The organism is Rhizobium sp. BK379 (assembly GCF_014193955.1).
In the GTDB taxonomy this organism is placed as follows: domain Bacteria; phylum Pseudomonadota; class Alphaproteobacteria; order Rhizobiales; family Rhizobiaceae; genus Rhizobium.
The window spans coordinates 55066-111931 of record NZ_JACIAD010000011.1; the positions used below are offsets into that span (position 1 = coordinate 55066).

General features: G+C 59.4%; 52 protein-coding genes and 3 pseudogenes. 38 read left to right on the forward strand and 17 right to left on the reverse strand.

Features of this window, described 5'->3' with window-relative positions; genetic code table 11:
• Positions 1-109 precede the first annotated feature (109 nt).
• Positions 110-1753, forward strand: coding sequence for a Na/Pi cotransporter family protein (locus tag FHT93_RS33760; RefSeq protein WP_183851305.1), 1644 nt, complete (start codon positions 110-112; stop codon positions 1751-1753).
• Here FHT93_RS33760 and FHT93_RS33765 read toward each other — a convergent pair.
• Positions 1750-2733, reverse strand: a complete 984-nt coding sequence (locus FHT93_RS33765; RefSeq protein ID WP_183851306.1) for a LacI family DNA-binding transcriptional regulator — start codon at positions 2731-2733, stop codon at positions 1750-1752. The genes FHT93_RS33760 and FHT93_RS33765 overlap by 4 nt on opposite strands.
• Before the next feature lie 523 nt (positions 2734-3256).
• Here FHT93_RS33765 and FHT93_RS33770 point away from each other — a divergent pair.
• The 8 genes from FHT93_RS33770 to FHT93_RS33805 all read left to right on the forward strand — a co-directional run bounded on the left by FHT93_RS33770 (position 3257) and on the right by FHT93_RS33805 (position 11718).
• Positions 3257-5110 carry an iron ABC transporter permease gene (locus tag FHT93_RS33770; protein WP_183851307.1) on the forward strand — a complete coding sequence of 618 codons (1854 nt, stop codon included), beginning with the start codon at positions 3257-3259 and terminating at the stop codon, positions 5108-5110.
• Positions 5110-6243: an ABC transporter ATP-binding protein gene (locus tag FHT93_RS33775; RefSeq protein ID WP_183851308.1), complete on the forward strand. Its 1134-nt coding sequence runs from the start codon at positions 5110-5112 to the stop codon at positions 6241-6243. The genes FHT93_RS33770 and FHT93_RS33775 overlap by 1 nt, the downstream gene beginning before the upstream one ends.
• A 41-nt stretch (positions 6244-6284) precedes the next feature.
• Entirely contained in the window at positions 6285-7412 is a 1128-nt protein-coding gene (locus FHT93_RS33780; RefSeq protein WP_183851309.1) for an ABC transporter substrate-binding protein, read from the forward strand.
• A gap of 22 nt (positions 7413-7434) precedes the next feature.
• Positions 7435-8574 carry an ABC transporter substrate-binding protein gene (locus FHT93_RS33785; protein WP_183851310.1) on the forward strand — a complete coding sequence of 380 codons (1140 nt, stop codon included), beginning with the start codon at positions 7435-7437 and terminating at the stop codon, positions 8572-8574.
• A gap of 42 nt (positions 8575-8616) precedes the next feature.
• Positions 8617-9741 (forward strand): ABC transporter substrate-binding protein, encoded by a 1125-nt coding sequence (locus FHT93_RS33790; RefSeq protein ID WP_183851311.1) that lies wholly within the window; start codon positions 8617-8619, stop codon positions 9739-9741.
• Between the two features lie 59 nt (positions 9742-9800).
• Positions 9801-10685 (forward strand): inositol monophosphatase, encoded by an 885-nt coding sequence (locus FHT93_RS33795; RefSeq protein ID WP_183851312.1) that lies wholly within the window; start codon positions 9801-9803, stop codon positions 10683-10685.
• 91 nt (positions 10686-10776) lie between these two features.
• Positions 10777-11397, forward strand: coding sequence for a dual specificity protein phosphatase (locus FHT93_RS33800; RefSeq protein WP_183851313.1), 621 nt, complete (start codon positions 10777-10779; stop codon positions 11395-11397).
• 87 nt (positions 11398-11484) lie between these two features.
• Positions 11485-11718: a MurR/RpiR family transcriptional regulator gene (locus FHT93_RS33805; protein ID WP_246781787.1), complete on the forward strand. Its 234-nt coding sequence runs from the start codon at positions 11485-11487 to the stop codon at positions 11716-11718.
• A 321-nt stretch (positions 11719-12039) separates the two neighbouring features.
• Here FHT93_RS33805 and sigJ read toward each other — a convergent pair whose 3' ends face one another.
• Positions 12040-12900 (reverse strand): RNA polymerase sigma factor SigJ, encoded by an 861-nt coding sequence (sigJ, locus tag FHT93_RS33810; protein WP_183851344.1) that lies wholly within the window; start codon positions 12898-12900, stop codon positions 12040-12042.
• 249 nt (positions 12901-13149) lie between these two features.
• Between sigJ and FHT93_RS33815 the strand changes: the two genes are divergently transcribed.
• Positions 13150-13605 carry a carboxymuconolactone decarboxylase family protein gene (locus FHT93_RS33815; RefSeq protein WP_183851315.1) on the forward strand — a complete coding sequence of 152 codons (456 nt, stop codon included), beginning with the start codon at positions 13150-13152 and terminating at the stop codon, positions 13603-13605.
• A 774-nt stretch (positions 13606-14379) separates the two neighbouring features.
• On the opposite strand, the gene FHT93_RS33820 is transcribed toward FHT93_RS33815, so the two are convergent.
• Positions 14380-15393: a LacI family DNA-binding transcriptional regulator gene (locus FHT93_RS33820; RefSeq protein ID WP_183851316.1), complete on the reverse strand. Its 1014-nt coding sequence runs from the start codon at positions 15391-15393 to the stop codon at positions 14380-14382.
• A 172-nt stretch (positions 15394-15565) separates the two neighbouring features.
• On the opposite strand from FHT93_RS33820, the gene FHT93_RS33825 reads away from it, so the two are divergent.
• The 8 genes from FHT93_RS33825 to FHT93_RS33860 all read left to right on the forward strand — a co-directional run bounded on the left by FHT93_RS33825 (position 15566) and on the right by FHT93_RS33860 (position 21630).
• Entirely contained in the window at positions 15566-16507 is a 942-nt protein-coding gene (locus FHT93_RS33825; protein ID WP_183851317.1) for a sugar ABC transporter substrate-binding protein, read from the forward strand.
• 31 nt (positions 16508-16538) lie between these two features.
• Positions 16539-18086, forward strand: coding sequence for a sugar ABC transporter ATP-binding protein (locus tag FHT93_RS33830; protein WP_183851318.1), 1548 nt, complete (start codon positions 16539-16541; stop codon positions 18084-18086).
• 1 nt (position 18087) lies between these two features.
• On the forward strand, positions 18088-19083 hold the full coding sequence (locus tag FHT93_RS33835; RefSeq protein WP_018115299.1) for an ABC transporter permease: 996 nt from the start codon (positions 18088-18090) through the stop codon (positions 19081-19083).
• A 9-nt stretch (positions 19084-19092) separates the two neighbouring features.
• Positions 19093-19923 carry an N-acyl homoserine lactonase family protein gene (locus FHT93_RS33840; protein WP_018115298.1) on the forward strand — a complete coding sequence of 277 codons (831 nt, stop codon included), beginning with the start codon at positions 19093-19095 and terminating at the stop codon, positions 19921-19923.
• Positions 19924-20022: 99 nt separating this feature from the next.
• Positions 20023-20229: a hypothetical protein gene (locus FHT93_RS33845; protein WP_183851319.1), complete on the forward strand. Its 207-nt coding sequence runs from the start codon at positions 20023-20025 to the stop codon at positions 20227-20229.
• A gap of 85 nt (positions 20230-20314) precedes the next feature.
• A complete protein-coding gene (locus FHT93_RS33850) occupies positions 20315-20806 on the forward strand; it encodes an MgtC/SapB family protein (protein ID WP_018115296.1) in 492 nt (163 codons plus the stop codon).
• A gap of 258 nt (positions 20807-21064) precedes the next feature.
• Positions 21065-21304, forward strand: a complete 240-nt coding sequence (locus FHT93_RS33855; protein WP_162710221.1) for a type II toxin-antitoxin system ParD family antitoxin — start codon at positions 21065-21067, stop codon at positions 21302-21304.
• Positions 21301-21630 (forward strand): type II toxin-antitoxin system RelE/ParE family toxin, encoded by a 330-nt coding sequence (locus FHT93_RS33860; protein WP_049811432.1) that lies wholly within the window; start codon positions 21301-21303, stop codon positions 21628-21630. Before FHT93_RS33855 ends, FHT93_RS33860 begins: the two co-directional genes overlap by 4 nt.
• A gap of 680 nt (positions 21631-22310) precedes the next feature.
• Here FHT93_RS33860 and FHT93_RS33865 read toward each other — a convergent pair.
• The 3 genes from FHT93_RS33865 to FHT93_RS33875 are packed head-to-tail and all read right to left on the reverse strand — an operon-like array spanning position 22311 to position 25502.
• Positions 22311-23126 (reverse strand): TIGR01459 family HAD-type hydrolase, encoded by an 816-nt coding sequence (locus tag FHT93_RS33865; protein WP_246715767.1) that lies wholly within the window; start codon positions 23124-23126, stop codon positions 22311-22313.
• 16 nt (positions 23127-23142) lie between these two features.
• On the reverse strand, positions 23143-24423 hold the full coding sequence (locus FHT93_RS33870) for an FGGY-family carbohydrate kinase (RefSeq protein WP_018115292.1): 1281 nt from the start codon (positions 24421-24423) through the stop codon (positions 23143-23145).
• On the reverse strand, positions 24420-25502 hold the full coding sequence (locus tag FHT93_RS33875; protein ID WP_018115291.1) for a class II aldolase/adducin family protein: 1083 nt from the start codon (positions 25500-25502) through the stop codon (positions 24420-24422). The genes FHT93_RS33870 and FHT93_RS33875 overlap by 4 nt, the downstream gene beginning before the upstream one ends.
• Before the next feature lie 195 nt (positions 25503-25697).
• Here FHT93_RS33875 and FHT93_RS33880 point away from each other — a divergent pair, with 195 nt between their 5' ends.
• From FHT93_RS33880 to FHT93_RS33905, 6 genes are all read left to right on the forward strand, one after another.
• Complete coding sequence (locus tag FHT93_RS33880; RefSeq protein WP_018115290.1) at positions 25698-26474, forward strand: DeoR/GlpR family DNA-binding transcription regulator; 777 nt, start codon at positions 25698-25700, stop codon at positions 26472-26474.
• 128 nt (positions 26475-26602) lie between these two features.
• Positions 26603-27880, forward strand: a complete 1278-nt coding sequence (locus FHT93_RS33885; protein ID WP_348649816.1) for a carbohydrate kinase — start codon at positions 26603-26605, stop codon at positions 27878-27880.
• Positions 27877-29418, forward strand: a complete 1542-nt coding sequence (locus FHT93_RS33890) for a sugar ABC transporter ATP-binding protein (RefSeq protein ID WP_018115288.1) — start codon at positions 27877-27879, stop codon at positions 29416-29418. The genes FHT93_RS33885 and FHT93_RS33890 overlap by 4 nt, the downstream gene beginning before the upstream one ends.
• Before the next feature lie 31 nt (positions 29419-29449).
• Positions 29450-30433, forward strand: coding sequence for a ribose ABC transporter permease (locus FHT93_RS33895; RefSeq protein ID WP_018115287.1), 984 nt, complete (start codon positions 29450-29452; stop codon positions 30431-30433).
• Positions 30434-30499: 66 nt separating this feature from the next.
• On the forward strand, positions 30500-31438 hold the full coding sequence (locus FHT93_RS33900) for an ABC transporter substrate-binding protein (RefSeq protein WP_018115286.1): 939 nt from the start codon (positions 30500-30502) through the stop codon (positions 31436-31438).
• 75 nt (positions 31439-31513) lie between these two features.
• Positions 31514-32416 (forward strand): sugar phosphate isomerase/epimerase family protein, encoded by a 903-nt coding sequence (locus FHT93_RS33905; RefSeq protein ID WP_183851320.1) that lies wholly within the window; start codon positions 31514-31516, stop codon positions 32414-32416.
• Positions 32417-33004: 588 nt separating this feature from the next.
• On the opposite strand, the gene FHT93_RS33910 is transcribed toward FHT93_RS33905, so the two are convergent.
• Positions 33005-33334 (reverse strand): hypothetical protein, encoded by a 330-nt coding sequence (locus FHT93_RS33910; protein WP_018115283.1) that lies wholly within the window; start codon positions 33332-33334, stop codon positions 33005-33007.
• The gene (locus tag FHT93_RS33915) at positions 33331-33864 is read right to left on the reverse strand and encodes a GXWXG domain-containing protein (RefSeq protein WP_018115282.1); all 534 of its coding nucleotides are present in this window, start codon (positions 33862-33864) and stop codon (positions 33331-33333) included. The genes FHT93_RS33910 and FHT93_RS33915 overlap by 4 nt, the downstream gene beginning before the upstream one ends.
• Positions 33865-34104: 240 nt before the next feature.
• Here FHT93_RS33915 and FHT93_RS33920 point away from each other — a divergent pair, with 240 nt between their 5' ends.
• The 10 genes and pseudogenes from FHT93_RS33920 (at position 34105) to ligD (ending at position 45945) form a co-directional block, all read left to right on the forward strand.
• Positions 34105-34716, forward strand: coding sequence for a pyridoxamine 5'-phosphate oxidase family protein (locus FHT93_RS33920; RefSeq protein ID WP_018115281.1), 612 nt, complete (start codon positions 34105-34107; stop codon positions 34714-34716).
• Between the two features lie 454 nt (positions 34717-35170).
• Entirely contained in the window at positions 35171-35428 is a 258-nt protein-coding gene (locus FHT93_RS33925) for a GlsB/YeaQ/YmgE family stress response membrane protein (protein WP_029616490.1), read from the forward strand.
• Between the two features lie 367 nt (positions 35429-35795).
• The gene (locus FHT93_RS33930) at positions 35796-36197 is read left to right on the forward strand and encodes a GFA family protein (RefSeq protein WP_112547273.1); all 402 of its coding nucleotides are present in this window, start codon (positions 35796-35798) and stop codon (positions 36195-36197) included.
• Positions 36198-36975: 778 nt separating this feature from the next.
• A complete protein-coding gene (locus FHT93_RS33935; protein ID WP_183851321.1) occupies positions 36976-37869 on the forward strand; it encodes a hypothetical protein in 894 nt (297 codons plus the stop codon).
• A 606-nt stretch (positions 37870-38475) separates the two neighbouring features.
• On the forward strand, positions 38476-40647 hold the full coding sequence (locus FHT93_RS33940) for a ParB/RepB/Spo0J family partition protein (RefSeq protein WP_183851322.1): 2172 nt from the start codon (positions 38476-38478) through the stop codon (positions 40645-40647).
• 126 nt (positions 40648-40773) lie between these two features.
• Complete coding sequence (locus FHT93_RS33945) at positions 40774-41991, forward strand: hypothetical protein (protein WP_018115276.1); 1218 nt, start codon at positions 40774-40776, stop codon at positions 41989-41991.
• A pseudogene (locus FHT93_RS33950) lies at positions 41988-43023 on the forward strand (toprim domain-containing protein). Before FHT93_RS33945 ends, FHT93_RS33950 begins: the two are co-directional and overlap by 4 nt.
• Positions 43024-43338: 315 nt before the next feature.
• A pseudogene (locus FHT93_RS33955) lies at positions 43339-44279 on the forward strand (DUF2493 domain-containing protein).
• 183 nt (positions 44280-44462) lie between these two features.
• Positions 44463-44765 (forward strand): DUF982 domain-containing protein, encoded by a 303-nt coding sequence (locus tag FHT93_RS33960; protein WP_018115273.1) that lies wholly within the window; start codon positions 44463-44465, stop codon positions 44763-44765.
• A 136-nt stretch (positions 44766-44901) separates the two neighbouring features.
• Positions 44902-45945: a non-homologous end-joining DNA ligase gene (ligD, locus tag FHT93_RS33965; RefSeq protein WP_183851323.1), complete on the forward strand. Its 1044-nt coding sequence runs from the start codon at positions 44902-44904 to the stop codon at positions 45943-45945.
• Here the strand turns inward: ligD and FHT93_RS33970 are convergent.
• Both FHT93_RS33970 and FHT93_RS33975 read right to left on the reverse strand, forming a co-directional pair.
• On the reverse strand, positions 45927-46169 hold the full coding sequence (locus tag FHT93_RS33970) for a hypothetical protein (protein WP_018115271.1): 243 nt from the start codon (positions 46167-46169) through the stop codon (positions 45927-45929). The two genes, ligD and FHT93_RS33970, sit on opposite strands and share 19 nt — an antisense overlap.
• Before the next feature lie 91 nt (positions 46170-46260).
• The gene (locus FHT93_RS33975; RefSeq protein WP_112547277.1) at positions 46261-46461 is read right to left on the reverse strand and encodes a hypothetical protein; all 201 of its coding nucleotides are present in this window, start codon (positions 46459-46461) and stop codon (positions 46261-46263) included.
• 86 nt (positions 46462-46547) lie between these two features.
• On the opposite strand from FHT93_RS33975, the gene FHT93_RS33980 reads away from it, so the two are divergent.
• The gene (locus tag FHT93_RS33980) at positions 46548-46877 is read left to right on the forward strand and encodes a hypothetical protein (protein WP_018115269.1); all 330 of its coding nucleotides are present in this window, start codon (positions 46548-46550) and stop codon (positions 46875-46877) included.
• Between the two features lie 459 nt (positions 46878-47336).
• Here the strand turns inward: FHT93_RS33980 and FHT93_RS33985 are convergent, their stop codons facing one another.
• The 3 genes from FHT93_RS33985 to FHT93_RS33995 all read right to left on the reverse strand — a co-directional run bounded on the left by FHT93_RS33985 (position 47337) and on the right by FHT93_RS33995 (position 49694).
• Positions 47337-47585 carry a WGR domain-containing protein gene (locus FHT93_RS33985; protein WP_018115268.1) on the reverse strand — a complete coding sequence of 83 codons (249 nt, stop codon included), beginning with the start codon at positions 47583-47585 and terminating at the stop codon, positions 47337-47339.
• Positions 47586-47676: 91 nt separating this feature from the next.
• Positions 47677-49362, reverse strand: a complete 1686-nt coding sequence (locus FHT93_RS33990) for a type IV secretory system conjugative DNA transfer family protein (protein WP_112547301.1) — start codon at positions 49360-49362, stop codon at positions 47677-47679.
• Positions 49362-49694: a mobilization protein gene (locus tag FHT93_RS33995; protein ID WP_112547278.1), complete on the reverse strand. Its 333-nt coding sequence runs from the start codon at positions 49692-49694 to the stop codon at positions 49362-49364. The genes FHT93_RS33990 and FHT93_RS33995 overlap by 1 nt, the downstream gene beginning before the upstream one ends.
• A 282-nt stretch (positions 49695-49976) precedes the next feature.
• Between FHT93_RS33995 and traA the strand changes: the two genes are divergently transcribed.
• Positions 49977-53252: a Ti-type conjugative transfer relaxase TraA gene (gene traA / locus FHT93_RS34000; protein ID WP_183851324.1), complete on the forward strand. Its 3276-nt coding sequence runs from the start codon at positions 49977-49979 to the stop codon at positions 53250-53252.
• 6 nt (positions 53253-53258) lie between these two features.
• On the opposite strand, the pseudogene FHT93_RS34005 reads toward traA, so the two are convergent.
• The 4 genes and pseudogenes from FHT93_RS34005 to FHT93_RS34020 all read right to left on the reverse strand — a co-directional run bounded on the left by FHT93_RS34005 (position 53259) and on the right by FHT93_RS34020 (position 55579).
• Positions 53259-53494, reverse strand: a pseudogene (locus FHT93_RS34005) (BrnA antitoxin family protein).
• 79 nt (positions 53495-53573) lie between these two features.
• Positions 53574-53834, reverse strand: coding sequence for a hypothetical protein (locus FHT93_RS34010; RefSeq protein ID WP_018115264.1), 261 nt, complete (start codon positions 53832-53834; stop codon positions 53574-53576).
• 4 nt (positions 53835-53838) lie between these two features.
• Positions 53839-54651, reverse strand: coding sequence for a Ku protein (locus FHT93_RS34015; protein ID WP_018115263.1), 813 nt, complete (start codon positions 54649-54651; stop codon positions 53839-53841).
• Between the two features lie 10 nt (positions 54652-54661).
• The gene (locus FHT93_RS34020; RefSeq protein ID WP_018115262.1) at positions 54662-55579 is read right to left on the reverse strand and encodes a Ku protein; all 918 of its coding nucleotides are present in this window, start codon (positions 55577-55579) and stop codon (positions 54662-54664) included.
• A 506-nt stretch (positions 55580-56085) separates the two neighbouring features.
• Between FHT93_RS34020 and FHT93_RS34025 the strand changes: the two genes are divergently transcribed.
• Positions 56086-56268, forward strand: coding sequence for a DUF3606 domain-containing protein (locus FHT93_RS34025; protein ID WP_018115260.1), 183 nt, complete (start codon positions 56086-56088; stop codon positions 56266-56268).
• Positions 56269-56400: 132 nt separating this feature from the next.
• Positions 56401-56637, forward strand: a complete 237-nt coding sequence (locus FHT93_RS34030; protein WP_113207518.1) for a hypothetical protein — start codon at positions 56401-56403, stop codon at positions 56635-56637.
• Positions 56638-56866: the final 229 nt, after the last annotated feature.

Here is a 56866-nt window from a genome sequence, read left to right on the forward strand (position 1 = left end):
CGGCGAGATCGAATGGAAATGGCGTTGCATCGGCTGGACAGCGGTCTGACGGCGAAACATTACGACAAGTGCCGGGTGCCCGTCGGGTCAATAGGCAGCAGGTGATGGCATGGAATCGACTATCGTCAGCATCAATCTTTTCGGCGCAGTTGCTCTGCTTCTCTTCGGTCTCGCCCAGGTCAAGGATGGAATGACGCGCGCCTTCGGCACGAAACTCCGTGCGGGGCTGGCGAGAAGTACCAGAAGCGGTGCCCGATCGATCTGTGCGGGCTTTGTTGCCACCATTGCTTTGCAAAGTTCTACGGCAACGGCCTTGATGGTCGCCTCCTTCGTCGAACGAGACATGATCGTGGCGGCCATGGCGCAGATCGTGCTTCTCGGAGCAAATGTCGGGACGGCTGCGACCGCGTGGATTGTCGCTCTTGGCCTTGGCTGGCTTTCGCCGCTGCTCATCCTCGTCGGGACGGTCCTGCTGCGCGGGAAGTCCACTGCGCGCCAGGGCGCGGGCACCGCTCTTGTCGGCGTCGGCTTGATGCTCTTGTCGCTGCATCTGCTTTCGGGAGCGACCGATCCCATCCGTCAATCGCCGGCCCTCGCCCTCTTCATCGCCATGCTTGGAAATGCATGGCCAGTAGCGTTGATCTTTTCGGCTTTCCTGGCAATCCTGGCATCGTCGAGCCTCGCGGTCGTCGTTCTCATCCTATCGCTTTCCGCTGGCGGCGGCATCGACACAGGGCTCGTGATCGTGCTCGTCCTTGGTGCCAATCTAGGAGGAGCGGTCCCCCCCGTGCTTGCCACCCTTCGTGCGCCGACGAGCGCCCGCAGGGTGACGCTCGGGAACCTGATCGTGCGTGGAATCGGTGTGTGCATCGCTCTTCCGCTTGCAGGCTATGGCGCAGACCTCCTGGAATTGTCGCCGCTGCCGCATCAGAATTTCGCCGTCGATGCCCATCTCGTCTTTAATCTCATCGTCGCTCTTGTCGCCTGGCCACTGTCGCCCTTTGTTCTGTCGCTGATGTCTCGCCTCCTGCCGGAGACCAAGCAGGATCCTGAGGAGAACAGCTACCTGGACAGCAATGATCTCACTCGTCCGCTCTCTGCTCTTGCAGGCGCAAGCCGCGAGGTCATGGTCGTCGGCGATCTGGTCGAACGCATGCTGTCGCAGGCGACCGAGGCGATGACTCGTAACGATTCTTCGGCTCTTGCCGGTATTGCAATGCTGGAAGGCCGGGTTGATCGAATTCAACACGCGATCAAGGTCTATATTTCCAAGCTTGGTCATGACGGATTGAGCGCAGAAGAGCATCGCCGCTCGATGGACATCGTCGAATATGCCATCAATCTGGAGCATATTGGTGACATTATCGAAAAAGGCATCCTCCCGGAAATCGCCAAAAAGATCGATCGAAGCCTGCAATTCTCGCGCGACGGGCAGGAGGAAATCGCCGGCCTATTTAACGTGACGCTGGAGAGTATCCGTATGGCACAAACCGTCTTTGCGACACAAAACGCGATGCTGGCGCGCCGCCTGGTGGAGATCAAGGAGGATGTGCGCCGGCTCGAGAAGCAGTCAGCTGAACGGCACCTGCAGCGCCTGCGCGAAGAGCGGCCTGAAAGCATTCAGACCAGCTCGCTGCATCTCGATATTCTGCGCGACCTGAAACGGATTCATGCCCATATCGCAGCCGTCGCCCATCCAATCCTCGACCAAAGCGGTCTTCTGATCGAAAGCCGGATCCGCCAGGCGAACTAGCGCACCGTCGTCCTCTCCACCATGGCAACCGACACGACCCGGAGCCTCGTCTCGGTCTCGTCGCTTTCGAGCGCCGTCAGCACTTTTTCGGTCAGATCCTCGAGCGGCTGGGCGACCGTGGTCAACTGGTAGCTCTTCCAGCCCGCCTGCGGAATGTCGTCGAAACCGACGATCGACAGATCCTCAGGCACGCGACGGCCCATTTCCAGGCGGGCTGCGTCCAGGAAGCCAAGCGCCATGAGGTCGGTGACACAGAACGCGCCATCGATTGTCCTGTCCGAAAGCAATTCGCAGGCGGCTCTGTAACCGCTGTCGTAGGCCGTCGGACCGCCGGACCAGGGAACGACTTCCACACCCTCGATCCCCATGCGCTGGCAGAAGGCATTCGACCGGCGAACCTGTGACGGAGTCTGGCTGCTGCTTGAAACGACGGCGACCTTTTTGCAACCGGCTTTGACCAGCCGCATGGCGGCAAGCTCTGCTCCGTGGGAATCGTCGCTCAGCACCATGCTGGTATCGGTTCTGTCGATGCGCTGGTTGATCAAAATGAGACGCACGCCATTGGCAATGCACTCGTCGATGATCGATGTGGGCGGCTCGCCAGACAGCACGATGATAGCCTGCGCTCGAAACTCGAAGAGAAGCTCGATGAGCGGCGCAATGTCCTTGCGCGCGTCGGCCGCGTTGAGCAGCAGGCACTGCAGGCCCTTTCGCAACAGGCCGATACTCAAGAGATCAAGCTGCCTGGAGATGAATGGTGAACTCAGATTGGCGCCCACCACGCCGATAAGGTTGGAACGATCGCTCATCAATCCCTGCGCCAGACGGTTGACGCGATAGCCAAGTTCGCCAGCCGCTTTCAGCACTTTGCGGCGCACCGATTTCGATACGCTGCCGCCGTTGAACGTGCGCGATACCGCAGAGCGCGATACGCCTGCGCGTTTCGCGACTTCCTCTGCCGTCACAAATGTCTGTGCCATCAATCGTTCCCACCTAAACCAGAGCGCATATCACAGGACATAAAGCGCAGGTTTTTCCAACCGAAAAATTCCGCGCGTCGGCCAAGCAGGCGTGGTTGGCGATGTCGATCGTTAATAAGGACGCAAGGAAAATGGCAGCGATTTGCACTCTTGGCGAACGTGGATGCAAACCTGTTCGAAAAATCCAACTAAATGGCAGAAAATAGTTAGTAAAAACAGATAGATATGACATTGATCGCGCGTGCATTTTCTCGTTGACAAAGTCATCAATTAGATGAATCATGTGTTCCAGAATAGAGGGCAAATGGAATGCTTATTCCATTGCCCTGGCCAATGGGTGAACGCCGGGAGGAGCCGCGCGTTTGCCAGGACGGCGGGCTGCAGAGGCCTGTCGGTGGAGGACTAATTTTCTTTCTCGCGCTCGATGCGCCAGGGCCGCCTTCTTGGTGGATGCTCTGCTGTGTCTGCCTTTGCCTGAGTCAGGCAAGTCAAGCGCGGAAATGAAGCTCGATTGGGAGGTATGATGGCTCTTTTAAGCGATACTCTAAAAGCGCAAGCGCCTGGAAACAGGGTTGCCGCAAAGCCATCCGGGTGGCAGGCATGGCGCTATCGGATCAAGGTCGCGTTGCGCGAGCCAACGACACTGATAGGTGTCGTGACGGCGCTGCTCTTTACCTATCTGATTGTCGTTCCGATCATTTCGATCATATTCGACGCCGTTCGCGTTCAATTTGGCCACGAGCGACGGCTCGGCAAGGAGGTGGGGGATTTCACCTTCTACTATCTCGATCGGACATTCTTCTCGCCGGTGGCGACCGATCTCTTCTGGCATCCGCTTCTTAATACGCTAACTGTTGCATTTGGCGCCATCGCCCTTTCCTTGGCGATCGGCACGATCCTGGCTTGGTTGATCAGCCGTACCGACATGTTCGGGCGCCGATGGTTTGCGACGGCCCTGATCGTCCCTTACATGCTGCCGGCCTGGACTTTCGCGCTTGCCTGGACGACCCTCTTCAAGAACCGCACGATCGGTGGACAGCCGGGTTGGTTCGAGGCGATGGGCATGACGCCGCCCGACTGGGTCGCTTACGGCCGGTTTCCGATTACGATCATCCTTGCCTTGCACTATACGCCGTTCGTGATTCTGTTGTTCGGGTCGGCTTTGCGCCGCTTCGATTCGCAGTTGGAGGATTCTGCCCGTATCCTTGGCGCCCGGCGCCACCAGGTTGCCCTACAGGTGATCCTGCCCTTGATGCGGCCTGCACTCCTGTCGTCGATGGTGCTCATATTCGCAAAGTGCCTTGGCGAGTTCGGCGTTCCCTATGTCCTCGGCCTGCCTGTGAAGTTCGAAGTGCTCTCGACGTCGCTGTTTCGCAGCATCGCGTCACGCCAGACAGGTGTCGCAGGCGTCGTTGCGGCCTCGATCATGGTGATCGGCATCATCACCTTGATGATCGATGCACGACTGGTACGCGAAGCACGTCGTTTCGTCACCATTGGTTCGAAGGGCTCGATGAACCGTCAGAGCCGCCTGGGCAACATGCGCCTTCCGGCCACAGGCTTTGCGGCAGCAATCTTCCTGCTTAGTGTCGGCTTGCCTTTGCTGACGCTCGCCCTGTCGACCGTCATGAAAATTCCTGCCCAGTTCACGCTCGACAACTTCACGCTCGACTATTGGATCGGCACCAATCTCGATACGGTGGCGCTACAAACAGGCATTCTCCTTAGCCCGGATCTTTGGGCGGCGGCCGGCAATACATTGATGATCGTCGGTCTTGCATCTTTGACCTCGGGTATTCTCGGTCTCTTCGTCGGCTACGTCGTCATTCGCACACCGGTGCGCGTCCTGTCAGTCTATCTCCGCCAGGTGACGTTTCTTCCCTATCTCGTGCCAGGCATTGCATTCGCGGCCGCCTATCTCTCCCTGTTTGCAGTTCCGCGCGGTCCGATGCCGGCGCTCTATGGCACCGTAACCATCCTCGTGCTCGCCCTCATCGCTGACCAGATGCCCTACGCCTCCCGCGCCGGGATTTCAGCGATGACGCAGCTCGGCAAGGATCCAGAGGAGGCAGCGCAGATTGCCGGGGCAGGGTGGTTGCGGCGCATGATCTCGATCGTGATCCCCATCCAGAAAGGCTCTCTGGTGACCGGCGTGCTTCTACCCTTCATTTCCGGGATCAAGGGCCTCAGCCTGTTCGTAATCCTCGCCGTCCCGAGCACTGACGTCTTGACCACCTATTCCCTGCGGCTGGTCGATTATCACTATACCCAAGCGGCCAATGCCGTCGTCCTGATCATAGCCGGCATTGCTTATTTCGGCACGCTGACGGCCCAGAAACTGACCCGCACAAATCTTGCAGAAGGACTTGGAAGCTGATGCCTACGATCAACCTGCGCGGTGCGCAAAAAAACTACGGCGTGAATTCGGCAAATGCGGTCTCCGACCTCGATCTGGAAATTCGCGACGGTGAATTCATGTGCCTTCTCGGCCCCTCGGGCTGCGGCAAGACGACGACGTTGAGGATGATCGCGGGGCTGGAAAACCTGTCCGGAGGTGAAATTCGCGTTGGAGACAGGCTGATCGATTCCGTTGCCGAAGGCGTTTTTGTTCCACCCGAAAAACGCGAGATGGGTCTCGTCTTCCAAAGCTACGCCCTCTGGCCGCATCTGACGATCGAGCGCAACACCGATTTCGGCCTGCGGCTGCGCAAACTGCCGAAAGCCGAGCGTGAAGAACGCGTCGAGCGCGTGATGCAGGCGCTCGATATTGCCAAATACCGCGATCGCTACCCCTCACAGCTTTCCGGCGGCCAGCAGCAGCGTGTGGCACTGGCGCGCATGCTCGCCGTCAATCCGGGCGTCCTTCTCCTCGATGAGCCCTTGTCCAATCTGGATGCTCGGCTTCGGCTCGAGATGCGCGCTGAACTCAAGCGGCTGCACAAGGAATTCAAGACGACCATCGTTTTCGTGACCCATGACCAGTGGGAGGCAATGACGCTGGCGACCACGATCGCGGTCATGAACGAAGGCACGCTGCAGCAGATGGGCACGCCCAACGATATCTATGATCGTCCGGCCAATCGCTTCGTTGCGGAATTCGTCGGCAGTCCGCCGATCAATATCCTGACCTTTGGACGGCCGGGTATCAGCGATATCGCCGACAAGGCCGAAGGCTATTTCTCGTCGCGCTATCCGGCTCTTTCCCGCATCGGCTCTATCGGCATCCGGCCGGAGGCGATGGGCTATGTCCTGAAGATGGAAGACGTACCGCAAGGTGATTTTTTCGGTGAGATGACTGTTACCGGCGTCCTGCCGACCGGCGGCAGCTGGATCCTCGAATTGCGCAGCGAAAACCACACGCTGTTTTTGACGACCCATGCTCTACCGCGTCTCGATGGGGGCGAACGCGTGTTTTTCCATGCGCCACCCGAAGCATTGCATGTCTTCGACGGGCATGGAGAGCGAATATCGGAGGCCGATACGCTGTTGAAGGTGAGCGCCTTCAATTGAAGGCCCGCTGCAAAGGATACGCTTGCTGAAGGAGGAACAGTATGAAGCGGACTATGATCGGCGGCATGAGCCGCGTGTTATGCGCGAGCGCGCTCGCGGCCACATTGGCAAGTGCGGCAAGGGCTGACGAGCCCTTCGACCTCGACGGCTTAATTGCCGCCGCAAAGAAGGAAAAGCCGATCACGGTGTATGACAGCACCGGCAAGATCGTGGAAATGGCCAAGAATTTCGCCAGGAAGTATGATCTTTCCGCCGAGGGTTCGAAGGTCAAGGCGTCGGCTCAGCTCGAAATGATCATTCGCGAGGCGCGCGCCAACAATATCCAGGGCGACGTTTCGATCGTCAGTGATGCGCCTGCCGCTGTGGCCCAGCTCATCCCGCAGGGTTTTGCCGAAAGCTGGCTTCCGCCGGATCTCGCCAGCAAGATACCGGCCGAGTATCAGGATCCCCTGACGGTCGTCACGAGCGCCAACGTCTGGGCCTACAACACCCAGATTTTCGACAAATGCCCCGTCACCAATATCTGGGAACTGACCGAGCCGAAGTGGAAAGGCAAAGTCGCGATGCAGGATCCGCTCGGAAAAGCGTCCTATGTTGATTGGTTCAATCAGATGGCAAAGCATGGCGACGACAAGGTCGCCCAAGCCTACAGGGAGCAATACGGCAAGGATCTGAAAACTGGAGCGGAAAGCGCGACTGCTGCGTGGGTCAAAGCGCTCGCGGCCAACGCCCCGCTCTTGACCGATGCAGATGCGGCCGCTGCAGATGCGGTTGGCGCCCCCGGTCAATCCGAGCCCTTCATGGGCCTCATAAGCTCGGCCAAGTTCCGCGATAATGCCGATCAGGGAATGAAGCTCGGTCTCTGCAAGGACTTGAAGCCCTGGGTTGGATGGCTCTACCCCGGCGTTGGCCTCATTACGAAGGGTACCGATAGCCCGAACGCGGCCAAGCTCTTCATCCACTACATCATGACCGAAGAGGGCATCGCCCCCCAAGCGATCGACGGCAAAATGTCGACGAACAAGGACGTCGGCCTTCCGGCAGACGAGCCATCCGGCATTGGCAAAGTTCTCGACCAGCTTCTGCCCTACGCGATGACGACCAGTCTTGATGACTGGGATGCCCGTGAAACGTGGCAGGACTTTTGGCGGGTCAACTACCAGAAATAATCGAAGGCGCGGGGAGGGAGACATGACCTATTCGAATGAAGCCAGAAGGGCGAAAAGAGGGGTGATTGCCAGCATTGCTGCCCTCATCTGTGCGTCGGCACTCTGCAATGGGGCCCATGCCGAGGAGGTGTTCGATCTGAACGGACTGATTGAGGCTGCAAAAAAGGAACCGCCGATTACGGTTTATGCCGTCACCGGCAAAATCGTTGATACGGCGCAGGCCTTCACGAAGAAATATGGCGTGCAGGCCAGCGGTAAGAAGGTCAACGAGGCCACACAGATCGAATTGATGATCCGCGAGCATCAGGCAGGCAACGTTGTCGGCGACGTCAGCGTCGCAACTGATGTCGCCGCCGCAATGGGCCAACTCCTGCCGGAAGGGATCGTGAAAAGCTGGGCGCCACCGGACCTGCAGAAGGATATCCCGGACGCGCTGCGCGATCCCCTGGTGATCGCCTCCGATGCCCATGTCTGGACCTACAATACCGAGAAATACGACAAATGCCCGATAAACAATATCTGGCAGCTGACCGAACCGCAGTGGAAGGGCAAGCTCGCCATGCTCGACCTCTTCGATAAGCCCTTCTATGCCGACTGGTTCAACCAGATCGAGATGCACCACGATGCTGATGTGGCAAAGGCCTATGAGGCGCTTTATGGCAAGACGCTCGATACCACCAAAGAAAGCGCTACTGCCGCCTGGGTCAAGGCATTTGCCCAGAACGGGCCGTTGCTCTCGGACTCGACGACCGTCGCTGATGCAGCCGGGGCGCCCGGCCAGGCAGACCCATTCTTCGTGATCACGTCGACGGCAAAGTACCGGGACAATCAGGCAAAGGGCCTGAAGCTTGGCCTCTGCTCTGGCGTTCAGCCTTTCTCCGGCTTCCTCTATCCGGGTTTTGGTCTGATTGCGGCACAGACAAAGAGCCCGAATGCGGCAAAACTTTTCGTACGCTACCTGATGACGGAAGAGGGAATAGCACCTCAGACGGCAGATGGGAAAATCTCCGGCAATTCAACGCTCCAGTTGCCCGCAGACGAACCGTCTGGTGTCGCCAGCCACATCAAGGAGCTTATGGCATTCGATGCGTCCACTGCCGCGGTCGATCTCGACAAGCGTGAGAGCTGGCAGGATTTCTGGCGGATGAACTACAAGAAATAAGCGTCGAAATCCGCTCTTTCATCTTCTTCCTGGGAGGGAAACATGAACAGAAATGCGATGTCTTTTGTGGCCTGGGCGACCGTCGTCGCTGGATCCGTGATCGTTGTTGCTCCGGCTGTAGCTGGTGACGCCGCCGTTATCGATGCGCTGGTCAGCGCGGCCAAAAGCGAAAAGCCGATCACCGTCTACGACAGTACCGGCAAGATCGTCGAGATGGCCGAGAACTTCAGTGCGAAATATGGCCTGAAGGCGACGGGCATGAAGGTTTCAGCCAACAGCCAGCTAGAAATGATCATCCGCGAAAGCCAGTCGAACAATGTCCAGGGCGATGTAGTTCTGATCACGGACGCGCCGGCAGCGTTGGCGCAACTTTTGCCTGAAAAGTTCGTCGAAAACTATCTGCCTGCGGACATGGCCGCAAAGATACCCGAGCAGTTTCAAAATCCGCTGGCGATCTCCACCAATGCCAATGTCTGGGCCTACAATACCGAAGCCTATGACAAGTGCCCTGTCACCAATATCTGGGAGCTGACGGAGCCGAAATGGAGGGGCAAGGTCGCAATCATCGATCCGCTGACAAAGGGCAATTACACCGATTGGTTCAACCAGCTTGAGGCCCATGGCAGCGATGCCGTTGCGGCCGCCTACAAGGCACAGTTCGGCAAGGATCTCGAGACCGACGAGAAGAGCGCTGGGGCTGCCTGGATCAAGGCCTTGGCGCAGAATGCCCCTCTGGCGACCGACAGCGATGATCGTATCTCCGAGGCCGTGGGCGCGCCTGGGCAGAAGGAGCCGTTCTTTGGCTTGCTCAGCTCGGCCAAGTTTCGCGACAACAAAGACAAGGGTTACAAGCTCGGCATCTGCGCGACGCTCGAGCCCTGGGTTGGCTGGAACTATATCAAGCTCGGTCTGATCGCCTCAAAGTCGCAGAGCCCGAACACGGCAAAACTCTTCGTCCACTACATCCTGACGGAAGAGGGCATCGCGCCGCAGATGAAGGACGGTAAATTGCCGACCAATGTCGACGTCAAGATGCCCGACGATGAGCCATCGGGCCTGATGAAGGTTGCGGACAAGCTGCAGGCCTATGACTCATCAACCGGTCTTGATGATTTCGACCGGCGCGAGGAATGGCAGGATTTCTGGCGTGTAAATTACACGAAGTAGGCAATCTCGCTTGTTCTCAGCGCCGGAGCCGAATCTGAAATGACAGACTGGATAACCCTATGGAAACCACCACTCGCTACAAACTTGATCCTCATAGCGACGACCTGCTCACGCGTTCCCGCCGGTTGAAGGACATCGCAACGGGCGCGGCCCTTGCCGTTCGCGAACCACTGCTCGCTGCCTTCCGGTCCAATATTGACGTCGACTACAAGGTCGATCTTCACGACGTCGTCACCATCCACGATAAGCAAGCTGAGCATACGATCCGGGCCTATATTCTCGAACATGAACCCAATTCGACGATCATGGGGGAAGAAGGTGGACAGACAGGAAGCGGCGCCATCCAGTGGTATGTCGATCCGATCGACGGTACAGCAAACTTTGCTCGCGGACTTGCCTTCTGGTGTGTCTCGATCGCCGCGGTAATCGACGGGCAGGTCGTTGCCGGGGCGATTTATGATCCTGTCGCCGGAATGATGTTCAGCGCAGATATCAACGCTTCTAGCCTCAACGATCAGCCTCTTTGGTCGCGCTCGGTTGGCGAGGAGGTGCATGCTACGCTGATCACCGGCTATCCGGTCGCGCGTGATTTCCGATTGGATGGCCGGGAGATAGCGCTCGCCAATATGGGCGAACTCGTCGAGACATTTTCGACGCTACGTCGTCCCGGCAGTGCGGCCCTCAGCATTGCCCATGTCGCTGCGGGTTGGGCGGACGCTGCCGCGGGTTTTGGCGTGAACGCGTGGGACGTGGCAGCAGCCACGCTGATCCTGAAGAATGCCGGCGGGACCTATGAACCGCTGACCCTCGGCAAAGTCCCGCCGGGCTCGATCGATTTTCTCTGCCCCGGTTATATCGCAACCGGTGCCGGTGCACATTATCCGACGTTGGAACGGGTGGCGCGATCCATTTCCAGTGAACGGGATGCCAGGGCCGCCGCGTAGCGGATCACCGGACGAACCATCGGCGGGCTCTTCTGCCCGCCTGATTATTTTGGTCCGTGGCCGATAAGCGCGGTGCCCTCGGAGACAAAACATGACAAAACCTGAACTTCAAATCGGACAGGAAGATCGACTTCTGCCCAAACTGAGCCTGATCTACGAAGCGCATCCTCACTACGGGGTCGACCTGTTCATTTCTGGAAAGGAAGGAGCCAGCGATCTCGAGCTTCTTCGAAAAAACGGTATCACGACTGTCGTTAATTGCGCCGTCAATCTCGATTTCAATTTTGTGGAGCAGCCCAAGATCGTCGCAGATCACCAGGGCAGCATCTACGGGCCCGGCGAGATTCGTTACTACAAGGTCGGCCTGATCGACGGCGCCGGCAATCCAGAGACACAGATGGTAGCCGCGCACTACATTCTGCGCGCAGCACTTGAGCAGGTCCTTCCGGACAAGCCGTCCTACCCAAAGCGCGAGCGCGGAAGCGTTCTGATCAATTGCCGGGGCGGCCGATCCCGTTCCGTTGCCGTTGTCTCGCTTTTCCTGCATCTCACCTTGCCGGATGAGTTTCCGACCCTCGACGAGGCGATCAGCTTCGTTCGGCTGAAGCGGGAATTGCCTGCAGACGAATATTACAAGGCGCCGAAACCGGTTCTTGCCGACGCGGCTCGGCGGGCTGCCGGGTGGATCAGGATGATCGACGCGGCTCAATAGTCTCCGTCTGTCATCGTTGGGTGTCGAACACCGTCTTCCGATGGGTGCATTATGAAATGTCAGACACCAAACAGCAGGCCAGCGGACTTGCAAGATCTGAAGAACCTCATCGCCGCAAAGATGATCGTTTTCACCCCTCAATCAGAGCGGGTGGCCCGCTTGGCTTTGAAAAGGCCGGAAGTCGTCGCCTTCGGGACGACCCTGTCGATTGCCGCAGAATGCCGCGTGGGACCGACTACGGTGTGCCGGGCGGCCAGGCTGGCTGGATTTGATAATTTCGCCGATTTCAAGGATCTGTTTCGACAACATTTCAAATCATAGCTGTTACGGCGGCCTTGAGGCCTATCGGAATTGTCGATGGTGCCCTGGGTTATCAATCGCGGGTCTGCGGTTCGAGTAGGTTCAAGAGCCACATCGCGCTCCGTGATTTCAATTAGCTAAAAAATGAACATTTTGCAGAGAAGATTTTTCTCGACCGCTTGCGAAGAAATCCAGCAAGGAAACTTGGCCGTGCTGATATTGGACATGAACACGAATGACTCCCTGGGCCTGCGGGTATCGTCGGGGCAGGGACGTACACTAGCCTCAGCTGTTTACCCATACCGCGCCAGGTTGCACGAGCCGCGGCACGCAATGGAAGTCCTAAGCATCAATATGGGTGAGCTTTTCGGGGTTTTTGACGATATAGATGGCGAAGATCTTACTCTCGCGGATGCCCAGCGCCGTTGTTTGCAACACACCATTCGGATCAAGGCTGACATACCCTGCCAAGCCGTCAATAATTGCAGTCCGCAGCAAGGTGGGCGGCGTCACGGCCTTCCGCTGAGCGGAAACAAAGATTCGCAGTGCATTCTCCAGGCCGCGAACGATTTTGCGGAACGCCAGCACTTTGCCGCCGCCATCGATATGTATTTCCACATCGCTCGCAAGCAGCGCCGAAAGCGCGGTGACATCGCCGTCACGCGCTGCAGCGAAAAAGGCTCGAGCAATTCTATCGGCATCTGCGGCCCCGACGCTGTATCGTGGTCGTGCAGTCTGGACATGCTTGCGTGCGCGAGACGCAAGTTGCCGGACGGTGGCCGCTTCACGATCGAGCACGACCGCAACCTCGGTCAGCGCCATGTCAAACACTTCGTGGAGCAGAAACGCTGCCCGTTCCAAGGGCGAAAGTCGCTCTAACGCTAACATCAGCGTAACAGTGACATCGTCAGTATGGGCTTCGTACATATCGACAGGCTCAACCAGCGGCTCTGGCAGCCATGGGCCGACATAGATCTCGCGGCGCGCACGCGCCGACTTCATCCGATCAAGGCACAGTCGGGTGACGATGCGGGTGAGATAGGCGGCCGGAATGCGGACTCGGTCTTTGTTGCCTGCCCAACGCAACCAGGCGTCCTGCACGACATCTTCCGCCTCGGTAACTGACCCTAGCATCCGGTAACTCAGGCGCAGCATGCGCTTGCGCTCCAAAGCAAATTCCGCAGTCCTTCGATCACCAAGCATCACATCGGCACCCGCTTCGGTACCCCTCCCAACTTTATGGATGCTACGGGCGCACTCCGTCTTGTTCCTGCCATGCTGACTCATGCCTCATTACCTCGCACTCGGACGTCTGCCTCATCGACGAGGTAGTTCATGCGAGTGTGACATGGCACCTTCTAAAAATAAAACGAGGTCGCGATGTCACGCCTCCAACTGCCACGTCGTCAACCAAACTGCGCCGGCTGTTGGCGCAAATTCAAGGAGATCATCATGAATGAGACCACGCGCCTCAACTGGTACGAGATAGCACCGGCTGGAGCCAAGGCGCTGTTCGGCGTCCATCACTACATTACACACAACACGAACCTGACTGAGGAACTTATCCATCTCGTGTTCCTGCGCGTATCGCAGATTAATGGCTGCGCACATTGTATCGATTTGCATACCCGCGATCTACTTAAGACGATGGCCGCCGACAAAGTCACTCTGGTCCCGGTATGGGAAGAGGTGCCGCACCTTTTCCCCGAACAGTACCGCGCGGCGCTGGCCTGGGCCGAGGAGGTGACGCTCGTCAGCGAGACCCATGCTTCTGAGCAAGCCTATGCTGCTGCTTCGGCAGTCTTCGAGCCCAAAGATTTGGTAGATCTTACAATCACAATCGCGGCTATGAATGCGTTCAACCGGCTAGGCGTTCCATTCCGGCTGCCAGTGAAGGCGCAGCCCTGAAAACGCGCCGGCGCCGTTGCTCAGACGGCGCCATTCGTCTCATATGTCGGGCTGTTATTGGCCGCGTTCCGCAGAAGGCGCCCGTCAACTCGACCGATAAATGCGCACGTTGTGATCCGCTCATTGATGGAACGCAGTCGCCGTTTGAAAAAGCGCGCCCGAACCATCCAAAGGTCGTCGATCAGGTGAGTGCGGCCGCACTGGTTCCCCTAAGGTGGCATTGTCCTGAAGTCGTCATTGAGCTGCACGCAACCGCTCGTAATCCTTAAGGACAGGTCGTGCAGAGGTTCCCGGAATCTGGCCACGGCCACCACGGCGTCAGCCGAAGCACTTGCCGCAGATGCTGAGGAGCTGCTGAGCCTGATTGCCAAATTCCGCATCGACAACAGCGCCACCCGAGCGTCCGGCCTACACCTAGTAGCGCAGAGGATGCGTCAAGCAAGCTGAGCCTTCGTTCGCAAAACACCTAGATAGGTGGAAGGAGCCAAGATCCGCGAGAAAGCATCGGAACGTTGGCACCGATTGTGGTGGTCCGACGTCGAGCAGTCATCTTGGCGTCCCCCGACGAGGGTTACCCATTCGCTAAAGCTGAGGTTGGTGGTGATCACAACGCTGGTCCGCTCGCTGACGCGCCCATCCGCACTTCGTTCCCTCACAAAAATCGACTTGAACTCTAGTGCATCTGTCGGGTTGCCGGCAGGCCTCAGCTGAAACCGATGGCTATCCTCAACGGTGGCCAACTCGCAATCGAATTCCTAAAGCTGCCACTTCACTTCAGCGGCTCTTGAATGGCGCGCAACTCTCGCCCACGACGAGCGAGGGCTGGAAGACGATATTGCGCGCGTCGGCGCCGGCCCCGCGACTGATACGATCTACCAACAGACGCAACGCCTCGTTGGTCATATCGATAACCGGATGCTCTGTACGCGTCAGGCGAGGCCGCAGCCCTCCAATGCCGGGAATAGTGTCCGTCGACGCGATCGAAATATCATCGGGGCATTTGAGGCCAAGATCGGCGAGCGCTCTCATGACACCGAGCGCCATGACACCGTTAGCGACATATATCGCAGTCGGGGGCTCAGGCTGCGTCAGCAGTTCGCGAGCGACGGAATAGGCGGTATCCTCCCGAAATTCGCCGGCACGGATATGGTTTGGCGCCGGCGTCAGCCCGCGTGCGCGCATAGCCTCCAGCATGCCATCAAGACGGCCACGGCCTGTTGTCAGATGCAGGGGACCGGTAATGGTGCCTATGCGTGTATGCCCGAGATCCATCAGGTAATTGGTGACCTGTCGGGCGGCAGAGACGTTATCGATGGTGATCGTGTCAGTATTCTGCCCCTCGACGGTGCGGCCAAACAGGACAGTCGGGATCGCTTCACCTTCGCTATCGCGCTGCGGCTGTGTCGAGACGACGTCGACCGGCACGAGGATGATCCCGTCGCAGGAGAGCGCACGGATCCGCGCGAGGATTCGCCGCTCGTTTTCCGGTTTCTCGTCGCTGTTGAACAGGACAAGCGAGTAACCCCAGGCGGCCACCGCAGCTTCTGCAGCCCAGACAAGCCTCGCAAAAAACGGATTGGCGAGATCGGCAACGACCAGCGCGAGCAACTGACTGCGTCCGCGCTTGAGACTGCGGGCCGCCTGTAACGGAGCATAATTGAGCTCGTTGATCGCCGCGTTGACCCGCGCGCGCAGTTCAGGGCTGACATAGGCGGATTCATTGACGACTGCCGATACGGTCGCCGTCGATACCTGTGCACGGTTTGCCACATCTCTTATGGTTGCCATTCGCTGTCGGGACCAATCCAGCTAATCGTTTCGCTGGAATGCTTGCGGCAAATCCGCAAATTTGTCCAGATATCCAGCAAAAATACTTGCGGATTCACGAGAAATCAAGAATGCTAGCGAAACGGTTAGCTGACGTTTGCTGAACATCGGCGGTCGGATTGGGAGGAAAGCTATGAAGTTCGTTTCTTTGGGTATTGTGCTCGCGGCTGCAACGCTCGCGGCTGTGCCAGTGCATGCGGCCGACAAGCCGCTGGTTGGTCTCGTTTCGATCGCGGCAACCGAAGCCAACAATGTCCGCTATATCAATGGCGCCAAGAAGGCCGCCGGAGAGCTCGGGTATGAAGTCTCCGTCGTCGATGCTGCGGGCAGCGCCGACCAGGCAAATGCGGCCATCCAGAATTTTGTGCAGCGTGGTGCCTTTGCGATCGCCGATCTCGTCTTTCCTGCATCCTCGATCGGAGCCGGCCTTGATGCGGCCAAGCAGGCTAGTATCCCGGTCGTCACATGGGGCGGCGGGCTCGGGTTGAGCGTGGCGGCGACCAACGGTTCCGGCGCGCCGATTGCCGAGCCGGTCATCCAGAAGATGATCGACGATATGGGCGGCAGGGGCGAACTTCTAGCACTCACCTACCGCACTGGCGAGGTCTGCCGAAACCGTGAAACGCTGATGGATAAGATGCTGGAAAGCCACCCGGACATCAAGGTGACGAAGAACGAGGTGCGCATCCCCGGCTATTTCGAGGATGGCGCCCAATATGCCAATGCGTGGCTTGCTTCTCATCCTCCGGGAGAAGGAAAGCTGGCGATCTGGGGTTGCTGGGACGATCCGGCAATCGGCGCAATCGGCTCGCTTCGCTCTCAGGGGCGCGATGACGTGATGGTCTATGGCGTTAACGGCAACGCGCAGGCGATCGAAAATATCAAGAACGGTCACATGGCCGCGACCGCATGGGAAGACAGCTACACCGAAGGCTACAATATGATTAAGCTGCTGGCGGACATCAAAAAGGCCGGCGCGGACTGGAAGCCGCAGGCTGTCGAGGTGCCTGCAGTGCTGATCACCAAGGATACTGTGGCGGACTTCCTCAAACAACATCCCGATGCGGTCCAGTAAGCCGGCTTCGGACAGGATCGGAAGAGAAGCAATGCTTGCGTCCAACCCGGAAAAGGAGGCGTCTGTAACGCCTCCGTTTCTTGTTGCCCGTGATGTCCGGAAAACCTATGGCGGCGTCCAGGCGTTAAGGGGCGTGTCGCTGACGCTCCGTGCCGGGGAAATCCACGGCCTCGTCGGTGCAAATGGCGCCGGAAAATCGACGCTGATTAAGGTTCTTGCCGGTCTCACCCATGCCGATGCTGGGGAGGTGTTGATCGACGGCAACCCGGTCGCCGTCGCCAGCCCGGCGGTCGCGACTGATCTCGGCATGAATTTCATCCATCAGGAACTCGCTTTCATTCCCGGAATGACCGTCCTGGAAAACATCATGCTGGGCCTGCCGAAAAAGACCAGGTTCGGGATTGTCGACTGGACGGCGATTGCGCGCGATGTCGAGCCGGTCGCCCGCCGTGTCGGCATAGTTGCTCCACTGAACGCCAAGGTGAAGGACCTCTCGACGGCGGAAAACTGGCTGATCAATATCTGCCGGGCGCTGATGCGCAAAGCGCGGCTGATCGTCATGGATGAGCCAACCGCATCGCTTTCGGCGGCAGAAAGCGAAAAGCTCTTCAAGATCATTGAGGACTTGCGGGATACGGGTGTTTCGATCCTTTATGTCTCACACAGGCTCGACGAGATCCTCAGGCTGTGTGCCGCTGTCACCGTCTTCCGCGACGGCAATTTCGTGACTGTCATCGACAGACCGAACCTCACGCGCGCCGCTCTTGTCGAAGCGATTGTCGGCGGCGTGGTCGAAAATCTCAGCCACGAAAAACATCATGTGCGGAAGGAAGCGATGCTTTCGGTATCGGGGCTGAGCCGGCTGCCGAAGGTGAAGGATGTTTCCTTTGAACTGCATCGCGGCGAAGTGCTTGGCATAGGCGGCCTTGTCGGCGCCGGGCGCACGGAGTTGATCCGGCTGATTTATGGCGCCGATCGCGCCGATGCGGGGCAGATGACGCTGGACGGCCAGGCCTTTCTGCCGAAGACACCTGCACAGGCGGTTAAGGCGGGGCTGGGGCTGGTGCCGGAAGAGCGTCGCGCCGATGGGCTGCTCCTGACAAAGAGCGTCGCCTTCAATCTGCAGCTCTCCAATCTCACCAATATCATCCGCAATCCAGCGCTGCCGTTGATCGATTATCGTCGCCGCGCAGATCTTTCGTCGCAAACCGCCCGCGACCTCTCGATCAAGGCGCAGTCGATCGAGACGCCGGTCGGCCTGCTCTCCGGCGGCAACCAGCAGAAGGTGGTGATTGGCCGGTGGCTTTTGCGCTTGCCGAAAATCCTCATTCTCGGCGAGCCGACGAGGGGCGTCGATATTGGTGCCCGGGCAGATATACACCGGCTGATCCGGGAATTGGCCGCGCGCGGCATGGCGGTCATCGTCGTGTCCTCAGAGCCCGATGAATTACCCGACCTCTGCGACCGCGTTCTCGTCATGGCGGAAGGCCGCATTGTGCGGGAACTGACCGGCGCCGGCATCACCCGCAATGCACTCGTCGAAGCCAGCTATGCTTTCGACGGCACTGAAAGGAACTGACATGAGCGATCTGGCCGTTTCGACCCGCAGTCTTTCTCCAGGCGCAAAACGCGCGCTCGGCGCTTTTGCCCGTTATGCCACGATTATCGGCCTGCTGGCGATGATCGTTGCCTTTTCGATCCTGTCGCCGCGCGCCTTTCCGACGATCTATAATTTCACCAATGTGCTGAACCAGACATCGCTGGCGATGATTATCGCCGGTGGCCTGACGCTTGCGGTAATCGTTGGCGAACTCGATCTCTCCATCGGTTTTGCCGCTTCACTGCACGGCGTGTTGGTAACAGGGTTGATCGTCTCCAGCAAACTGCCGATCGGCGTGGCAATCTTGATCGTCATCCTGCTCGGCGGCCTGATCGGCCTCGTCAACGGGCTTATCGTCACCAAGGTCAAGGTCAACTCGGTTATCGCAACGCTCGGTGTCGGCACCATCCTGACAGGCCTGTCCTTCGCCTACTCGGCAGGTGTTCCCATCACCGCCGGCGTGCCTGAGGCATTTCTGCAAGTATCACTCGGACGTTTTCTGTTCGGCATCCCGAACAATATCGTCATCATGGTCGTCGTGCTCGGCGCACTCTGGATTCTCGTGGAGCGAACGGCACTCGGCCAGGAAATCCAGGCCGTCGGCGGCAACCCGTCCGCGGCCAGGCTCGCCGGCATCAATGTCGACCGCGTCAAGATTTTAGGCTTCATCATTTCCGGCATGTGCGCGGCCTTGACCGGCATTCTCTTGGCCTCGCGCCTCGGGAGCGGCACGACGAGTGCAGCAGATCCCTATCTGCTGACGGCCTTTGCGGCAGTCTTCCTTGGCTCGGCGACGTTACGTGACGGAGAATTTCATGTGTTCGGAACGTTCATCGGGGCATTGATCATAGCCTTCGGTTTCAACGGGCTGAACATCTTCGGCGCGCCGACCTATTCGCAATACATCTTTCAGGGCGCCATCCTGATCATTGCGGTCGGTCTATCAAGCCTCGGCCGCATTCTTTCGCAACGTTAGGAGTTTACGATGTCCGATCTCTGGGACGTCCACGTCATCGAATTCGCACGGTCAAAAGACCAGCCGCTGATCGACCTCGTCAACGGTGCCCCGCCATCGACAGTGCTTGACCTTCCTTTTGGCTTTGTCTTGGCTCAGAACGGTGACAGGAACGTTCTGATCGACACCGGCTTTCTCAACGAAGGCAGCGGTGCAGAGTTTTCAAAGAAGTTCGGCATTCCCGACTGGATCTCGCCCGTGCGCATGCTTGAAGAGCTTGGCGTCAAGGCAGGCGATATCACCGATATCGTGCTCAGCCACGCCCATTTCGACCACATGGGTTCGATCTCAGCCTTTACCAAGGCACGGATCTTCATCCAGAAGCGCGAATGGCTCTCCTGGAACGAAGCGATGGCCTTGCCGCCACAGTACGGATTTCTAACGGCTATCATAAACCCGGACAACATGCGCTCGGCTTTCGACGCGGCCGTCGAACACCGCCTGGTGCTGGTCGATGGTGACAAGGACAACATCCTGCCTGGCATGCATGTCCGCCTCGGCGAGGGGCATACGCTCGGCCAGCAGTTCGTGATCGTTGAAACCGCCCGCGGACGATTGCTGGCAGTGGGCGATTGCATATATTCGAAGCTCAACCTCACCGGCCACAATCACGACGGCGTTTTCGCACCGCTCAACAATGGTATCGGCAGCATCTGGAAGCAGTTGGAGACCATGGATCGCATCAACGAGGAGATTGCAGGCGACATGTCCCGATTGATCATGATGCACGATAACGACCGCTGGTCACACTTGCCCCTGGTAAAGGAAATCGGGGGCTTCAGGATACTCAAGGCGTCCTAATCGCCGTGGCGCGCCCGTGTGAAGAGTTCTATCGTGTTGTTTCCGGCATACCAGTCTTCAAGTCAGACAACGGCGTCAGTATAGGGAAAGCCGTTGGCGATGTCGGTTTCCGAAGCAAGAAAAGGTTGTCACCATTCCGGTGTTGACGAAATGTCGGAAGACGCGGAACTCGGATCGAGTTCGCCGCGCCTTGCGTCTTCTGGCGTCCTTATGGTTAGCGAGCACCTGATGGTCGACGATCCGTCTTCCAGGCGTTTTTACCGCCTGGCGCTCGTGATCGGCACCTCGGCCGGAGGGCACGAATAGTCCCCTGGAAAGTAAGCGGTCTACTTGCAGGAATGTTGTCGCCGCCCATGTTCATCTAGATCGTAACCGATGAAGAGAAGACGCGATGGATTGGATGGTAGACCTCGGGTTTCACACAGACCTGCTTCGACATCTGATCGTGCTACTCGTCGCTTACGTGCTGGCTTTGCCGATCGCTTGGGATCGCGAACGCAACGAGCGCAGCGCCGGTCTTCGCACCTTTCCACTCGTGGCAATCGCCGCGTGCGGGTTCATCCAGGCGGCAGAAACCGTGACCAAGGAGAATGCGGAGGCGACGGCAAGGATTGTGGAGGGAATTATCAACGGCGTCGGGTTCATAGGCGGGGGTGCGATCCTCGTCGGCAAGGCCAGCATTCGTGGGACCGCGACCGCTGCTAGCCTCTGGGCCACGGGCGCGATCGGGGCAGCGGTTGGTCTAGGAGCGTACGAGACCGCGGTCGTCCTGTCGATTGCCACTTTTGTGACCCTCCGGGTGATGACGAACTTCAAAGTCGAGGGAAAGGCAATTAACGAAGAGCTGCCAGTCACCGAGAATAGCGCTGAGAGGACCCATTGACGGAGAGAGTGCGCCTGCCGCGCTCATTTCAAGCTCTGCCAAGGACTTTAGAACGTTTCTGGGGCAGAACTTGCGGGGAGCATGGAAATCATCCCAGGCGCAGGACACGCTGACCAGAGGATATTTGATCGCGCTATAGATATTTTTTCGAGCTCATCGTGAAATTTTGACCACCCGCTAAGCCGCCGCCCATGGCCGATGGTTAAGGAAAAAATGTCGATCTTGCCAAATTTTGCCATTGCGGCTATAGGCATTCATATGAGCACGATGAACATTTCTCTCCCGGACCATCTTAAGAGCTTCGTCGATGAGCAGGTTGCTGGACGTGGTTACGGGACTAGCAGCGAATATATCCGCGAATTAATTCGGCGAGATCAGGATCGTCTTGTTTTGCGCGGACTGTTGGTTGACGGAGCATCGTCCGTACAATCCGATCCCGCCGATGGGCGCTATTTCACGGAACTGCGTGATCGTGTGCGTGGTCGGCACAGTAAGTGACAAACAAGTACATCGTCCCTCGGGAATTGGCTCGCGGTGACGTCGAAGCGGCCGTAGACCACTATGTACTTGAGGCCGGCATCGAGGTTGCCCTCGGCTTTGTTGACGCTTTAGAGGCAGCCTATGATCTGATCGCGCGACATCCGGAATCGGGATCGCTACGATATGGATACGAGTTGGGATTGCCTGACCTGCGCAGCATTTCGCTGAAACGATACCCCTATATCGTCTTTTATCGTGATCAAAAAGATCATGTCGATGTGTGGCGTGTGCTTCATGGGAAACGAGACATTCCACCGTCGATGCACGAGCCTGAGAATCATTGATTATCACGACAGATTGCAGCTGCAGATTTTCCAGACTTTTGATTCCAATGCCATCAAGGCGACTATCTTTGGACCGCCGCCCGGCCGACGAGATCACTCAAGCCAATCCAGGCATCAAGACAGGCCGCAAAAGCCCATAGCAGCAGCATGATTTGGGTATATTGCTGACGTGGGCTTAGTTCAGCCTCGCATGGCAGCCGACAATAAGGAGCTAATAGAGCAACTTCGTAACCCAATAGAGGGGAGTAATCTTGGCGCGATAGGCATCAGGGCTAGGTCCGAACGGGTTATTCCCGGTAAGGCAGCGCAATCTGACGCCTACGAAGAACCGCTCGCAGAATACTTCTTTTGTCATCTTAAGATGCTACCGGAACTCCGCAATCTTACTCGTGTCCCTGGGCAGAGACGCGCGCTCGTTAACTCCTGAATCCCGCAAGACTGACCCCGCCAATATTGGGGGGTTGGAGTAGCGGCCAGATATCTCAGTTTACCGCTATCCGCTGGTTTGTCTGTATGCCTGATTTTAGGCACCCCCATACGGACAAATCAGTTGGTCGTCTGGCTCGACGAGGCCATCACGCGCAAGCCCAAGGCCACAATTTAATCATCGACCGCGCGCATTAGCGGCCGGTTTTCGCGCGGCATATGAGTGTTACGGCCGGATGATCCTCAGGCCGAGTTCAAGCGCCAAAGCGTAACATCTCGTATGTAGGATCAGCGCCGACCCTATTGCAGACTTCTCGAAGTTGCTCATCGGTCGCGTCGGCTAAGATCCCTGTCCGCACAAGTACCGAGTCCAAGCCGACCGATTTCGCGCCCAAGATATCGTGTTCGATGCTGTCTCCAATGCAGACAACGCACCGCCTGTCTGTAGCGCCTGCAAGCCTCAACGCGTGCTCATAGATATCGGGATAGGGTTTCCCGAGCCAGATGACTGGTCCTCCCATCTTCTCATAGAGCTTGGCGATGCTCCCTGCACCTGGCGCAAGAGTACCGTTGTACAATTTGTGAATATCAGGGTTTGTACAGTAGCACGGGATGCCTGTTTGAGCGGCGGGGCGCAACAGCGCCTCGTAGCGTTCCATCGAGATGTGTTCGGCTTGGCTACCTGAGACGATAACGATCTCGGCTGCCGATGCGGTTTCAACTGATCGCAGTCCAAGCCGATCCGCGAGATTGCTGTCTCCGCCACTGGAGATCGTCAGACAACGGGAGCCCCTGGCAATCACGTTTTCCGGCCGCGATAGGATTTCGAACGCGACATCCCCCGAGGTGACGAAGAAATCGAAGCTGTCCGCTGCAAAGCCAAGCTTGATGAGACGCTCGGAATTGTACTCGCCACTTCTTCCAGAGTTGGAAAGGATGACGATCGTCTTGCCCAACGATGCCAGATTGGCCAGGGCATCAGCTGCGCCTGCGTAAGGGCCGGTATCGTCTCTGAGGACGCCGTACTGATCGATGAAAAAAACGTCATAGGCCTGCTTCAACTGAGCCAAGTCAGTGGGTCGCGGCTTAGACATAGGCATTGTCCAATTCGGATATCACAAGCGCAGCTGTTCCGACCGCCGCCTCGGTCGACTTCGCAGCTATCATCTCCACGCTCATTGCAAGGGCTCTCATTTTGCTCCAGGCCGGGTTTCGTGCTCCGCCACCGACCGTTCTCAGGCTTTTCAAAGCTGGCGATCCGAGTTCGTGTAACCGCTGGTAACCCAGCCTTTCGATTTCCGTCATCCCTTCGAGAATAGCGTGGAAAAACAGGACGTCGTCGGCCGGCCGCGGCGTGAGTCGCGGCGCATAGTGAGGGTCGTTGATGGGAAAACGCTCTCCCGGACGGAGGAGGGGGTAGAAGTCCAGCCCGAGCTTTTGGGCCGGATCGATCATCTGCGTGAGGTCGTCCAGCCGGTCATCTCCAATCAAGGCGCGCACGACATTTCCGCCGCTGTTCGACGCCCCTCCAACTAGCCAGAAACCTCCGACACGATGCGAGTATACGCCATATTGTGGAGCGTCGATCGGAGCATCCGATGCCAGTTTCAACACGATAGTGGAGCCGAGCGCTGTCACGGCGTCGCCAGTATTCGATGCGCCGGTCGCGAGAAATGAGGCACAGCCGTCGGTCGTGCCCGCATGAAACCAAGCGGTCTGCGGTAGTCCGAGTTCGCGTAAGTAGCCTTCGATCGGAGCGGTTCTCTTACCTGCTCGGTGCACGATAGGCAGCTTGGTCGTATCCATTCCTGCCGCTTCGATCCAATCTGGCCAACTCTCAACCTCCAGATCAAAGCCTGTTTTCAGCGCGTTGTTTTCGTCACTGAAACGCGCTGGGCAGCCAAGTTTCATCGATATCCAGTCAGCTTGGTGTACGATGGCCGCGGCACCTTTTGCATGAGACAGATGTATTGCTCTTGCGAGGCCCGAATTTGCTCCCACAGCCGCGCTGCCCACCGGAGCATTGTCCGAAATGCGTTTGACAACTGCCTGATCGGGGCAGGGGTCGTTGTACATCAAGACTGAGCCAGTCGGCTCATTTGCGTTATCCAGCGAAAGTACGGTCCCGCTTGTCCCGTCGACGGCTATGCCCTCGATCGAGCCCAGGTTCGTCTTTTCCGAGAGCCCTTCGAGGGCTTCCTTGACCCTGTTCCACCAAGAGGCCGGTTGTCGCAGTTCATCCGGCGACCTAAACGGCGCGGCCGCGAAGCCGACGGGATTCCCGGCCCTATCGATAGCGGCTGCGCGAGCACCAGACGTGCCGATATCGATGCCGAGGGCGACGGCAGGGCCAACTTGGCTGTTCATGCGGACTGCCTCACCGATCCTCTATCGAGCGCTTGGCGATATTGCTCGGCCTCCCAATGGGTAAGTTCGTATGCATCGCCCTGTGACAGATATTCGACCTTCTTTCCTTCCGGTATGCGGCCGACCACTTCCGCCAGGCAGCGTGCCATTACTTCCCCGCCCGCCGTCAGCGTGCTGGACAGCAGGATCCCTTTATCAGGGACGATCAACATCTTAGGCACATTACGGCCCTCTTTGTGCAAAGCCGCCTCGAAATCCGACGCGCTTTGCCCTTGGGGAAGGACGCCAATTTCCGTTCCGAGGAATATTATGTGGTCCGGGTATAGGGAGCCGCCGAGCGCGATCTCCCGATTGGCTTCCGAAATCGCGACCGCGTGGCTATCGACGTCTCGAGCCACGTGAAAGCCCGAGCCCTCCGCAATCGCGGTGAGGGCGTCGATATCCGGTGTTTTGGTTGCGCGTGGCTCGCGGGACAGCGCAGAGCTGATCCGCTCAATGCGATCTTCCACGTCCTCGACGGTATCACCGCAGACGATGATGCCGTGATTGAAGAGGATCAACACGTCCGGATTGGACGCAGCAGCCTTATCGATCTCCTTCGCAAGAGGAGTGCCTGGTCGCCTGTAGGGTATTGTTACCCACTTGATGTCGGGAAGGTCATTCATGCGTGTGGCAAGCAGTGCGTCGCGGTCTTCCAGGACGGCAAGTGCTATCGCGTTTACGCAGTGGTAGTGCGCAACCACCGGGCTTTTGAGAGCTGCGTGAAAACTGGTTTCGATCGATGGTCGCAGTCCGCTGGAGTTCAGTTCCGAAACCACGAAGTCGGTGGACTTCTCCGCGCGAGGATCACCTCCTCGAAGAGCGGCAACCAACGGTTCGACAACCACCGGAACCATGATGTCCTCAGCATTGGCTTTGGAGAGCCAGGTGCCCGATGCCTTCACCCACATGACGCCGTCTCTCTTGATCGACGTATTACCGCCAGCGCCCTGTGTCTTGAGGATATCGTTACCGATCCGGCTGGAAAGCCGGAGGAAGTCTTTGAAATCGTCGGTATTCCTCAGGTCCGGTTCGGTCATGTCTTCTTCCTCCTGCGGCGCTGCCCCTTGCTTCAGAACCAATCAGTCCCGTGAGCAAACTTTGGCGCAATTCTATTTGTGTGATTGAATGTCGTCAACGATGAAGAATCTGCATCGTCAGTATTGCGACAGGAAGGAACGTGTGATTATAGTTCATCATGGACGCTGAGGGAGACGCGTCACTGGAGGCCTGCTTTGAATGATTCCGATCGCCATCGTTTGATCACGGAGACGCTTCGCGAGAAGCCGTTCGCCTCCGTCCGTGATCTGCAGAAGCTGCTCGGTGTTTCCCCGGCAACGATCCGCCGTGACATCGACAAGCTCGATGAGATCGGTGTAGCGCGCAAAGTGTATGGCGGGATTTCGGCGAACGAATCTGCGACCTCAGCACGCCTCTCGGCTCGGCCTTACGACGAGAACCGCGATATTGCGGTCGACGCGAAGCGTGCCATCGCTGAAAAAGCGGCAGGCCTCGTGCGAGACGGAGACTCCGTGATCGTTCATGCGGGGTCGACGTGCTATCAGCTCGGAATTCAACTGGCTCGGCGAAATGTTCGCCTTTATACGAACTCGATGCCATTGGCGGCCTATGTGGGTGAGCATGGTACCTGTCATCTGACGTTGGCAGGCGGGGTGCTTTATCGAGAGCCGGGCATCATCCACGACGCTTCCGCAGGAGCGCCCGATTTCTTCGCGTCGCGGTTCTTCCTGGGAACGCAAGGCATCAGTTCCGAGGGACTTCTCGAATCCCATCCCTTGTTGACCAAAGCTATTGGCGAGCTGAGCAGCTGTGCAGATGAGATTGTTCTGTTGGCGGATAGCCGGAAGCTCTCAATCCAGCCGCGCAACGTCGTTCTTCCGCTGTCTCGCATAGGGACGATCGTGATCGACGACGGTCTTGCGGATGTCGGCGCAAAGATGCTCGAAGATGCCGGTATTTCCATACTGATCGCTACGGTAGGAGGCCAATGATGGTGCCATCGAACGTGGTCGCAGTTTTCGATCTCGGCAAAACGAACTCGAAGCTTTTCGTCTTCAGTGCAGACGGTTCCGTGCTCTCGGAAGCCAGGACAAAGCCCAGTTGGATCGAGTACGATGGCTTGCGTGTTCTCGATGACGTCGCGCTCTTCACTTGGATGACGTCTGCCTTGACGCAGGCGACCGAAGAGCATTTCGTTGGTCACGTCATGTTCTCGGGACACGGGTGCACCTTTGCACTCGTTCGGGATGACGAGCTGGTGCATCCCGTACTCGATTACGAACAGGAACCGCCTCAGCGGGTTGCGGACAGCATCGACATTTTGGTGCCAGCCTTCAGCGAAACCTATTCGCCGAAGCTCCCGTTGGGTTTCAATTACGGACGGCACATCCTCTGGCTAGAGGCCATCAAGCCAGAGGTGGTAAGTCGCGCCGACGCCATCCTTTCATACCCGCAGTTTTGGTCCTGGAAATTTTCCGGCCGGAAAGTGTCCGAGGTTTCCTACATCGGCTGCCACTCTCACCTCTGGGCACCGCTGCGTGATGATTTCAGCAGTCTGGTCTATAGCCGAGGCTGGCGTGGAAAGATGCCAGCCTTCGAACGGGCGGGTGCTGCTTTGGGCAATTGGGAGATCGGGCCTGATCGGGAAAACGCGGTTCCGGTCGTTGTCCACAATGGTGTCCACGACAGTAATTCCGCGCTCTATTACTACCGTTCGCTCGGGTTCCAGGACTTTACGCTCGTGTCGACTGGCACATGGGTCGTGATTTTCAATTCGGCGTGCCCGCTGGAAGCGTTGGATGAACACCGTGACATGCTCGCAAACGTCACCGTCGACGGGAAGCCGGCTCCGACCATAAGGTTCATGGGCGGCCGGGAATATGACATCGCAAGTGACGGCTGGAACAAGCCAATCAGTCTTGAGGCAGTCTCGAGAGTGATCGCGAAGCGCGTATTCGCATTGCCCTCTTTTGCGCCCGGCGGCCCGATGCAGGGGTTCGAAAGCCGCTTTGTGGGGCCTGAGGCGAACGGCGAGGAGAGGGCCGCCGTCGCACTTCTGTATGTCGTTCTAATGACCAATCTTTCCTTGGATCTCATCCAGTCCGAGAACGAGATCGTAATCGATGGCGGGCTCGTCAAGACGGGACTGTTCGCCGAGCTTCTTGCTCAGTTGCGCCCTTCGCAGCCGATATTCACCAGCGCGACCGCCGAAGGCAGTGCGTTTGGAGCCGCCGCGTTGGTTTTCGACACTCTGGGTGAGAAGCCATTTGCGAACGAAACGAATGAGGCGGCTTCGTTGCAGGTTTTCGGCCTCGAAGCATACCGCGATGCATGGCGGGCGTTGATCGACATCGGCGAACCGGAACTCGCACGCCCGAGGAAAGAGTTACAGGCATGAACACGGCAGGCGACAACCGCGCACCCGTTCTGGAGATGCGCAATATCAGCAAAACATTCGCGAGCACTAAAGCGCTTACAAACGTGTCGCTTACCGTCTATCCCGGTGAAGTCCACGCGCTGATGGGCGAGAACGGTGCTGGCAAATCGACGCTAATGAAGGTGCTCTCGGGAGCGTACACCGCTGACCCGGGCGGCACCATTCTCGTCGACGGAAAGCCCATCGTTGCGGGAGACCCGATAAAGGCAAAGGCGAATGGCGTTTCCGTCATTTATCAGGAGCTCTCGCTCGCGCCCAATCTCACCGTCGCACAAAACATGTTCCTTGCTGCCGAACCTGCCAGGTACGGCGTCCTGGATAAGGCAGCTGCGCGCGCACGGGCCGAGCCGATCCTCAAACAGCTTGGCATTTCCTTCGGCCCCTCGCAGCTTGTAGCGTCGCTCTCGCTCGGTGAACGCCAGATGGTGGAAATCGCGCGGGCCCTGACCACGAACGCCAAGATCATCGTCATGGACGAGCCGACGACGTCGCTCACGTCCAGGGAGACGGAGCGGCTCTTTGAGGTGATCGCGGGGCTCAAGGCGCGGGGTATTGCCATTATCTACATCAGCCATCGGATGGAGGAGATCTATGCGCTCGCAGATCGGGTCAGCGTTCTCCGCGATAGCGCTTATGTGGGCACCCTCGATCGGTCCGCCTTGTCGGCCGAAAAGCTCGTTTCGATGATGGTAGGTCGCGATCTTTCCTCTTTCTACAAGAAGGAACACCGAGCACCGCAAAGCGCCGCGAAAACGGTGCTCTCAGTGCATGACATCGGAGATGGCCGTCGGGTTCACGGATGCTCGTTCGACGCAAAGGCAGGCGAAGTGCTCGGCATAGCCGGGCTAGTTGGCTCCGGACGGACGGAACTCGCGCGGCTCATCTTCGGTGCCGATCCGAAAACATCCGGACGGGTTATGCTCGACGGCAAGGACACCGTCATCGGCAGCCCGCGCGATGCGATGGACGCCGGGATCGCATACCTGACGGAAGACCGGAAAGGCCTCGGACTCTTCCTCGATATGACGATCAACGAGAACATCAACATCGGTGTTATCGGCAAGGATGCCGGCAAAGTGGGCATTCTGAACTTCGCCGCGGCGAAGGAACGAGCGGCAAGGGCCATCAAGTCGTTGTCCATTCGCACGTCAAGCGACGGCATCAATGTCGGAGCTCTGTCCGGCGGTAACCAGCAAAAGGCGCTGATCGCGCGCCTGCTAGAAACCAAGCCTCGGGTCATCATCTTCGACGAACCGACACGCGGCGTCGATGTTGGAGCGAAGTCCGAAATCTACCGGATCATCGATGAGCTTGCGCAAACGGGGATCGCGATCGTCGTGATCTCGAGCGATCTGCCCGAGATCATCGGGATCGCAGACCGCGTCCTCGTGATGCGCGAAGGCCACATCGCGGGCGAGGTCCTGGCGACGCCGGACCAACCAATAAGCCAGGAAGCCATCATGGCGTTCTCCACCGGATCGGCGTCGAAAGTCGCTTGAGGTCGGAAATCAAAGACGACGGGATAAGAACATGACCGCGACATCCACGGACCAGGGCAACGCCGCAAAGGCGAAATTCAGATCGACTCTAACGGCGCTTGGCATGCTTCCGGTGCTCGTGATCTTGGCGATCGGGTTCCACTTGCTAAGTGGTCGCTTTTTGAGCGTGAATAATCTGTCGATCGTCATGCAGCAGGCCTCGATCAACACGGTTCTGGCCGCCGGTATGACGTTCGTTATTCTGACCGGCGGTATCGATCTCTCGGTCGGTTCGATCCTCGCCGCGTCGGCGATGGTCGGTGTCATCGTGTCCCTTTGGCCCGACGTCGGGATGTTGGGAATTCCGGCTGCCATCGGGGTAGGTCTCGCTTGCGGCTTCGTCAACGGAACGATCATCTCGGCGCTCAAGCTTCCGCCCTTCATCGTCACCCTTGGGTCGCTGACCGCGATGCGCGGTATTGCCCGACTGCTCGGTAACGACACCACGGTATTCAATCCGGACCTGCCATTCGACTTCATCGGAAACGGCAGCTTCTTCGGCGTGCCATGGCTTGCCATCATCGCAATGGCGACGATCCTGATCTCATGGTTCATCCTGAAGCGCACCGTGTTGGGCACCTGGATCTATGCTGTCGGCGGAAATGTCGAGGCCGCGCGCCTGACAGGTATCAAAGTCCCGCTTGTGCTCCTGTTCGTATACTCGATATCCGGCCTGCTTTCAGGGCTAGGCGGTGCCATGTCCGCAGCACGCCTGTATGCGGCGAACGGCCTTCAACTCGGGCAATCCTATGAACTCGATGCGATCGCCGCCGTCATTCTCGGCGGAACCAGCTTCGTCGGAGGCGTGGGATCGATCTGGGGAACGCTGATCGGGGCTCTCATTATCGCGGTGCTGTCGAACGGTCTCATCCTCGTCGGTGTCTCCGACATTTGGCAGTACATCATCAAGGGGCTTGTCATCATCGTGGCCGTAGCGCTCGACCGCTACAGGCTGAAAGGGCTTAGCCGCACCTGACGTGTGGCTGGAGGAACCGGGGTCACCGGATAACGGGGCGCAGGAAGCGCCACAAGGAGGAAGAATATGCGCATGATTTCCAAACTGCTTGCAGCGACCGCACTGGCCGCAGCCATCGCAATGCCGGCAGCCGCCAAGGACCTTCAGAAGATCGGCATTTCCGTCGGCCTGCTTGGCAATCCGTTCTTCGTGGCTACCATCAAAGGCATCGAGGACCGCGCCAAGGAGATCAATCCAAATGTTCAGGTCACCTCGGTTTCGGCCGACTACGACCTCAACAAGCAGGTTTCGCAGATCGACAGCTTCATCGCAGCTGGCGTTGACATCATCATGCTGAACGCGGTGGACGCCAAGGCGATCGCACCTGCCGTCAAGAAGGCGCAGGCCGCTGGCGTGATCGTCGCCGCCTTCGACGTCTCCGCACCGGGTGCTGACGTCACGGTCATGACGAACAACATCAAGGCCGGCGAAGAGGCCTGCCAGTACATTGTCGATCAGCTCAAGGGCAAAGGCGACGTCGTCATTATCAACGGCCCCGCATCGTCCTCGATCCTTGACCGTGTGCAGGGTTGCAAGAACGTCCTGACGAAGAGCCCTGACATCAAGATCCTCTCCGACGATCAGAACGGTCAGGGTTCGCGCGACGGCGGTTTGTCGGTCATGCAGGGTCTTCTGACGCGCTTCGACAAAATCGACGCCGTCTTCGCGATCAACGACCCGACGGGCATCGGTGCGGAGCTAGCCGCTAAGCAGCTGAACCGCAACGAGTTCTTCATCACTGCAGTCGACGGTGCCCCGGATATCGAAAAGTCGCTTGCCAGCGGCAACTCGATGATCAAGGCCTCCGCTTCGCAGGACCCCTATGTGATGGCCGGCGACGCACTCAAGATGGCTGCCGACGTCCTCAACGGCAAGAAGCCGGCGGAAAATACTGTACTCCTCGACCCGAAGCTGATCACGGCTGACAACGTCAAGGACTACAAGGGCTGGACCGCAGCTCGCTAAGGTCTCCTCCCGAGTAGCCCGCCAAGCTTTCGAGCTTGGCGGGCTGCGATCCGAAATCAACCAGGAATAGGTTTCATGTCCAAAATCGGTGTCCACTCGTTTGTCTGGAGCGCAGGATCTACCAAAGACGAACTGGAGAGAACTCTCGAGCGATCCCACGAACTCGGTTTCAAGCTCGTCGAGTTCTCATACCTGGACCCCAAGCAGGTCGACGTAAATTGGCTGGCGTCTCGTATTCGACAGCTTGGCCTAGATGTCGCGGTAAGTATGGGGCTGCCGACGGAAGGCGATATTTCCAGCGAGGATGGATCGGTGGTCGCGAACGGCGAAGCGATCCTCGATCGCGCGGTCGCATTGGTCCGCGATCTCGGCGGCACCAAGCTTGCAGGGATTCTGAGTTCGTCTCATGGAAAGCAGGAACGCGCCCTGTCCCGTAAAGGATGGGATAAGAGCGTCAGTACGCTTTCGAAGGTCGCCAATCGTGCAAAAGCGGCTGGCGTCACTCTCAACCTCGAGATCGTCAACCGCTTCGAGAGCAACATGCTCAATACGGCAGCGCAGGGCCTTGCTTACATCAAGGATACCGGTGCCTCGAACGTGTTCCTTCACCTTGACACTTTCCATATGAACATTGAAGAGGCGGATGTCGGCTTGGCAATCCGAAACGCTGCCGACAAGATCGGCTATGTCCACATTGGTGAAAGCCATCGTGGTTATCTTGGGACAGGCAATATCGACTTTGCCGCAATCTTCGACGCGCTGATCGCTATCGGATGGGACGACTACGTGACCTTTGAATCCTTCTCGACAACGATCGTCGATAAGGACCTTTCGCTGAAGACGGCAATCTGGAGAAATCTCTGGGAAGACAACGCAGCACTGGCCAAACATGCGCGGGCGTACATCGTGCTTGGATTGGAAACGGCGAAGCGCAAGGCCGAATTGGTGAAGGCTGCGCATTTGCCAATGGCTTGCTGACACTGGAAAAACAAACCAGCAATTCCGAAATCGCAGACAAGCACAACCACCCCGCCAAGCGGAGTGCCAAGGGCTGGACGGATTGCCTTGCCGATCTTGTCGACAAAGTGAATAAATTGAGAATCCGCCGTTGGCCGCTCTCACTGCTACGATTGCAGCCTCCGCCGAAAAGAAAACCCGCTCCGCGCACTAGCGGGTACGGTGAAATTGTGCTGGGGAGGCAACCCCTGGCACTCCTTTCGTCATTCACATCCCGAAATGAGGGTAAAGGCTGGTCGGCAGCGTCGATACAGATGTCAGCGACGCCGGGTATTCTTATCGCTCCCGTGCCGGACCGCCTCGCTGAGACACGCTGCAGGCTGCAAGTCAGGCGCAAGCACGTGATTTTCGAAGTGGTGACCGCCGTTCTGTTGCGACCGACCCGCGTTAGGCTGCCACATAATCCGGGCTAGGAGACGTCTACGGGTAGGTTTGGCGAAAAATGCCGCGCGTGACAAGTCTGTGCTTCTTTCGCCCCTCGCGGTGGCGGACATGCCGGTAACCTCCTTCGCGCGCAAAAAACGCATCACCAGCACTGGTCGGCCGTTCTTATCGCGCAATCCCCTTCTCCGCGAACCAGTCTGCGTAGAACGTCGTGCGAACCATGTGGCGGTTGAGGTCAGGAGCGCCATCCGTCCACCACACCGCCCCGCGTTCGCCCAGCGCAAGCTTTGCGGCGTCGACGGCCCTTCGCGCCGCTCGCATTTTCTCATCATCGCCGGCGGCTTCCTTCACTGCCCTGCGAGCGATCATCAGCTCCCCCACCAGGCGCTTACGCTCACCCTCCGGCAAGCGAGGGTTTGTCTTTCTCCAAAGCCGGCCGCGCACGATAATGTAGCGGCCATCCGGCGTTTCCAACGGCGCCTTCCCCGTCTTCATGGCTGTCCCCCTTGCGCCGGAACGTGAACGCGCGTCAAGCGAAAGAAGTATCGCCTCTCGTCGCCCTCGACGACCATCATGCCAGCGAGTTCGTCGTCGCCGATCCGCCTGAAATGATCCACGATCGGCTGCTTGTCGTAGACCATCGCAGCCGTCTCGGAGCCGTCAACCATTCGTAACGTCAGTTTTGCCGTCGTTGCGCGGGCACGGAATGCCTTCTGGAGGTAAGAGAACCAGTTCCGGGCGATAAACGTTCGGCCGAAGCCAGCGACACGGAGAGCAAGTTTGATAGGAAAGAGGGACGGCTCGATCGGCACAAGACGACCAGGCCGCCATTGGAACAATAAGGCGTCCGCTCTCAGGTCTGGGTGGAACCTCTTGCCGAACCACTGAAGGTTCTCGAGCGCCCCATCCAGCGGATGTCCGGAGGCAACACCTTCACCGCGCCAGATGCCGACCATCTCGGCCGGCAGCACAGGGGGGAGGGTGCCGAACCAGTCGATTGTCTTCTTCTGCAGGTCGTCTTGCATGGTCCCTCCGGGCTATCGGGGAGGGCGATGCCGGACAGGTGGGACACTCGTCTGCCATTTCGTTGGCACAGCGAGAAACCGGAAAAACCGCTGCGTTCGCCATCCCTGTCGCGTCCGGTTGATACGGCTCGCGCTCGGCAACGGTAATGTCGACCGGTCCAGTTGGTTCCAAAGCGGAGTGTTGACGCCTGTTTTTTGCTGCGGCATCGTCCGGCGCGAATGCAGGGCGGGGAGATTTGAATGTTTGCCGATACGCTCACCGACGAAGACCGAATCGACCGCGATCCTCTGTGCCAGGATGCGCTCGACAAGGCATGGAAGGCGCTTGAAGCAGGGGCGACGTCGGGAAACCCCTTCAACTTCCTGCAACTCGCCACCGTCAATGAAAGGGGTGATCCCGAGGCCCGGACCATCGTCCTGAGGCAGGCAAACCGCAACGAGGCGGCGCTCTATTTCGTTACCGACTCAAGATCGCCGAAGATGGCGGACATCGCCCACAATCATACCGTCGCGCTTGTGGGTTATGATCCCGCGAGCCGGGTGCAGATCCGCTTGACAGGCATTGCAGGTACGGTCGGCGACCATGCCAAGCTCGCTAATCAGTGGAACCTGCTCAGCGAGAGGACGCGCGACAGCTTCAACAGTCCTGTCGCATCGGGCGCGCGAATGCAGTCTGATGGAACGGTTCTCCCTGATGTCCAAAAGGCCTCCATGTCCCCGTTCGAGCGGTGCTGCCTGATGCGCGTCGAGCTCGCGACGCTTGAGCGTTTGGACATCTCCCAGACCGAGCATCTCAGGTTCTGCTTCGTACGATCTGATAGAGGTTGGCTGGGGACCAGAAGGGCGCCGTGATTCGACGTAGCGTGCGGTCGACCCACATGCTGCAGGTCGAGGCACGAGAACCTGGTGGGGCATGTGTCGCCGCCTGGACCAGCTCGCTCGCAGCCCATCGCCAGCCGCAGCAGCTTCTTAAGACATGCGGTCAACCCGAACTACTGAACAAGAACCTTACGCTCGAACCCGTCCCGGCGCTCGCAGTAAACTCGAGTACGACCACGGCATCTCGAACGTCCTTCCACATGGACCTATCACCGGCCGCCAGGCTCCCGACGAACCGGCCTCATGCCGGAGCGGCGGCTGGCTACCGGATCTGCAATCCACAGGCAAGGAACCGACGCGATTCCTGCATCCCCTAAGATGCTTGAAGGAACCGATACGCTTCGGAACAAAGCCCGGTCATTTGGTGTTTTCCATTTCTCCGGATGGCCGGATGTTTCTGAAAAATAATTCGCAAGGGGAATTCAATATGGAAGATGCAGGTATCGGTTGGATCGCGGCGATCATCATCGGCGGCATCGCAGGATGGCTCGCAGAGATGTTCATGAAAAGCAGCATGGGCGTCATCATGAACATCATTCTGGGCATCGTGGGCGCTATCGTCGCTAACTTCCTTCTCTCCCTTTTCGGCGTCGTTCTCGGTGGCTGGCTCGGCTACCTGATCGCCGGGTTTATCGGCGCGTGCATCCTGATCGCGCTCGCCCGGATGGTCAGACGAACAGCGTGACATCTTGAAGGAGTTCGGGCGGCCTCTTATTGGGGACTACCGCCCGTACCAACGACAATTTACCGCGAAAGGATTTCGCGAGTAATGTCGCCCGGGTGATCGAGGGCGCTCCCCATGCATGGTCGAGCGCCCTCTGCTTTCGACCAACTTGGACGTTCCCAAAACTGAAAGCAACTAAAGCGCTGACAGCATTCCACCACATCGCGCAGGTCGCCCGCAGGAGTGGGTGCGAAGCCTATCATGCCAAGGAGAATGGTGGCCCTTGGCGGTCGTCAAGGCGCGGCACCGTTGCGATGCAGCGCCCTCGATGTCGACTTACAACACGCGACTTCTATCTCTCTTTTGAGATCAGGCAAGGAGGATTCAGATGCATATCGACGGCGAATGTCATTGTGGGCAGATCACCTACGAGGCCGAGGTAGACCGCGACGACGTTACGATCTGTCACTGCAACGACTGCCAGAGGCTAACGGGGACTGCATATCGTGTGACAGTCACCGCACCTCGCGCCAACTTTCGTATCACCTCCGGCGATCCGATGGAGTACGTCAAGGTCGCCGCCAACGGCCGCAGACGGATGCAGTATTTCTGTGCGAATTGCGGATCGCCCATCTATACCACAGGAGAGATGGAAGACGCAGAACAGGTCGGCATCCGACTAGGAACAATAAATCAGCGGCGAGAACTAGAACCGACTGCGCAGTTCTGGTGTTCATCGGAGTTCTCATGGGCTCAAAACCTGAGCCAACTTCCCCGACATGCTGAATGATGTAGGGCGAGGCAAAACCCACCGCTCGCTGCCAAACAAGTGGCGTATATTTCCGGTAGATACTGCGTCCTTTCAACATCCGCCGATTTGTGTGAAATCACGCCTTGGAGCTATCGTGTCGTGATCCTAGAGGACGACAATGGCACTGATGGACTTCCCCGCGCAAACCCATATGCCGCTTGCCAAACTTGCGTAGGCGATGTCCGCCATCTCGCGTGCGCGCAACATCAACGAGGTTATGCGATGATCCGCGCCAGCGCGCGCCGTCATCCGCCGCGAAGGCGACGTCTGTCGTTATGTGGAGCATGCCGTTGGGCCGCTCTGGTTTCCGAGACTGCCGGGCAAGCAGTGAAGCTACCCACCGATGCGTCCATGTGCCGAGCCTCGTTCCCGAAGACATCGCAAAGGCTACCTGGGTCATGTTCGGTCGGCTCGAAGATCAATGAATGAGCCGGAAACGTCCGAACTGAGATAGCTGAGTGCAATCTCTTCGTGAGGGATGGCCCAATGCGCCGCCAACAGCAACTTGACGGCTCTCACTTCGCTACGCTTCGAACCAACCAGTAAACCGCTCGGTGTGTAGGTGTGAAAGTCAACAGTGACTATCCTTCCTGCGGGCCGCTCCTCTTTGCCGCGAACGAAATCCTTAAATCAATAAAGGCCTCTACCTGTGAATAGTGTTGCCGGCGCGGTGAGCGTCGGCTGAAGTGCAGGCCTTGATCGCGCGATCTTGGCCTCGGTTAAGCGAACCGCGCGAACATCAGATCGTTATCTTTCCATGACAGATGAGAGCCGCGAAGAAACCAAAGCAGTCGAACCACCGCAGGAGACGGTCTCCTTCGCGTTCGACCGGTTGACCGTCGCCCGTTTCCGGGAAGTCTTCCCGAATGCTCGGTGTTCGGATACCCTTCAAGCCTGGACGGTCCCCGGTAAGACTGCACGAAGACGTATCGACCGATGGCTCGCCTCCGAAGCCGATCGCAAGAGGCCTTACGAAGAGGAGCGAGGCCGCGACGCCTACCAGTTCGAGCCAATCCTCAGTCCATACCTGCAGGTCTACGACCGCGGCTTCCGCATCAAGACCCCATTCTCACGAACGGTGGTCGACGAACTCCGACAGATTCCTTTCGCTCGTTGGAATAGTGACGACAAGGTGTGGGAGGTTCCGTACGCGTCTTACGACGACCTCCAGCACCGTTGGGAGGCCATCGAGAAGGCCGCGAAACGGGCCGAACCTGAAGAGCGACGGAAACGCGCAGAGGCCCGCAAGGGCACCGAAGAGGAAGCGAAGGCCAAGCGCAGGACGTCCGAGCGCAATAAGAAGCGGCTGCCTGTGCCTAGTGACGATCTTCCACCGCCGGGGCGGCCTGTAGCCACGACCGCGTTTGGGATCGTCGTTGTCACCGACATTACCGGCGAACTCGTCAACCCCGAAGAGGTCGCCGAGCATCATCCGAATGCCGACGACGAGCATGTCTGGGCAGGATGGCGGGCAGCGACCCTGGAGGAACTCGTTCATACGTGGCCGGCGAGGGCTGAGCCGGGGGAATACGAGCGGATTCGGGGATGGTGGCAGCCAACCCTCGAGGAGCTGCGGGCCGCTAGGACTGCAGCAAAATCGAGGGAGCGGCGGCGCGACGCCCGCAATGCTTCGACCAGACCGTCGACCTGAAGCGGCGGACGGAATGGTCGAGATCACGCCGGAACTTGATGTCTAGACGGTCTGAGAGCGGAACACGCGGTCGCGGGGCAGTCGGTCCCGCGCCGGCTGACGCCGACGCTCCTGCGGCTGCCCTTCAACGCGACCGCGCGTGACGCGAATTCCCGCTTTCGCGCGCCTTCTGCGCGCCGCGATGCTGAAAGCTCCGATACGCTTCGTTGTTGCCGACCCTCCGGATCGGGGTGATCGCGCCGCCGATGCTATACAGTTAAGACTTTGTAAGGTTCCCGTGGGCGAGACACGCTTCTCCTTAGATCGGCCCGCTTCCTTTTGCGCCCTTGTCCACGCGCCGCGTTGCCGAAGCCCCGATGTGCGTTCTGTTGCTGGTCGACGCTGTCGGATCGCCTCCTGGTTCTGCGCAATCGCCACTTTTTATGACGTCTTGGCCGCCGCTGGCGCGTCGGCCGCCGCGCCTCGCCAGCGGGTGACTCTGCTTTGCCCTCGGAGGTGAAGGTAAGCCTTGGTGGGACACAGAGAGGAAGAGGAGGGACGGGAGCTTTGTGACGGATTTGAAGGGTTGGAGAGAGGTTCCGCCCGGTCCGTCATGGAGAAACCGACATGTCTCAGAAGATGGAGAAGTCTGGGAAGACAGAAAGAACCGAAAAGACTGGTAAGGTCACGCTTGCGACCGCTTGTGACATTCCCTTCAACAAGCTTGTTCTCAGCCAGGAAAACATCCGTAAGGTCAAAGCGGGTGTCTCGATCGCGGAGCTTGCCGAAGACATTGCGCGGCGCGGTCTGTTGACCAGCCTCAGCGTCCGCCCGGAATTAGACAGCGACGGTAACGAGACCGGCATGTATCGCATCCCGGCCGGCGGGCGCCGCTACCGGGCGCTGGCACTGCTGGTGTCATCGAGACGTCTGTCGAAGACGGCAGGCATTCCCTGCGTGATCAGCAGGGGCGAGACGGAGGAAGCCGAAGATTCGCTTGCCGAGAACGTCCATCGCGAGAGCCTGCATCCGCTCGACCAGTTTCGCGCCTTCGAGACCCTGCGCGGGGAGGGGATGGACGAGGAAGAGATCGCCGCCCGCTTCTTCGTCCCGGTCGCGACGGTGAAGCAACGCCTGCGCCTGGCGTCGGTCTCGCCGAAACTTCTGGATCTCTATGGCGAAGACGCCATGACGCTCGAGCAGCTGATGGCCTTTTCGATCAGCAAGGACCATGCCCGTCAGGAACAGGTGTTCGAGGCGATCGCACGCTCGCACAGCCGCGAGCCCTATTACATCAGGCGCCTGCTGACCGAGACGGCGGTCCGGGCGACCGATCGGCGCTCGCTCTATATCGGCATCGATGCCTATGAGGCGGCCGGCGGCGTCGTCATGCGCGATCTCTTCGACGAGGACAGGGGCGGATGGCTGCAGGATCCGGCGCTGCTCGATCAGCTCGTGCTGGAGAAATTGAAGGGCGATGCGGCGGCCCTACAGGCGGAGGAAGGCTGGAAATGGGTCGAGGCCGCTTTCGACTTTCCCTATGGCCACACGTCGGGTCTTCGCAGGGTCTACGGTCAGCAGGCCGAATGGAGCAAAGAGGATCTTGCCCGTCACGATGTTCTTCGCGCCGACTACGATCGGCTCGATGCAGAATATGCCTCTGCCAGCCAATACTGCGAGGAGAGCGAGCAGAGACTCCAAGCACTCGGTGCGGAGCTCGACCGTCTGAACGAGCGTCCCTTCGTCTTTGATCCCGCCGAGCTTGCCCGCGGCGGTGTCTTCGTCTCGCTCGAGGCGGACGGCAGGCTCCGGATCGAACGCGGCTATGTCAGGCCTGAAGACGAACCGCAGGTGGAGATGATGAGCTGCGTCAGCGACGACCAGGACAACATCGTGTCCGCACCAGTCGCGCCAGCCGGCGGAGCGGTATCGGAGGTGGAGGCAGCAAACAAGGCCGAGACCGATGACGGGGAGGAGACGCTGAAGCCGCTTGCCGATCGTCTGGTCCTCGACCTGACCGCCGCCAGGACCGTCGCGCTGCGCAACGCGCTCGCCCGGGATCCGGAGGTCGCCTTCGTCGCCGTCCTGCATGCCTTCGTGCTGAAGACCTTTTATCTGCGGGGCGCAGACACGTGCCTGGAGGTCACGGTCCAAAGCGCCCGGTTGAGCGAGACATCGGGATTGGGCGACTTGGTCGCCGTCAGGGAAATCGGCGAGCGGCAGGAAGCCTGGGGGAACGACCTGCCGAGAGATCCGGCCGCCCTCTTCGCTTTCCTCATCGGTCTCGACGGCGTCAGCCGACAGGCGCTGTTTGCTCATTGCGCCTCGCTATCGCTCAATGCCGTCATCGAACCCTGGAACAGGCGCAGCCGCGCCATCGCCAATGCCGACGAGATCGCCCGCGCCATCGGCTTCGACATGGTCGAGGCCGGCTGGACGCCGACAGTCGAGGCCTATCTCGGCCGCGTCACCAAGGCCCATATCCTGCAAGCTGTCTGCGAGGCGAAAGGCGAGCAGGTCGCTGCATTGATCGCCGATCTGAAGCCCGACATGGCCCGGGAGGCCGAACGGCTGTTGGCCGGCAGCGGTTGGTTGCCGGAGCCGCTGCGCCTGCCGGCTACCGCGGCTGATGATCCGGACCTGATCGAAGAGGCGGTATTTCCGGACGAAACCATCCTCGATCCGCCGGTGCCGATCGATGAGGTTCAAGGGACAGACGCGGCCGACGTGGTCGACGAGGATCCCGAGATCGCTGAGCCCGCCAGGACCGACTTCATCCATCCGATCGCGGCCGAATAGCGGCCTCTCACCCAGAACGGCCCGGTTCCATATGGTGCCGGGCCGGTTCGCTTAAACCGGCCATCCCCATTCCTTCACCTCAAGCCCGGCCACAGCGCCGGGCCTTTTCGTTTCAGGAGATCTGTCATGACCAATTCCAGTTTCAACAGTCCCGTGTCGTCTTCCGGCTTCAGGGTCGATATCTCGCGCGGCGAGCGCATCGGCCGCGTCTCGTCCGAATGGTTCTCGCGCCCCGACGACGAGCGTTTCCTGTCGCTCAGTGCGCTCTACGACACCGTGCGCTCGCGCGCCGATCGGGCGCATGCCCGGACCATCGAGACCAGCGCCATCCGCGTCGAAGCGACACGCGACAATGCCGAACGGCTCGAACTGATCGTCTCCGGCGAGAACGCAAGCCGAGGTCAACGTGATGCTCAACCGATCGCGCCGACCCATTGGAGCTACGGCCAGCTCTGCAGCCTGGTCGGTGCACCTGCGACCTATATGCGCCAGCTGCCGGCGCCGCTCGCCGCCATCAATCTCCAGCACGGACTGCTGTCCCATCGCGCCGAACTGGTGAAGACGCTGGAGATGGACGACGGGCGCCTCGAACTTCGCGCCGTCACCGGTCCCGACTATGGCCGCATCTGGGACCATGAGCTGGTTGCAGCCGTGATGAAGATCGCCGGCAATGGCACCGGCGACACGATGTGGAAGGTGCCGGGTCAGCTCAACTGGACGACCATGACCCACAATCCCTTCGTCGATATCACCAAGGATACGACGACGCTTTACGCCAGTGACCGCGACGTCTTCCTCTTCCTCGTCGACGACACTCACCCGATCGAGGCGGGGCGCCTTCCGAACGGCGAGCCCGATCTCTATTTCCGGGGCTTTTATGCCTGGAACTCCGAGGTCGGCTCCAAGACGCTCGGCATCGCCTCGTTTTATCTGAGGGCCGTCTGCGCCAACCGCAATCTCTGGGGCACGGAACAGTTCGAGGAAATCACCATCCGGCATTCGAAATTCGCCGGCGAACGTTTCGCCCATGAGGCGGCCCCCGCCCTTGCAAGCTTCGCCAATTCCTCGCCAGCCCCCTTCGTTGCCGGCATCAAGGCGGCACGCGAGACGATCGTTGCCCGCCAGGATGACGAGCGGGAGGCGTTTTTGCGGCGGCGCGGCTTCTCCAAAGGCGAGACCGGCAAGGTCATCGACATGGTGTTGTCGGAGGAGGGACGCCCGCCGGAATCGATCTTCGATTTCGTGCAGGGTATCACCGCACTCGCGCGCACCCGGACCAACCAGGACGTCCGCCTCGATCTCGAGGGCAAGGCGAAGAAACTGCTTGAAGGTGCCAGCCAATGACAGGCTCGGCCTCCGACCTGACCGACCGCCTCGCGCGTCATGCCGAGGCGGTCTGCCGTCATTATCTGTCGGCCGACCGGCGATCCGGCAATTACTGGATCGCCGGAGATACGGGCAACAACAAGGGTCGGTCGCTGTTTGTGCGGCTGACCGGTCCGCGTGCCGGCCGCTGGAGCGATGCGGCGACCGGCCAATATGGCGATCTCCTTGACCTCATCCGCGCGACCTGCGGCCTGATCGCCTTCGCCGATGTTGCGGCGGAGGCACGGCTGTTTCTGAACCTGCCGCGGCTGGAACCCATGGCGGCAGATTGGCGGGACCCCAATGCACCCGACAGCCGATCGACCGCGGCGCGGGCAGGGCTGCTGTTTGCCAGTGCCCGTGCCGATCGCCGGTACGGTGGCCGAACGTTACCTGCAGAGCCGCGGTATATCTGGCGCTGCAAGCCGTCGCGCTTTGCGGTTCCATCCCTCCTGTTACTACCGAGATCTTTCGACCGGCGGCACGACAGGCCTGCCGGCGCTGATCGCTGCGGTCACCGATGTCGAGGGCCGGCTGACCGGCGTGCACCGGACATGGCTTGATCCTGATGGAAACGGCAAGGCCCGGGTCAACGAACCGCGCCGAGCACTCGGTCGCCTGATCGGCAACGGCGTGCGCTTCAACATGCCGCCGGGATCGCAAAGCCCGGTTCTGGCCGTCGGCGAGGGTATCGAGACCGTGCTGTCTCTTTCGGAAATCCTTCCCGGCATGGCGATGGTGGCAGCGCTTTCGGCCCATCATCTCGCAGCCTTCCTGCTGCCCGCGGCATGCAAGCGCCTCTATATCGCTGCCGACGCCGATGCGGCGGGGCGCCACGGGGTCGAGGGATTGGGCCGGGCCGCCACCGCTCTCGGCGTGCTGCCATTGGTGCTCACGCCCAAGCTTGGCGATTTCAACGAGGATCTGCGTCGGCTTGGATCTTCCCGTCTAGTGGCGAACCTGGCCCGCCAGCTCGTCCCGGACGATGCGACCGCCTATCTTTCGCGATAGCGGCGCCCGGCGTTGATACGCGAACGTTTCTGAGGTGAGGCCGTTGAGCGCGCGGCTGACGGATCGCCATGTGTGGGGCCGCGCCTGCGGGCCCGTCGGGCGGCGACCCGTACCATGCCGGTCGCAGCCTTCAGCGGATCGGTCCGGTTTCTTCCCCGCGCGGTTCCCGCGCTCCTCGCGCAGCAAGAAACCGGCCCTCAACCGCCCGGCGCTGCGCTGGGCCGCAGCACTTCGCGCTGCGGTTCCGGCCGCGACCGGCATGGGAAGGGATCGCCGTCAGGCCGCGAGGCGCGGCTCAAACCACGGAGATCCTCAATGACTTGCTCAACCTTGCTCGACGATACCGCAGAACCGCACCACGCATCCTCGCCGACCGATCGCTTCATCTACGAAATGCAGGTCCATGGCTATCGGCCTTTCCAGGACGAACCCGACCCCCGGCCCTTGCCCGAAGAGCCTATCGTCCAAGCATCGCTGATGACCATCTTCGACGCCTTGTCCTATATGCTCGCCGACACAAGGCTGGAACCGGATCTCGAAGACCTGCTCTGGTCGACCGTCAACCTCTTCCATCGCGGCGCCGATCGCATCCAGCGCGAACTTGATCGCAACGAGGAGGCGCAGCGCACAGGCCAACACGAGCAGGACGGATCGGAGGTCAAAAGCGTCGAACTGGAACGGCTCATCGCCGAGGGCATCACCCTTCTCGAACGGCGCAACACATTCGAGTTCATGCGCGACCACAGCGCAGACCTCTTCGAGGCTCAGACCGGTTCTGCCTGGAGGCCACGCACAGGCTCGAAGGTCACCATGCCAACATGACAGCGGCGATGATCGACTCGAAGGACTTCCTGTCCGCACGTCGACATGCCGAGACCGAGGTCATGATACCCGCGGGCACGAAGATCGGCTTTGCCGGCGGCATGGACTACAACGACCATGACCGCATCTGGAAAAAGCTCGACCAGGCCCATGCCAAGCACCCCGAGATGGTGCTGTTGCACGGTGGCGCACCGAAAGGGGCAGAACGCATCGCCGCCTGCTGGGCAGAAGCCCGCAAGGTCACCCAGATCATCTTCAAGCCGAACTGGAGCAAACATGCCAAGGCGGCACCCTTCCGCCGCAACGACGAGATGCTGTCTGTCATGCCGGCAGGATTGATCGTCTTCCCGGGCAACGGCATCACCGACAATCTCGCCGGCAAGGCCCGGCGCCTTGGCATTCCAGTCTGGCAGGCTTCGGGAGACGGCGCGTGAGCGCCGTTTTCCTCACCATGTCTCCGAGCCGTGATCCGGACTGCGGAACTTCCGTCTCGATCATCATGGATCGACGCGGTGCTGGGAGCGCGCGTCCGTGCGCAAACGATTCTGCACCCGGCGACTCGACTCGCGCGAATCGCTTCCCATGTGACTCCGTCGAGACACCGGGAGTACCGCGTCATGGAATCACTTTCCTCATCCACGCCGATCAGGCCGCTGCATGCAGAGATCGACGGCATGTCGAAATGTCGCCAGGCCTACAGCGTCGAGGATCTCGCAGCGTTTCTCCTCAGCGAGAAATGCCCGCATCTCGAAAACGATCCGGTGCGGTTCCACCATGCGTTGGCGACCTCGATGGACGCGATGCAGCTCTATCTCGATCCGGAGATGGCCCGCCAGGCCTTCGTCGAGGCTGCCCATGCTTCGAGCATGCATGTCCTGCCCGACGATATGGAAGGGATCAGACAAAGCGATGAGGGATGACAAAAGCCCCGCAGAACGCGGGGCAGTTCGAGGTCATCACAGAGAAGCAGTGCACCCGGTAAGGTGACGACAGAACGATACCATCATGAACCGCCTCGACAACCTCTTCTTTAGATATTGCTGATGTAATCCACACATGATCGACCGTCCCCGCAGCAAACCCCTTCTTGCCAATGAACGGCCGCTCAAAGGCGCCGTTCGCAGAAAACGCGATCCCGCACAGCCGAACCTGCTTTTGGATCCGATGCCCGATCGCGTCGAGCCGGCGCTTGCTCTCTTGAAGGACAAGCCACCCGGCAATCCGCGCACCATCGCCGAACTGAAGTTCGATGGCTACAGGCTGGCGATCCATATCGAGCATAAGGGGATCAGGGTCCTGACGCGTGGCGGCCATGACTGGACTGCGCGATTCCCGGCGATTGCGGCAGAGGCCCAAGAGCTTCGTGTTGCCAGCGCTATTCTCGATGGTGAGGCCGTGGTGCTCGACGAGGAGGGACGCTCCGATTTCGGCGCGCTGCAGCGATCGCTCGGCGGGCGGGGCGGCAAGCTCCCGTCGTCCAGCGCAATCTTCTTTGCCTTCGATCTTCTTTATCTCGACGGCCACGACCTCAGAACCATGGAACTGTCGAGCCGCCGGCATCTGCTTGCCGATCTCATCGGGCAGCGTGCGGGTGCGATCCGGTTTTCCGACGAGCTCGAGGGAGAGCCAGAGGCAATCTTTGCGGCTGCCTGCGAGCACGGCCTGGAAGGCGTCATCTTCAAGGATCCGGACAGTCCCTACCGCTCCGACAGATCCGGCGACTGGCTGAAGGTCAAATGTATCCAGAGCGAAAGCTTCTTCATCGTCGGCTACGAGAAATCAGCAGCCGCCCGCGGTGGTGTCGGCAGCCTGTTGCTCGCAGCCTGGAAGGGCAGCCAACTGCACTTCGTCGGCTCGGTCGGTACCGGCTTTTCCTACAAGATCGCCGTCGAACTTCGCACACTGATGGACAGGCTTGCGACCAAGAAGCCGACCGTCGCTTATGACGGGCGCACCAAGGATCTCGTCTGGGTTCAGCCGACATTGATCGCGGAAATCGAATACCGCGCCTGGACCGACGACGGCAAGCTGAGACATGCCTCCTACAAGGGCCTGCGGGAGGTTCAGGACAATGCCGCGGTCTACAGGATCGCGGAGTGAACCTGATCCGTTGAGGCCCGGCGTTCGCTCCACTTTGCCTCGAGCGTCCAGCCATGCGGGGAGGCAAGAAATGCCGCGCGAAGGGCCATCACCAGCCAGTCGGCCGGCATGACGCCGGGCAGGTCTTCGTTCGCGTGAAATGCTGTGAGATCATCCATCGTATCGAAACCGATTGGTAGAGGCCGGCCGGCGCGATCAAGTGTCCAGAGATATCGCGTTGTCATGTCGGACGATCCTGGCGATGCTGCAAGGACGACGCATCGGTTTGTTGCATTTCCGTTCGTCGCCAACTCGCATTCATCGAAGCACAAGGTGTTAGGCGACCTTGTTCGCCAGCATGTCGGCAATTTCGGCGGCTTCGAGGCGCGCCGAGGTCTTGTAGGGATAGTGCTTCCAGCACCACCAATCCTGACGCTCGCCCTTGGAGAAACCGAACCCGGCCCAATCGCCGCAATGGCACTTCCGCGCAACGGGCGAGGCTGGTTTTAGGGTCGCAGAACGGTCGATGTCGCTCATGTCGCATCCTCGAGTATTAAGATGTTCCTATTTTGTTCTCTTTTGGCTAAGAGTCAATCCGTCCGCAAAAGCTAAAGGGAGATGGGATGACGACCAGGCGAAAAGGCGAATTGAGCCCCGCTGAGATTGATCGAGGATGGCCGTTCCAAGTTGCCCTGTTGGCCGAACTGTCGCTGGGAGAACAGGCCGCGGAGCAGGAAGCATTCTGCGCTCGGTTGATGAAATGCCATCGCGGTCATAGCGTCTTCTTCGAAGACCGGCATTACACTGTTCACTGCTTTGCGACCAGGGTCGGCGCCCAGACCTTCATGGGCCGATACGGAGGTGAATGGTTCGACCCGCGCGATCGCGGGCGCGGTATCAACTGGAACAAGTGGTTCAAGGGAAAGTCCGCCGGCCAGTCCAAACCGGTTTAATCACGCGCTCGCAAAGCGAGCCGCTCGTCGAGCGTGACGTCTGCGCTCGTCCGGAATTGCCTCATCGGCCGAACGATCGTGTCAAAGCATCGAAAGTCTGGTGGCAACCGCGCCGGTAGTCATGGCCGCGATAGCGGGCACGATTGTAAAAGCTTGGACAGTGAATTTTGCATAGGTGCAGTGCAGCATAAGCAATAGAAATCCTTAGTAACAAGCGATAAACATAAGCACATCGAAGCGATGCATCTCCTCCCGCAACGCTTCGAGTCCAGACAGGCCTCTCCTCCTCCCAGGTCTGTCTCGAGGAACAGCGGCACTCCTCCTCCCAGTCGCTGCTCGGTTCTTTTCGAAAGCCTGCCGCACCTCCTCCCGCGGCAGGCTTTTTTCGTTTTTGCGTCAGCTTGTTCGAAAAATCCAAACTCCAGATATGTAGGTAGACGCCGCCCGACCTGAAGCAAATCAGAACGTTCTTGCTTTATACCCTCGACCACGCTTGACGCGCAGAATTTCGAGGAAAAGCTCGACTGCTTCCGGCTCGGTCCTGAAGAGGTGCACCAGCCGCTGACCGCGACTGCCGATCCGTCCCCAGCTTCGGACCAATGATGTCTCGCCGAACAGCGTCGGCTCGATCGACAGAGCATAGTAGCGCGCCATGTTCTTCGACGGGTCGATGCGTTCTGCGTAGAGACGATAGGGTTGCGAGCTCATGCCGGCAGAATCGCAAATGAGCGTTCGCGACGTCCAACGACATTTGTGAATCGATCCGGCCTGACCGATTCACGTTGCTGATGTCAGCAACTCAATCTTCCAGTCTTGAGAACAAATCCACGAACTCCGGATCGGCATAATAGCGCAGCTTCGTCGCCATGATCGGCCGGCGGCCTGCAATGAATAAGAGTTCGACGCCGGTCGGCAGGTTGCGGACCTCATCCGGTGTGAGCAGAGGACGACCGACATGCTGTTCGGCGAAGGTGAGGCCGGTCTTTTCCGCGTCGAGCGCGCGCGCTGCCGTATTGAAGACCACGGTCTCCTGTCCGAGGAGATCGGAGACGAGACGCGCACTATCGTGATCGTTGACGCCGAAGACCTGCAGCACGCCCGCATTCGCGAAAAACGTGCCGGCGCGCTGGCCATAGGTGGCGCGTAGCTGATGGATGTCCTGGACGATCGGCCAGAGCTGCACCCCGTAACCTGCCATCAGCCCCATGGCCCGTTCGATCGGGGCGAGATGACCGAGGCTTGCAAACTCGTCGAGAAGATAGAGAACGGGCGGCGTTGATGGCTGCGGCGAGGGTGCCGTTCGCGCCATGTCGGTGAGGCTCCGGGCGACGAGCAGACGCAGCCAGCGCGAATAGGCGGCGAGCCTGTCCGGAGGCAGGACCAGGAAGACGGTTGCCGTATTTGCCTTAAGATCGCCGAAGCGGAAATCCGATCGTGCGAGAACCGCGGTCATGCGCGGACTGTCGAGGAAATGCGTGTGTCGCTGCGCGGCCGACAGAACACCACTCGCTTCGCGGTCCGACTTGCCGAGATGGCGGTTGGCGGCACGTGCGATCAGCCCGTTGACCGCCTCACTTGCCTGCATCGCATCGAGCGCGCGACGGAAGGCGTCCGACGAAAGCGTCAGCATGTGCCTGAGCGTCGTCAGCGTGCGCCGCTCCTCCGGCTGGCTGGCAAGCACATAGAGCAGCAGACCCGCAATCAGCGCCTTCGCTTCCTCGTTCCAATGCGCGTCGCCTGACAGGCCGGGTTCATCGAACACCAGGGCATCGGCTAGCGTCGAGACCTCTTCAACTACATCGATGTTGTCACAATCCAATCCCTCCATCGGATTGAAGGTCGCCGACGGCTTGCCGGTGACGCCAAAGGGATCGAGAAGATGAACCGGCCCGAAGCTTAGCCGTGCCTCATCGGCGATCGTCGCATTCTCCCCTTTCGGATCGATGCAAATGATCGAGCGGTCGACCGTCAAAAGGTTCGGGATGATCGTGCCGACACCCTTGCCGCTACGCGTCGGTGCCATGGTCATAAGATGGGCGGGTCCGTCATAGCGCAGAAGCTTGCCGTTGCCTGGCCACCGCCCGATCAGCAATCCGCTTTCCGATTTCTTAAGTGGCGCAATTTCGCTCGATCTGGCGAAGCGTGCCGTCCCATGCGTGTCGGCATCACCGGCGGTAGCGAAATGGGCGATGAGCGGGCTCGTCAGGAGCCGGATGAGCAGCAGGATGACAAAGAGCACGAAGGCCCAGTTGCCGATATGCCAGAGGATGTCGCCTTTGTCGGCCCCGAGGACCACGCGGAGGGCATAGTCGATGCCGAAACCAACGATAAACACGACAATAAAATAGCCGGTCGCGCCCATCACGAAGGACCTGGCAGAGCGCAGCGGGAAGGTGATCAGCGCGACAATGGCCCAGAGCGGGTCGCGGGCGGCCATGCGCATCATGTTGGCAAGGGCGATCTTGATCAGCCCGGTATAGAGGATCATGGGACACTCCTGTAACCGCTCGTCCCGTCGCTGCTGGTCCCGCTGTTGCCATCGAGGGGCTCGTTTACCGCGGGCTTCAGGAGGTCGTCGAACAGGTCTCGATCGCCATCGCGCGTCAGGAATTTTGGCAGTTCGGCTCTCAGCCAGCCGGCCAGTCCTCCGCCAATCTGAATGTCGCGATTGGTCTCCAGCCGATAAAGGATCAGCGCTCCGATCAACACCTTGCGGCGTGTGTCGATGGCGCGTTCCTGCCTGGAAAGCCGGATCTGCAACGTCTTTCGCTGGGCCTCGAGCTGCGCCAGTCGTTCCCCGATGGTTTTGCGAGCCACGGATTCCTCTTTCTGTTGACGTTCGAGCGATGGCCCGAGCGGGCATCCGGATGATGGCCGCCCGCGATCGCATGTGCGGATAATGCAACGATGGGTGGCAGTTGGACTACTCGCAGATCTGTGAGTAGTAGCGTCGGGACGATCGGCCTAGGACGGCATGAGGCGCGTGCGACGTGCTCCCACCAGGGCCTGAGGAGCGAAGTCGAGGAAGGCACAAGGGCGCACTTACGAGTTGCGGGGCAACTCAAGGCGCGGGCCGGCGGCCCAAACAAGGGGAGGGCGATGGCGATCTATCATATGAGCATGAAGCCGATCGCCCGCAGCGGCGGCCGCAGCGCCGTCGCCTCTGCCGCCTACCGCGCCGCCGTGCGGCTGAAAAACGAGCGCGACGGGCTGGTGCACGACTTCTCCAATCGTCAGGGCGTCGAACATGCGGAGATCGTCCTGCCGTCGGGCGTAGACGCCGATTGGGCCAAAAAGCGGTCCGCCTTGTGGAATACCGCAGAGCGGGCGGAGAAGCGCAGCGATGCCCGCGTCGCCCGGGAATTCGAGATCGCGCTGCCGCATGAGCTGAACGCTGAGCAGCGCCTGGAGTTGACCAGAGCCTTTGCGCAGGGGCTTGCCAACCGCTACGGCGCCGCCGTCGATTTCGCCATCCACCAGCCCGGCGGCGGTGGCGATATCCGCAACAGCCATGCGCATCTGATGATGACGACGCGGCAGGTGACGGAGAGCGGACTTGGCGACAAGACCATGCTCGAACGCGAGAACCGCTGGCTTCTCGCGAACAACCTACCGCCGGCGCAGCTTCAGCTGAAGGATATCAGGCAAGCCTGGGAGCAGCTCGCCAACCGGCATCTGGCGATCGCCGGTCTCGATATCCGCATCGACCACCGCTCGCATCTGGAGGCCGGGATCACGCTCGAGCCGACCGAACATGTCGGCGTGCATGCGACCCAGGTCGAACGCCAGGGCGGCACGGTCTCGCGCTCGCGTATCTCGGCGCAATCGGCGGATCGCAACGCCGAGATCATCCGCAACCGCCCCGAAGATATCCTGCGGCTGATCACCAACGAGAAGAGCGTCTTCAACAAATACGATATTGCTCGGGCGCTGCACCGGTACATCAGTGATGATCCGCAGACCTTTCAGAATGCCTTCGCCTCGGTCCTGGCATCAAAGGCGCTCGTAGAACTGAAGCCCGACAATGCGCAGGTTCGCAGCCGTGACGGTGAGGCACGCTATTCGACGGTCGAGATCGTTGCGATCGAGGCGGCGATGGCGAAGTCCGCTATGGCGATGAACGAGCGCCAGACGTTTGGGGTGGCTAGGCGCTATGTCGATGCGGCGATCGCCGAACAAGACCGGTCGATCCAGGCCGCGAGCGGATCGCCGGAGCAGGGGCTGTCGCCCGAGCAGCGGGCGGCAATCGAGCATGTCACAGCACCCAGTCAGATTGCCGCCGTTGTCGGTCTCGCAGGCGCCGGAAAGAGCACGATGCTGGCGGCTGCACGGCAGGCCTGGGAGAGGCAAGGTTATCGCGTTTACGGCGCGGCGCTTGCCGGCAAGGCGGCCGAAGGTCTGGAGGAATCGTCCGGCATTTCGAGCCGCACCTTGGCGTCCTGGGACTATTCCTGGCAGAACAATCGCAGTCGCCTCAGCGCGCGCGACATCTTCGTCATCGACGAGGCCGGAATGGTCGGAAGCCGGCAGCTGGCGCGCTTCGTCGACGAGGTCAATCGGGCGGGCGCAAAGCTGGTGCTCGTCGGCGATCATGAGCAGCTGCAGGCGATCGGGGCAGGGGCTCCGTTCCGGGCGATCGCCAATGCGGTCGGGCATGCGCAATTGTCGGAAGTCCGGCGACAGAAAGCCGATTGGCAGAAGCAGGCCTCGATCGACTTCGCCTCGCATCGAACGGTGGAAGGCCTGGCTGCCTATGAGGCGCATGGCAACGTTCAGATGAAGGCGAACCGCGACGACGTCCTGGCGGCGGTCGTCGCCGATTTTGTCGCCGACCGATCTGGCAATCCAAACGGCACGCGCATCGCGATGGCGCATCGACGTCGGGATGTCGCGGCGATCAATGCCGGCATTCGCGCCGAGCTGCAGGCGCGTGGCGAGCTCGCCAAGGCCATCAATGGACCAGGCGATCGCGGCGACGAGCTTGCATATCGGACGAGCGTTGGGAAACGCTCCTTTGCGCGCGGTGACCGCATCGTATTCCTGGAAAACAATCGTGAGCTTGGAGTCAAGAACGGCATGCTGGGCGAGGTCATCACCGTCGCGCCGGACGCAATACAGGTTCGGCTTGACGGCAAGGCGCAGCCGGCGGGCGGGCAACGCGAAGTGACCATACCGGTCAATAGTTACCAAGCCTTTGATCATGGCTACGCGACGACGATCCACAAGACGCAGGGAGCGACGGTCGATCGGAGTTTCGTGATGGCATCGGCGACAATGGAACGGCATCTCACTTATGTTGCGATGACGCGTCATCGGGACTCTGTGCAGCTCTATGCGGGGCTCGACGAGTTCAAAACCACGCGATCGCTCGGCGAAACATTGAGCCGGTCAGGCGTCAAGGAAACAACGCTCGACTACAGCAATGATCTCCATGCTCGGCGGGGCATGGATGGTCACCAGGGCGCGGGCAGGGCACAGCAGGACTATGGCGAGACACTGCGACAGCGCCCACCAGATCGCGCGGACAACTCCATCGAGCCGGCGCGTCGAATGGAGCCGAAAGTCGATCGCGATGTTACTGCGGGCGACCGTCTCGAGGGCAGTGATCAGCGTGGCGATCGCCCGATCCTCATTCCGGCAATCGCGAACTATGAGAGGAACGTAGAGGACGTTGCCCGACAAAAGGCGACGCCGGCTTTCGAACGCGAATGGGCAACGGCAAAGTCGTTGGCCGGACGGATCTATGCGAACCCAGAAAAGGCGATGGACGGATTGCGCAGAAGCATCCTCGATCGGAACGTGGATACTGCCGAATTCTGCAAACAGCTTCGGTCTTCGCCTGAAACGTTCGGCCCGCTTGTCGGCAAGACAGGCATGTTCGGCGACAATCCGGAGCGCCGGCAAGCCCTCGGTCTCATCAAGGGGCTGGCGTCTCATGTCCAGCAATCCGGCAAGACCTGGAAGCGCCGCCTCGAGGCTGAAACGAACTCCGAGCGCTGGAAGCGCGACAAGCAGGATGTGATTGCGGTACCAGGTCTGAGCAGCCGGTCCGAGAACCTGCTTCGCGGGCTCGCTCTCGCATCCCGGAGCGACAAGGATCGCGCCCTTGCAGAACTGCTGGCATCGTCGGAAGGTCGTCGCGCGCTGGACGAAGCGAGGGAAATCGCAGGCGCGATGGAGAAACGCTTCGGACGCGCCGACCCCTCGGATCTGGCAGATCAGCTGAAGAGGGCTGGCCAGCCACAAAGTGGTGACATCGATCGTATCCGCGACGTGGTGGGCCTGGCAGACCGTAGCCACCTCGCCGAGCTGACGCAGCAGATGGAGCTGAAGCGGTCGATCTCACGCACGAAAACCTTGGGCCTGAGACTATAGCGTTTTCTACCTCGCTGTCTGATCAGCGCAAAGCCTCGTCGCTTTGCGAAGCGCTGCGTTGATGCGGTCCTGCCAGCCCGGGCCATCTTCCTGAAAAGAGGCCAGCACATCGCCGTCGATCGCATCGAGACGGTCTCAGTCGCGACAGGACCTGAACGACGCTCGACGGCCGTCGCGGGTGTCTTGGCCGGCTTGAACAGCGCTTCAGCGGGATTGACGGGTCGGCGGGGTGTCGTTGCGATGGGCTCCATAATCCATACACCTATCCCTCAGGGGGAGAGTTCTCACGACTCCCGCTCGCGAAGAAAATGCCTGTTCAGGCTAGTGCCGGGTCAACAAAGGTTCGCCATCATCAAAGTTACCATTGCTGGCCGCATCATAGGAGTTCACGCTTCTGCCGCCGCCACGCGTACCAAAGGCGGTCAGGCCGATCATGATCTCTCGGGCTCGGTCGACGGCAGTGTGTTCGTCGATATAGGCCGCGTCTGCAACGTAAACGGTCACAGCATCACCGTCATCGCCGATGAAGTCGACGCGCCAGCCGTTGCTTTCGTGGATCACCTTCGTGTTTGTCAGGTGCATGGCTTCAACCCGCCTTGCGGCCCTTGAGGTCTGCCTCGACGCTCTTGCGAAGAGCGTCCATGATATTGACCACGTTGGATTTGGGCGCCGCTTCCTCGGCTTTCCCTTTCGCCGTCTTCTTCGGCTTCAGCGCCTTCTTCTTCTCGTTGATCAGCTTGAGCAGGCTGGTCTGGATGGGATCGCTGACCATGTTCGGCGACCAATGCGCAGACTTTTGCTTGATGAGCTTCTGAACAAGCGGCACGAGATCGGGATCGGCGTGGTCCTCGATATCCTCGAAATAGCTCTCCTCCGGCCGCACCTCGTCGCCGAACCGCAGCGACCACAGGACGATGCCTTCGTCACGAGGCTCCAGGATCACGGCGCGCTCTCGGCGTCCCATAACAAGCTTGGAGACGCCGACGACACCCTCCGACTTCATGGCATCTCGGATAACCGCGAAGGCTTCGTTGCCCACGGTATCGTCGGGCATCAGATAATGCGGCTTCTCCAAGTAGATCCATTCGATGCTGTCTGCCGGAGCGAACTTCTCGATGTCGATGGTCTTTACGGTGTCGAGCGCGACCCGATCCAGATCGTCCTCCGTCAGGATCACGTAGTCGTTCTCGCCGCGAGCATAACCCTTGGCCTCGTTGCCCTCCTTGACAGGTTTCCCCGTCACGCTATCGATGTACTGGGAGACAACCCTGTTCCCGGTATCCCTGTTCAGCGTATGGAAGCGAACCTTCTCGGACTCGGACGTCGCGGGGGTCATCGCCACGGGGCACGTGACTAGCGACAGCTTGAGGTAGCCTTTCCAGTAGTATCGCGGCGCCATGAACTCTCCCTCAGCTTGCCTTGCGACGCGGAGCGGCTCCGGAGGAGGCGGCCTTCGACGCCACTCCGCGTGCGGCGCGCTGCCGACCACCGCCTTGATTGGCATTGGCAGCAGTCCGTTTCGTTTTGGACTCGACGGAGGCGCCAGCTTTGAGAAGCCCCGCGCTCTCGCGAAGAGCCGCCAGCAGGTCGTTCGGCTTGGAGACCTCGACCTTCTTCGGCTTCGGAAGCGACTTGCCCTCCATCTTCGCCTTAACAAGCTCGGCGAGGGCGGCCTCATAGCGGTCGTCGAAGGTCGCGGGATTGAACTCGCCTTTCTTGGTCGCGATGATGTGCTTCGCGAGGTCCAGCATCTCGCCCTCGATCTTCAGCTTGGGCATCTCCTCGAATGCCTTCTTCGACGATCGGACTTCGTAGTCGTAGTTCATCGTGGTGGCGATCAAGCCCTTGCCGTGCGGGCGTATGAGCACGGTTCGCATGCGGCGGAACAGCACGGCACGGGCAATGGCTGCGACCTTCGACTTCTTCATGCCATCGCGCAGGGCGACGAAAGCGTCGCCGCCCATTTTGTCCGGGGTCAGATAATAGGGCTTGTCGAAGTAGACGTCGTCGACCTCGGAGCAAGGGATGAAAGCATCGATCTCAAGCGTCTTGTTGCTTTCCGGGATCGTAGCAGCGACTTCCTCGGGGTCGATGATGATGTACTGGCCGTTGCCGATCTCGAAACCCTTGGTCTGATTCTCCTTAGGAACGGGATCCTCCGTCTCGCTGTCGATGAAGACACGGTTGACCCGGTTGCCCGATGCCTTGTTGATCGTGTTGAAGGTGATGCGCTCGCTCGTCGAGGCTGCGGTGTACAGGGCGACGCCACAGCTCACTTCGCCAAATCTCAGAAAGCCCTTCCATTGGGCTCTATGTCCCGATGCCATGCGCTGTACTCCGAATCAGTGGTGTTGACTCAAAGACGTGCGGGGATGATTCGTTCCGACTCGAAACGAATCATTTTTCAATGACTTAGGGAATCGCGCTTAGAAATTGATTCCAATAAAAGCGCTGTATCGGCGGTTGATAATTTCGTTCGTCAAGTCATCCGCCTGGCTCGGATCCGCCAGTCGAGCGGGGAGGCGTGGACGGCGACGCCCCCATCGTCCGCGTCCATCTGAAGCGTCGCGACGACCCCATCTAGAGGCATCACCCCTGGCAGATTTTCGGCTCGAATGACTGCCGCGAGGTCATCGACGGCGTCTAGGCCGCGGGGTCGGTGTCCATTCCAACGTCCAAAGATAGCGCGTGATCAATCCTGTTCTTCCGCCACTCTGATAACGGGTTCGGCTAGCGCTACAGGCTTTATCTGATGGACTTCGACTATTTCCCGGGAACCACTGGAATCGCGGCGAGTTTCTCCAGTGGTAACCCATTCACGAGGAGATGCTCAATGACAAACAAACAGACATCCCGTGGTCGCGCTCAAGATCGCGCACGCGTCGCAGGCGGCCAGGATCATGAGGTCAAGTACGAAGCGAAAAAGGAAGGCGTCTCAAAAGATGCCGTCAAGAAGGCGGTGAGGAGCGCCGGAAACTCCCGGAAGAAAGTCGAAACCGAAATCGGTCGTCACTGATCGGACCCGAGTGGCGGAATTATCGAAGCCGTTGACGACCGCCGTGCGCGCCCGCCACGAACGACTTGCAGGTGCTCGAACTTCATGGCCATCGGGCGGCGGCTGCAACGATGCATTCGCGTGAGGCATTGGATGTCACAGGTAGAACATCCTGACCATTTGATCATTTCAAAGGCGGTGAGCCAGTGGTACCGCTACTACAATGCGCCTTGGGACGACCACGCTTCGTCATTCCTGTGTGATGCCGCTATCGCGCTCTACGATAAAGGCTGTCGGTCAGTAGATGAGATGGCGACGTTGCTGATCGAGACATACGTTGGGCTGGCTGCGACACGTGTGAACGCTCCTTCGTCGACGTCGATGCACTGAACTCACGGAAGGGAGGGCTTGGACCCCTGCGCCACAACATCGGTTTAGGAAGGTTCGCCACGACCAGCGACGTGAGACCTAGGGACGACGCCTGATTGGTAGGCGGAAGAAGATGACGACACCTAACTCTCAGAGCGATGGGTCTGACATATCGGAGGAGATCAGCCAGACCGTGGATGAGCTCCTCCAGATAGTCGGCGATGTCGACAGACACCATTTTCGTGACTAG

Excerpts from the sequence above, each read along its gene's own strand:
- FHT93_RS33760 (WP_183851305.1), top strand. The coding sequence starts at position 110 with ATGGAATCGACTATCGTCAGCATCAATCTTTTCGGCGCAGTTGCTCTG.
- FHT93_RS33765 (WP_183851306.1), bottom strand. The coding sequence starts at position 2,733 with ATGGCACAGACATTTGTGACGGCAGAGGAAGTCGCGAAACGCGCAGGC.
- FHT93_RS33770 (WP_183851307.1), top strand. The coding sequence starts at position 3,257 with ATGGCTCTTTTAAGCGATACTCTAAAAGCGCAAGCGCCTGGAAACAGG.
- FHT93_RS33775 (WP_183851308.1), top strand. The coding sequence starts at position 5,110 with ATGCCTACGATCAACCTGCGCGGTGCGCAAAAAAACTACGGCGTGAAT.
- FHT93_RS33780 (WP_183851309.1), top strand. The coding sequence starts at position 6,285 with ATGAAGCGGACTATGATCGGCGGCATGAGCCGCGTGTTATGCGCGAGC.
- FHT93_RS33785 (WP_183851310.1), top strand. The coding sequence starts at position 7,435 with ATGACCTATTCGAATGAAGCCAGAAGGGCGAAAAGAGGGGTGATTGCC.
- FHT93_RS33790 (WP_183851311.1), top strand. The coding sequence starts at position 8,617 with ATGAACAGAAATGCGATGTCTTTTGTGGCCTGGGCGACCGTCGTCGCT.
- FHT93_RS33795 (WP_183851312.1), top strand. The coding sequence starts at position 9,801 with ATGGAAACCACCACTCGCTACAAACTTGATCCTCATAGCGACGACCTG.
- FHT93_RS33800 (WP_183851313.1), top strand. The coding sequence starts at position 10,777 with ATGACAAAACCTGAACTTCAAATCGGACAGGAAGATCGACTTCTGCCC.
- sigJ (WP_183851344.1), bottom strand. The coding sequence starts at position 12,900 with ATGCTTGGTGATCGAAGGACTGCGGAATTTGCTTTGGAGCGCAAGCGC.
- FHT93_RS33815 (WP_183851315.1), top strand. The coding sequence starts at position 13,150 with ATGAATGAGACCACGCGCCTCAACTGGTACGAGATAGCACCGGCTGGA.
- FHT93_RS33820 (WP_183851316.1), bottom strand. The coding sequence starts at position 15,393 with ATGGCAACCATAAGAGATGTGGCAAACCGTGCACAGGTATCGACGGCG.
- FHT93_RS33825 (WP_183851317.1), top strand. The coding sequence starts at position 15,566 with ATGAAGTTCGTTTCTTTGGGTATTGTGCTCGCGGCTGCAACGCTCGCG.
- FHT93_RS33830 (WP_183851318.1), top strand. The coding sequence starts at position 16,539 with ATGCTTGCGTCCAACCCGGAAAAGGAGGCGTCTGTAACGCCTCCGTTT.
- FHT93_RS33835 (WP_018115299.1), top strand. The coding sequence starts at position 18,088 with ATGAGCGATCTGGCCGTTTCGACCCGCAGTCTTTCTCCAGGCGCAAAA.
- FHT93_RS33840 (WP_018115298.1), top strand. The coding sequence starts at position 19,093 with ATGTCCGATCTCTGGGACGTCCACGTCATCGAATTCGCACGGTCAAAA.
- FHT93_RS33845 (WP_183851319.1), top strand. The coding sequence starts at position 20,023 with ATGTCGGTTTCCGAAGCAAGAAAAGGTTGTCACCATTCCGGTGTTGAC.
- FHT93_RS33850 (WP_018115296.1), top strand. The coding sequence starts at position 20,315 with ATGGATTGGATGGTAGACCTCGGGTTTCACACAGACCTGCTTCGACAT.
- FHT93_RS33855 (WP_162710221.1), top strand. The coding sequence starts at position 21,065 with ATGAGCACGATGAACATTTCTCTCCCGGACCATCTTAAGAGCTTCGTC.
- FHT93_RS33870 (WP_018115292.1), bottom strand. The coding sequence starts at position 24,423 with ATGAACAGCCAAGTTGGCCCTGCCGTCGCCCTCGGCATCGATATCGGC.
- FHT93_RS33875 (WP_018115291.1), bottom strand. The coding sequence starts at position 25,502 with ATGACCGAACCGGACCTGAGGAATACCGACGATTTCAAAGACTTCCTC.
- FHT93_RS33890 (WP_018115288.1), top strand. The coding sequence starts at position 27,877 with ATGAACACGGCAGGCGACAACCGCGCACCCGTTCTGGAGATGCGCAAT.
- FHT93_RS33895 (WP_018115287.1), top strand. The coding sequence starts at position 29,450 with ATGACCGCGACATCCACGGACCAGGGCAACGCCGCAAAGGCGAAATTC.
- FHT93_RS33900 (WP_018115286.1), top strand. The coding sequence starts at position 30,500 with ATGCGCATGATTTCCAAACTGCTTGCAGCGACCGCACTGGCCGCAGCC.
- FHT93_RS33905 (WP_183851320.1), top strand. The coding sequence starts at position 31,514 with ATGTCCAAAATCGGTGTCCACTCGTTTGTCTGGAGCGCAGGATCTACC.
- FHT93_RS33910 (WP_018115283.1), bottom strand. The coding sequence starts at position 33,334 with ATGAAGACGGGGAAGGCGCCGTTGGAAACGCCGGATGGCCGCTACATT.
- FHT93_RS33915 (WP_018115282.1), bottom strand. The coding sequence starts at position 33,864 with ATGCAAGACGACCTGCAGAAGAAGACAATCGACTGGTTCGGCACCCTC.
- FHT93_RS33920 (WP_018115281.1), top strand. The coding sequence starts at position 34,105 with ATGTTTGCCGATACGCTCACCGACGAAGACCGAATCGACCGCGATCCT.
- FHT93_RS33925 (WP_029616490.1), top strand. The coding sequence starts at position 35,171 with ATGGAAGATGCAGGTATCGGTTGGATCGCGGCGATCATCATCGGCGGC.
- FHT93_RS33930 (WP_112547273.1), top strand. The coding sequence starts at position 35,796 with ATGCATATCGACGGCGAATGTCATTGTGGGCAGATCACCTACGAGGCC.
- FHT93_RS33935 (WP_183851321.1), top strand. The coding sequence starts at position 36,976 with ATGACAGATGAGAGCCGCGAAGAAACCAAAGCAGTCGAACCACCGCAG.
- FHT93_RS33940 (WP_183851322.1), top strand. The coding sequence starts at position 38,476 with ATGTCTCAGAAGATGGAGAAGTCTGGGAAGACAGAAAGAACCGAAAAG.
- FHT93_RS33945 (WP_018115276.1), top strand. The coding sequence starts at position 40,774 with ATGACCAATTCCAGTTTCAACAGTCCCGTGTCGTCTTCCGGCTTCAGG.
- FHT93_RS33960 (WP_018115273.1), top strand. The coding sequence starts at position 44,463 with ATGGAATCACTTTCCTCATCCACGCCGATCAGGCCGCTGCATGCAGAG.
- ligD (WP_183851323.1), top strand. The coding sequence starts at position 44,902 with ATGATCGACCGTCCCCGCAGCAAACCCCTTCTTGCCAATGAACGGCCG.
- FHT93_RS33970 (WP_018115271.1), bottom strand. The coding sequence starts at position 46,169 with ATGACAACGCGATATCTCTGGACACTTGATCGCGCCGGCCGGCCTCTA.
- FHT93_RS33975 (WP_112547277.1), bottom strand. The coding sequence starts at position 46,461 with ATGAGCGACATCGACCGTTCTGCGACCCTAAAACCAGCCTCGCCCGTT.
- FHT93_RS33980 (WP_018115269.1), top strand. The coding sequence starts at position 46,548 with ATGACGACCAGGCGAAAAGGCGAATTGAGCCCCGCTGAGATTGATCGA.
- FHT93_RS33985 (WP_018115268.1), bottom strand. The coding sequence starts at position 47,585 with ATGAGCTCGCAACCCTATCGTCTCTACGCAGAACGCATCGACCCGTCG.
- traA (WP_183851324.1), top strand. The coding sequence starts at position 49,977 with ATGGCGATCTATCATATGAGCATGAAGCCGATCGCCCGCAGCGGCGGC.
- FHT93_RS34010 (WP_018115264.1), bottom strand. The coding sequence starts at position 53,834 with ATGCACCTGACAAACACGAAGGTGATCCACGAAAGCAACGGCTGGCGC.
- FHT93_RS34015 (WP_018115263.1), bottom strand. The coding sequence starts at position 54,651 with ATGGCGCCGCGATACTACTGGAAAGGCTACCTCAAGCTGTCGCTAGTC.
- FHT93_RS34020 (WP_018115262.1), bottom strand. The coding sequence starts at position 55,579 with ATGGCATCGGGACATAGAGCCCAATGGAAGGGCTTTCTGAGATTTGGC.
- FHT93_RS34025 (WP_018115260.1), top strand. The coding sequence starts at position 56,086 with ATGACAAACAAACAGACATCCCGTGGTCGCGCTCAAGATCGCGCACGC.
- FHT93_RS34030 (WP_113207518.1), top strand. The coding sequence starts at position 56,401 with ATGTCACAGGTAGAACATCCTGACCATTTGATCATTTCAAAGGCGGTG.